Consider the following 57671-nt stretch of genomic DNA (forward strand, 5'->3'; position numbering starts at 1 on the left):
GAACCCTGTTCGCCAACCAGGTGTAGCTGACTAATATAATCGGATAAATGTTGCGGACGTATGCGTTCTGCCAATGGTGCTTCCATGTGGTAAAATTACAAAAAACTAACTTTTGAATGAAGTAGGAATACAATTTTGAAAAGAAGAACTGACAAAAAAGCATTAAAATCTTTTTGGTGATGTTTTTGATGCGTAGCCGGAAGAAATAAATGGCATGAAAGAAATCGACTTTAAATTTTCACCTTCGGTACTGGCCTGGCCTTTGTACTTCGTTTTGACACTCTGGCTGGTTTTCTGGGTGGAGGTCAGGTTTAAGATTAGCCTTTCCGATTATGGGATTTACCCGCGAACATTGTCCGGGTTAAAAGGAATACTGTTTAGCCCGTTCCTGCATGGCGATATTAAACACCTTTATAATAATTCAATACCTTTATTAATGCTGATTGCTGCTACGCGATATTTCTATCGGAAACAGGCATTGGAAGTAATCGTATTGGGAATCCTGCTTTCGGGTTTCGGAACCTGGTTAATTGGCCGGGAAAGTTACCATATTGGTGCCAGTGGTTTGATTTATGTTTTGGTGAGTTTTATCTTTTTTAAAGGTATTCAAACCAAGTACTACCGACTGGTGGCTTTGTCGCTAACGATTATTGTATTGTATGGCGGAATGATTTGGTATATGTTTCCAAATCCGGAAGACAATATTTCGTGGGAAGGACACTTGTCGGGATTTATTGCGGGGTATTTACTATCGTTTTTTCTAAAAACACCCGAATATAAAAAGCCAATACGCTACGATTGGGAGCATCCCGATTTCGATCCGTCGCAGGATGCGTTTATGAAACATTTCGACGAAAATGGAAATTTTGTAAACCTTCCAAAAGAAGAAGAATTGGAAGTAATCGAACCGGATGTGCTTTCCGATAGCTATTTTAAATCGGATATGCCGGTTTATTATCGGATTATATACAAACCGAATTCGGATACAGAATCTGGAGATACGGCACAAAAAAAGGATTAAGTACTACTTAATCCTTTTTTGTGTTTATATTTTTAACTCCTCTGACGAACGGTTTCGTATAGAAATGCACCACAGGCAACCGAAACATTCAACGATGAGATTGTTCCAAACATTGGTAATTTTGCTTTTTCATCTACAATTTTCAATACCGAAGGATTAACGCCTTTGTCTTCACTTCCCATGATGATTGCTAAAGGACCACTTAGGTCAATATCATAAAGAAGGCTTTCGGTTTTTTCGGTGGCCGCTACGGTTTTAACGCCCGATCCCTGAAGGTAAAAAATAGCATCCTTGATATGGTCTACTTTACAAATAGGAACATTGAATACGGCACCGGCCGATGTTTTTACCGTGTCTCCGTTAACCGGAGCGGATCCCTGTTTCTGGATAATAATTCCATCAACACCGGTACATTCGGCCGTTCGGATAATGGCACCAAAATTACGGGCATCGGATAACTGATCTAAAATCAGAAAAAGTGGTTTTTCACTTTTTTCAATAACCGATTCTACCAGCGATTCAAGACTGTAAAAGGAAACCGGAGCAATACTGGCGACTGCTCCCTGATGATTATTAGAAGTTAATCGGTTTAGTTTTTCTATCGGAACATATGAAAAATTAATGCTGTTCTTTTTGAGTGTTTTCATCAATTCCTGCATCAGGTCGCCCTGCGCTTCTTTTTGAATAAAAACCTTATCTATTTCTTTTCCTGCATTTACGGCCTCAATAATTGCTCTGATGCCGAATATTAAATGTTCTTTTTCCATACCGGCAAAGATAGAAAAAACCATCACATAACCGCGTGATGGTTTTTAAGGAAATGAATGATATATAGAATTAATTGGTATCCCAGATTAGTTTTGTGTTTAAAAGGTCGCCTCCAATATTTTGCGCTGCCCGAAGGTATTGTTCTCCGTTCAGATCCTGAATGTTTGCAGGATAGGTTAACCGAGCCGGCATTTCTGTTAAGTTAATCAACGGTATAAAAGTATAGGTTAGCGTGTTGTTAACCGGATTAACGAGTGTTCCGGTTCCTCCCGGCTTAATGAGAATGTCCGGGTATCCGGTGCGTCTCCATTCAGCCCAGGCTTCATAGGGTTGCATAAACAAAGCGATGTATTTTTGCGTTAATACATTTTTCTGATTCGCTGCCGGAAGTCCGTTTATGTATGAGGTTATCTTTTCCTGCGAAATACCCCATTTTTCCATTGATGCCTGCACTCCCTTTTGATAATAGTCCTGATTCCATCCGTTTACTTCAGACAACAGAAAGGCTACTTCAGAATATTCCATGAGATATTCGGTATAGTCCGGTTTGAAAATGTTATAACTAAATAAAGAGACATGTCTAACCTGACTGGTGGTTAGCTGTGAAGAAATACCATAGGGCATTCCCTGATAGCGGGATAGATCGTCTGTCTCTTGGTAGTTTTTCTGTAACGAATTCGTTTTGGCAGTACCCACCGGAGCAATGAATTTTTGTAACCTCGGGTCGGGACTAAAAATACCGATCTGACCTTTTAAAAGATCAATAAAGGTTTTTGAGGCAGTATAGTCGGTGCGGTTGCTTATAAAAAAAGAAGCATAGGTTGGTGCCGGATTGATGGAGTTGTTTTCGAAAGTTACGCCTACGCTATCATTGTTAGACTGCATAACTCCCGATGTTATGGCTTCTTGAATTTGAGCTCCAGCTGTCGGAATAACATTTTTTACCCGGTTGCCTATTCGTAACCGCAATGAGTTACCGAATCGTTTTAATTTTTCGGCACTACCAAAAAGAAGATCCTGGTTTTCGTAAAAAATCACATCATTTAAATCGATGGATTCCACGGCCTCTTTCAATTCTTTTAATAAATCCGTATAAATTTTCTGTTGAGAGGCAAACTTAGGCGTTGGATTATTGGTGTCTAATGCCTGAAAATCGGGATCGTTATTTCCAAAAGAATAATACGGAATGTCGCCATAAGTGTCAACCAAATTGTGGAAAATATAGGCCAGCATAATTCGGGCAGCAGCAATCTGGTTGGTCGAATTACCATAGGTTGACATTTCGGAAGCTGTGACTGGATCGGTATTGAGGTCCAGTATCGATTTAAGATTTTTAGCCTTGGTATAGTAGGTGTTAAACAATCTGTGATTTGTACCTTCTCTAAACTGGAACCGATCTTCGTCGGTATAATTGAGCTGTGCGGAGTATTGCATCCAAGGTAATGTCATTCTGGCTGAACCAAATGATCCTCTTGTTGCTGAACCAACAATGGTTTTTGTTACATTATTAAATAAACCCGGGGTGCTTACCTTTATAGGTTCGTTTGGATTGGTATTGATTTCTTCAAACCGATCGGTGCAACTGGAAAAAGAAAGTGCTATGAATAGTACTATCGGTATGAATATCGATTTTAATTTGTTCATGATGTTGTGAGTTAAGTTAATCAGATTTTAATTGTTACATTCATTCCGTATGTTCTGGTAGAGGGAAGGGAACCACCTTCAAGTCCCTGTATATTCCCACTTCCGTAGCTGGTGTTTTCAGGGTCCATACCATTCCAGTGTAGCCCCCAGGCGAAAAGGTTACGCGCAAAAGCGGAAAAAGTTACTTGACTTATTTTCTTTCCAACAGCCTTTTTAGGGAGACTATAGCTTAAGGTCATTTCCCGTAGTTTAACATAGCTGGCATCAAAAACGTTTTGTGCATCAACGCTATTCGCGTATGCTTTTGCCCATCGGTAAGCAGAAACCACTTTGGTATTTGGACTTCCATCTTCCAAAACACCATCCAGTACTATTCCATTTTCCCGTATTCCATTGGCTGCTGTTTCTTCCATTATACCGGAAGAATGACCATACATGTGGGTAGTAGAAAAATAACTTCCCCCTTTTTGAATGTCGATCAGGCAACCTAAATTCCATTGCTTGTAATTGAAATTGTTTCGAATACCTATGTTGTAATCCGGAATAATACTGCCCAGTGTTTTTCGCGACCCTACTTTGTAAAAGCCATTGGCATTGACTATTTTTTCTCCGTCTTCATTATAGGCATAGTCAATTCCGTATAGTTGACCATATTTTTCGCCAACAATTGCTAATAGGCTAACCCGGAAAGGAGCCGAGGCTAATTGTCGTGATTTGGTGTCTTTATATAAGGAGAGGAGTTTATTGTCATTTTTGGAAAAGTTACCCTTGATGTCCCAGCTAAAGTTTGACGATTTGACTGGAGTGAGCGATAACGAAAGTTCAATACCGCGATTACGCATTTTACCGGCATTAATGTACTTTGAATAAAAGCCGGTTGCTGTAGTAATCTGTAATGGAGTAATAAGATCCCGGGTCACGTCTTCATAAAGGGAGAGGTCGAAACCCAAGCGGTTTTTTAAGAGCCGCACCTCCAATCCTATTTCCTTGCTAACTTTTGTCTCCGGGCTTAAGTCGGAATTGTTTGCCGCTACAGGGTTAGAATAGGAAGGAACCGTTTGAAAGGGGCTGTTTATAGTATAGTAATTAACAATCGAATAGGGACTGGCTCCATTACTTACCTGTGCCCAGCCACTTCTAAGTTTTCCATAGGATAACCACGAAACGTCTTTTAGTAATTCGGAAAAAATAAAACTACCGGTGACGGATGGGTAATTGGCCGGTCGGGCAACCGTAGAAAACCAGTCTTTACGATTGGTTGCTTCCAGATATAACATATTAGCATAACCCAAAGAAGCCATGGCATAAATACTGTTGACACGCAGTTGGGAATAATAATTTTGGGAAGTGGCCAGGTTTTTCGAATTGGTAAGATTGTATAAATTAGGGATTACCAAGCCTCCTGAAGTACTACCGGATAAAGCCTGATACTCATTGTGCCGACGGTTGATGCCAACAAATGAGTTAAGGCTGAATTGATCCCAGCGTTTGTCAAAATGCACTCGCGCTTCGTAATTCATCTCTGAGATCTGCCGTATAGTCTGTGAATATCGGGACATCGCCTGTGAATATACGGCTATTCTGTCCTCGATAGTAAAATTGTATTGGTCGCCATTTATGCTTCCGATGGCATAGAGGTTTTTGGTGAAATTGTATTTTAGTTTAAGGTTTCCGGTAAAACGGGTTCTTTGATCTTTGGAAGTGTTCTCGTAAGTTGTCCAGTACGGGTTATCGGAATACATTGGTGTGGCATCATGCCAGGACGTTCTGTTCCAGGAGCGTTGTTTTCCATTGGATAGTTTGTAGTTTTTTAGATTGTCGAAATCCAGTTGTCGTTGTCCCCACTGGAAAAATTTCTGCGCAACGGAATTGCCGGCATATCCCTGAGTAGGCCGGTTAAATGCATTGGTGTTGGTGTAGGTAAGGCTTCCGTCCAGCCGGAGTTTTTCGTGTAGTAATGTATTTCCATTTATAGAGAAGGTGTTTTTTGATAATTTTGAATTGGGGACTACCCCTGTTGTATTCTGGTTGGAAAGTGACATCCGTATAGAACCGTTTTTAGTACCATGACTCACTGCCATACTGGTGGTAGCGGTATAGCCGGTATTAAAAAAAGATTTTACATCTTTTCGGGGGCTAACCCAAGGTTTCGTTACCAGGTAGTCGTTTGGAAATTCCGGATCAAATGCACTCCAGGGAAGATACCGAAGGTTTGCATTGTACTTTGGTCCCCAACTTTCGTCGGTTCTATAGTCGGCAAGAGTGTAAAGCTGACCATTGATGGTTGCTGTCTCCATAGTAGTGGATGAACCGCCACCATATAGGTTTTGTAATTTGGGCATGATATAAATGTTTTCTAGTGTTAGACCGGTTTGCAGCGAAATTTCCGATTTTCCTTTTTTACCGGATTTTGTGGTATACATAATCACACCATTGGCAGCCCTTGAACCATATAGGGCGGCAGCCGGTCCTCCTTTTAATACGGAAACCGATTCGATATCGTCCGGATTGATGTCGGCTGCGGCATCACCATAATCCCTGCCGCCTGAGCCGCTTTCGGTGGAGTAGCTGTTGTAATTGGTATTGTCCATCGGAATACCATCAATCACAATAAGCGGATTGTTATTTCGAGTAATGGAACCCACACCCCGGATCAGGATTTTTGACGAACCACCCATAGTGGAGGGGGCGGTTACCTGAATTCCGGCAATATTACCGGATAATGCGCTCAGGGCATTGGTTTGCCCGGCGTGGTTGATTACGTCCCCTTTAATCTCCTGGACAGAATAGCCAACAGCTTTTTTTTCTCTTTTGATGCCTAATGCGGTTACAACAATAGTATCCATTTCGGTGACTTCTGGTTTCAGGATGATATTTAAAGGGTTACTATCGGCTTTGACATCTTTTGTTTTCATTCCCAGAAATGAAATCGTTAGGATGGCTGTCGGGCTTACTTTTATTGTATATTCCCCGTTGATGTCGGTCTGAATGCTGTTTGTTGTGCCTTTCTCAATAACGTTGACACCCGGTATGGGTAGGTTATTGGTATCGGTAATCTTACCTTTTACATTTCGCTCCTGGGCAAAGAAATACTGGGTTACTAATATGGTGGTTAGCAAAAACATAAACTTTATTCTCATAGGTCTACTTTTTTTGATTCCCATATAAGTTATAGCCTTAATGGAGGATGTGCAAAAAACATGACATTGAGTGGCTTTTTTTAAAATAATACAGTTTGATTTAGTTCTTACTATTGATACTGTAATATAATCGGATATAGTTGTTGAATTCTGTTTCGTTTTGTTGAAAGCATGATGCCGAATACTGTTGTTATTTCTAATTTAAGACGGTTCTGTGAAGAAATGAGTAGTATTTGCGTGTATTTAAGTAGGTAATAAGGAAGTAAAGTGTCTTGAAAATGGCACCAAATAAAATACGGATGGCTATCGGAAATAAAAAAACCACCACATAAAGGCTGTGATGGTTTTTAAATAACTCAAATAAAAGAACTTCGTTTTCTAATTTACATCCCAAAATACTTTGGTTGGTAATTTGTCGCCGCCTATGGCTGCGGATGCACTAACCCAGTTTGCATTGTTAACGGTTTGCTCGTTTACCGGATATGTCATACGTTTTGGCACTTGTCCTTCGGCTGCTGTAACAGCATTTGAAGGGGCCACAAGATTCGGGAAGTCAAGTCTTCTGTAACTCGTCCAGGCCTCGAAACCTCTGTTGAAGAAAGCGATCCAGGCTTGTTTGCCAATCTTTTCTTTGTAGGTTCCCGGTGCTGTCGCATAGTTAACACTTGGGTTTGCAAGATAAGTTGTCGCGTCACCAGCGGTAAGTCCCCAACTAAGGAACGAAGCTGTAATAGCGTTTTGGTAATATGTATCGGCCGTGCCACCTACTGAATAGCCTCGTGCCGCTGCTTCCGCTAAATAAAAGTTCACTTCCGAAGCTTCCATTAAGTAACTTGGGAAATTATCGGCTTTTAATGTGTTTCCGATAGGTGAAAAGTTTTGATATACGTTTGCAGCACCATTAATTCCGCCGATATAGTTGCCGTTTTTAAGTTCAAAGTATTCGGCTCTGCGCGGGTCGCTCAGGTTGTTCATTTCATCAACAATGGTTTTTGAAGAAACAAAGTCGTTACGGTTGCTGGCTACCAGATTCGCATAAATTGGATTGTACATGGGTGCGGCGCCCGGATATGCAAATTTAGCATTATCACCATTGTTTAAAATTACTCCGGCGGTAACGGCATCCTGAATTGTAGTTTGTGCCAGTGAAGTATTTACATCGGCAAGGTTGATCGCTAGTTTTACTTTTAAGGAGTTCGCAAACGTTTTCCATTTGGAAACATCACCTTGATAAATAAAATCACCGGTACTGAAGGAGATTTCGGAAGTATCCAGATTGGCAATCGCTGCATTTAATCGTGTAATCAATGCCGGATAGATGTCGGAATCGTTGTCGTATTTCGGTAATACAATGGTTGCCTGTAAGGATTCGGAATACGGAACGTCACCAAATGAATCGACCAGAATCTGGAAAGTATATACCTGAAGGATCTCAATAACCGCTTTTTTATTTTTTTGCTGTGTTTGCCATTGGGCCGACGACATTGTAGCCGGTTGGGTTTCGGTGTCGATTACCTGTTTGGCTGTTTCCAGATTTCCTAAAACGGTTCTGTATAAGGCGTTCCAGTGGTTGTTGGAAACATTTCGGGTTCTTAAATCGTATCTTGATTCTTCCGGGTATTGTGTAGCTGCCCAAAATTGGGAGAAAAAGCGGAATGGATTTAAGTTAACACTCGGCGTTGTCATCTGATCGACTAAAGCTTTTTGAGCATTCGTGAAAAGATTTTCCGCAGGAACATCGTATGATTTGTCTTTATCATAGTTGTAGGTTGAATCATCACTAATACATCCAACAGTAAGTAATGATACAAGTATCGAGGTATAAAATATCTTTTTCATCTTAGAAACTTGCTTTAATATTTAACGAATATACTCTTGTAGTTGGCATCACTCCGGACTGGTATCCTTGTATGTTACCAGATGATGTGCCCGCTTCCGGATCGGCATATGGAACGTTTTTGTCTATAATCCATAAGTTGTTTCCTAAAAGACTTAACGATAGTGATTTGAAGAATGTTCGTTCCAGAAGTTTGTTGTTAAAGTTATAGGATAGTCCAACTTCTCTTAGCTTAACATAGGAGGCATCGTAAATAAATGCTTTTGCCGGCGCCGATTGTGTACCAAAGGCCGATCCTACATAATTGGCTTCAATTCGTGTTGTGTTTGGTGTGCCATCGGCATAAACACCTTCTAAAATAACACCACCACCATTCGCTATCGAGTTTCGAACCGGATTGCCTAAGTCGTTAAGTCCGGCTGTTTCCGGATAGATACCACTGTATAAACCGTAGGCCATATCCAGGGAATATAAATCTCCGCCCTGTTTTACGTCGATAAGGAAATTCAACGATACATTTTTATAGGTGAAACGGTTGGAAATACCTCCAATCCAGTCGGCCTGAATGTTACCAATTACTTTGTTGGTGGCTGTTAAATAGTAACCGTCACTGTCTACTACTTTGTTTCCATTGGCGTCGTATACATAGTCGGTTCCTCTAAGTGTTCCGTACGGTTCTCCAACGGTGGCATTTAAACTCACACCACTTTGGAAAGTGGCCAGCTGCAGGTTGTCTCTTCCCTGATTTAAGGATACGACCTCATTTTTGTTTTTGGACCAGTTAATTGCAATCTGCCATTCAAAATCTTCTGTTTTAATAGGTGATCCGAATAACGAAGCTTCAATACCTCTGTTTCGCATTTCACCGGCATTGATTCGTGAGGTGGCATAGCTGGTAGAAGTGGATTGTGGTACATTGTAAATCTGGTCTGTAGTGTTACTCTGGTATAGGGATACGTCGAAATTTAATCGGTTTTTAAACATTGCTGCCTCAAGACCAAATTCCCAGCTTTTTAGTTTTTCTGCTTTTAAAGAGTTGAAATCGGAGTATACGGTTCCGTTTGAAAACATCAGGTTTCCGCCAATGATTCCATTGTTTACTTTTGATCCGATTAATCCCGGCGCAGGGTCGTTACCTACAACAGCATAGTTTCCTCTTAGTTTTAAGTTGCTTAACCACGGTGCGTTGATGAATTCGGAGGCAATTAAACTCGCTCCAACAGAATAATAGTTGTATTTGTTGTTGTTGGTTGGTAATGCTGTTGACTGATCTCTTCGGAAGGAACCTTCTATGAAAATGGTTCTCTTATAGTCGAAGGATGCCTGGGCATATAGACCCAATTTCTGATAATCGATTTCACTTTCTATTGGTGCAACAAACGATTTTGAATTGGCCAGTGTGAAAAGATGAGGGGCTACCAATCCTCCGATTGTGGAACTTTCAAATGAATCGGCATTGGATTTGATAAATGTTGATCCGGCTAATAATTTTCCGGAAAAATCTTCACCCATATTAAAGTTATATGTGGCAATGAAATCATAGGTTTGTTGTGTGAAGTTTCGGGTATACAGATTGTATCCGGACGTTTCGTCAAGATTTTGAATTCCGAATTCTTCGGCGTGACTACCAATAGCTTTTCGGATTTCCTGACGATCGAATGAATTGTCAATGGTTACCCGTCCTAAAATGTTCACATTTTTAACGACATCGGCTGATATGGTTGCTCCGGCTAAGAAACGTGTTCTTTTATCGCTCGAATAGTTTTCGTATCGATCCCAATACGGATTGTTCCAATAGGCCGGTGAAAAGTCGCCGTCTACAGGGCTGTTCATGTTCCAGGTAGCATTTGTCATGTTTCTGAAATATGAATTTCGTAATTCTGCAATGTCAATATTTGTTGGCCACCATTGTCTGAATCCGGTTATGATGTTGTCGTTATATCCAATACTGTTACGACCTGTGGTGTTTTGGTTCACATAGGTAAAGAAGGTGGTCGCTTTGATTTTATCGTTCAGATCACGGCCAAAATTACCATTGATAATGTTACGATTCAGGATACTGTTTGGAAGTATACCGGTTTCGTTGTTGTTCGTATAGCTAAAGTTGTAGGTGTTTTTTTCGTCACCTCCATTAATGTTTATGCTATTTATGGTGCTGAATGAATTTTTAAAGAAAGTGCCCGGATCGTTTGCACCGGCTACCCAAGGTGTTGGTTTTCCAAAGTTTGGATTTCCCTGATCGAATGCGTTCCATTGGTAAACCATTAAATTGGGATTAAAAGCGTTACCATATGAGGCATCGGCGGTCATGTCTAATAGTAGGTCGTTTATACCGTCGCCATTAACATCTGTCGTAATGAAGCTGTCATCGGCTCCGGAATAACCACCGGCTCCATATCCTTTTTGATATTTGGCAAAAGTCTTTTTATCGTAAGAACCAATAGAGGTGGTAGAGCTAATGCTAACGCCCATAGCGTTGTTTTTCTTACCTTTTTTTGTGGTGATCATAATAGCTCCGTTGGCTGCCTGGCTACCATATAGTGCGGTAGCGGCAGCGCCTTTTAAAACGGTAATCGATTCAATATTGTTTGGGTCGATATCGGAAGCGGAGTTCCCGTAGTCAAAACCTCTTCTACCACTTTGTGTATAATCCGAATTCAGGTTGGAGTTGCTAATAGGGACACCATCTACAACCATTAAGGCCTGATTGTTTCCTGTTAAACTTTTGGATCCTCGTAAAACAATATTCGTTGATCCTCCAAAATTTGAGTTTGTTTTCACTTCCAAACCGGAAACTTTTCCAGATAAGTTGTTTAGGAAGTTTACGGTAGGTGATGAGTTAACAGCTCTTTCATCCAGTTTTTGTGAAGAATATCCCAAAGATTTTTTATCCCTCGAAATACCTAAAGCGGTTACAACAACCCCTTCCAGTACTTTGGCTTCGTCTTCCATTTTTACATTTAATACGGTAGTGCTGGCTTTTACTTCCTGGGTTCTCATACCAATAAAAGTGTAAACCAGTGTTGCTGTTGGGGCAACTTTAACTTTGTAATTACCGTCAAAATCGGTTTGGGTTCCATTGGTAGTTCCTTTTTCAACTACGCTAACTCCGGGTAAGGGCAAACCATTTGTGTCGGTTACTTTTCCCGAAACGATTCTTTCCTGTGCAATCAGATTTTGCACCAGTAACACTAAAAAAAGTGTTAAAAAGGACTTGATTTTTACTCTCATTTTGGTTTTTGATTACGGTTATGCAATCAAATTTCTTAAAAAAAATCATAACAAACCAAAATAAATGTAAAAAAAATGCTAAAATTTTGTTTTGAAGCTAATGTGAATTATTGAGTTCGAAAGTTGTATTTCGTTATTTTTCGCGCTTCCATTGGCATAAATTATGTTAAAAAGCCCTGTCTTTGTTAATAATCCGAAGCCAAAGCCTAATCCGAGTAGGTTATCTTTATGGTTTGTGATTTTATCTTCAAAATAAGCGAAGTCTGTTATAGAATGAACATAAATATTGGAGGCGAGTATGTAACGGTATTCGATAAGTAAGCCGGAATATAAACTTGCCTGTAAACTATTTTCGTTAAAACCGCGTATCGAGTTGATGCCGCCAAAGCGATAGAGTTCATTAATTATATAATGATCACTTTGGAGATAGAAGGTTTGGTTACGGATGTTGAAAATGTTCCTCCGGTTGAGGTAAATGTTGTGGGAAGCATTGAGCTGAACGAAATATTGGTCGTTGGTTTCGTTTTTTGATTTTCGGCTACCGAGTCCGGTTCGTATCAGAAAACTGGTTTTTTCCGGAAATAAAAAGTCTTCCGGATTGTATTGTGCATATTCGTAGGTTCCGGTTACGAAGGAGTTGTTGTAATTGCTGAGACTGCTGGAGTTGGCTTTTTGAATGTCGACCGATTCGGTTTCCTGATAACCCAAAAACACTTTGGAATTATAATTGAAGTAATAGCCCAGATTGATGTCGGATGAGGTATTTTGAAAGGTGCTATCCTGTTTAAAGATTTTTAAACTTCCTTTTATTCCCAGTGGGCTTTTAAACAGATAAGGGATTTCGGCGCCTAGAGTAAAGGTGGTTTGTTCTTTTCCGTCGTTTTTCCAGTAGAGGTTGAATTTTTCTCCGGCATTTAGGATGTTGTTTAAAAGCAGGTCGAGGTAACCGTTGAATTTTACGGAACCATTATCGTCATTTGAAAAACCGACAAATCCATCAAAACGATTCGGTCGTGCTTTTTCCAGATATACATATACTTTGGTGCTGTCGGTGGTAAATAGGATTTCCGGATATTTAATTTGATTAACGAAAGGCAGGGCGTTAAAGTTGCTGTGAATTTCTTTGAGGTTGTTCTGGTTAAAAATGCGTTTTCGGTTTTGGCGTACGATGTTTCTACGGATACCTTCCGGAAATTTAGGGTAACCTGCAATGATGATATCATCCAGAATGCGTTTTTTTTCGGTGTCGATTTTTAATTCGGCATATAGCGTATTTTGATATTTTTTATGGTTGATCAGTTGGATGCTGCTTAAAGAATATCCTTTTTTTTCGAGTAGGTGAATATTGGTGTTCATAAAATCTTCTACTCCGGAAAGGGGAATGATCAGGGTGTCCTTATTTAAGTTGAGTAAATCGCGGACCGCAACGGTTATATTTTTAGTGAATATATGGATGCTATTGGTTTTTTTGCCCAGGTCGTATCGGAAAAGAAATGTGCTGTCATTTACTTTTTTTTGATCCAGTAAACTATTTTCGAGGTAGCCAATCTTTAACAGAGTGTTGGAGAAATTGTGGCTTTCGTCGAGTATCGATTTGGTATTGCTATGTTTTGATTGGTAGCCGATACTGTCGATCAATATGCTTTGTGTAGCGGAGTTGCCTTCGATTTTTAAATAGAGGTTCTGGGTCTTTCCAGATAGTGAAAGAAGCAGGAAAAGGGTAAGTAAAAATAGCTTTTTCAAAGACTAAATTGTTTTGGTAAAAATAACGCAAAATTTACAAAAAAGTATGCAGAAGTTATTTGTTGATTAATGTGGTTGAAAATTAATGATTTATGATTTGATTTGTTGAAAATAATTTCTACATTTGCAACCCCGTAAAAAGCGGGAATTTAATAACGTTAGAAATTTTATTAAACATTATGCCAACAATTCAACAATTAGTAAGAACAGGGAGAGCCCAGATAACTAAGAAGAGTAAATCGGCTGCTTTAGATTCTTGTCCTCAAAGAAGAGGGGTTTGTACGCGTGTTTACACTACTACACCAAAGAAACCAAACTCTGCAATGCGTAAAGTTGCGCGTGTACGTTTGACAAATGGTAATGAAGTGAATGCTTACATCCCAGGAGAAGGACACAATCTACAAGAGCACTCGATAGTATTAGTTAGAGGTGGAAGGGTAAAAGATTTACCAGGAGTTAGATACCACATCGTTCGTGGTGCTTTGGATACTGCCGGAGTTAACGGTAGAACTCAAAGAAGATCTAAGTATGGTGCTAAACGCCCTAAAGACAAAAAGTAATTTTTAAAAACTTTTAAAGAAAAGACATGAGAAAAAGACAGGCCAAAAAAAGACCTCTTTTACCAGATCCGAAATTTAACGACCAGTTAGTAACGCGTTTTGTAAATAACTTAATGTGGGATGGTAAAAAATCGACTGCTTTCAAAGTATTCTATGATGCTTTAGAGATCGTTGAGACTAAAAAGCAAGATGCAGAAAAATCCTCTTTGGAAATCTGGAAAGATGCATTAACTAATGTTATGCCTCACGTTGAAGTTCGTTCTCGTCGTGTAGGAGGAGCTACTTTCCAAATCCCGATGCAGATTCGTCCGGACAGAAAAATCTCTATGGCGATGAAATGGATGATTCTTTACGCTAGAAAAAGAAATGAGAAATCTATGGCAGGGAAACTTGCTTCTGAAATCTTGGCTGCTGCAAAAGAAGAAGGTGCTGCTGTTAAGAAAAGAATGGATACTCACAAAATGGCGGAAGCGAACAAAGCATTCTCTCACTTTAGATTTTAATTCATAAGAAACATTAGAAATGGCTAGAGATTTAAAATATACTAGAAATATCGGGATTGCTGCTCACATTGATGCGGGTAAAACTACAACAACAGAGCGTATTTTATTTTATACCGGGAAAACACACAAAATTGGTGAAGTACACGAAGGTGCTGCAACAATGGACTGGATGGAGCAGGAAGCAGAAAGAGGTATTACAATTACTTCTGCGGCTACAACCTGTACCTGGAATTTCCCAACTGAGCAAGGTAAAGCTACTGCTGATACTAAAGATTACCACTTTAACATTATCGATACCCCGGGTCACGTTGACTTTACGGTAGAGGTAAACCGTTCCCTACGTGTATTGGACGGATTGGTATTCTTATTCTCTGCAGTTGACGGAGTTGAGCCTCAGTCTGAAACAAACTGGAGACTTGCTGATAACTATAAAGTTCCACGTATGGGATTTGTTAACAAGATGGACCGTCAGGGTTCAAACTTCTTAGCAGTTTGTCAACAAGTTAAAGATATGTTGAAATCGAATGCAGTGCCATTGGTATTGCCAATCGGTGATGAAGCAGACTTTAGAGGAGTAGTAGATTTGATCAAAAACCAGGCGATTGTTTGGCATGATGAAACTCAGGGAGCTACTTTTGATATTATTCCAATTCCTGAAGATATGGTTGCTGATGCGAAACAATACAGAGCTCAGTTAATCGAGGAAGTGGCTGCATATGATGAAAACCTTTTAGAGAAATTCATGGAAGATGAAAGCTCTATTACTGAGGAAGAAATCAACAATGCATTAAGAAGAGCAACTATCGACATGGCGATTATTCCAATGTTGTGTGGTTCTTCATTCAAAAATAAAGGAGTTCAGTTTATGTTGGATTCAGTTTGTAAATTCTTGCCTTCTCCATTGGATAAAGAGGCTATCGAAGGTACAAATCCGGATACTGACGAGCCGATCTCTCGTAAACCATCCGTAAGTGAGCCATTTGCTGCTTTGGCATTTAAAATTGCTACTGACCCTTATGTAGGTCGTTTGGCATTCTTTAGAGCTTACTCGGGACGTTTAGATGCAGGTTCTTACGTATTGAACAACCGTTCTGGTAACAAAGAGCGTATCTCTCGTATTTACCAAATGCACGCGAACAAACAAAATCCAATCGAATATATTGAGGCTGGAGATATCGGAGCTGCTGTAGGATTTAAAGATATCAAGACTGGAGATACATTGTCAGATGAGAAACATCCGATTGTATTAGAGTCTATGGTATTCCCTGATCCGGTAATTGGTATCGCTGTTGAGCCAAAAACTAAAGCTGACGTTGATAAAATGGGTATGGCTTTAGCGAAATTGGCTGAAGAGGATCCAACGTTTACAGTTAGAACGGATCATGCTTCAGGACAAACGATTATCTCTGGTATGGGTGAGCTTCACTTGGATATCATTGTAGATCGTATGCGTCGTGAATTCAAAGTTGAGGTAAACCAAGGTGAGCCACAGGTTGAGTACAAAGAGGCGTTTACAAGAGCTGCTCAACACAGAGAAACGTACAAAAAACAATCTGGTGGACGTGGTAAATTCGGTGATATCGTATTTAGAATCGAGCCTGCTGATGAAGTTGACGGAAAAGTGCCTGTAGGATTACAATTCGTTAACGAAGTTAAAGGTGGTAACGTTCCTAAAGAATATATCCCTGCTGTTGAAAAAGGATTTAGAGAGGCTATGAAGTCAGGTCCTTTGGCTGGATATGAAGTGGATAGTTTAAAAGTTACTTTATTGGATGGATCTTTCCACCCTGTGGATTCCGATGCGCTTTCATTCGAATTGGCTGCTAAAATGGGATATAAAGAATCTGCTAAAGCGGCAGGTGCTGTAATCCTTGAGCCAATCATGAAGTTAGAGGTATTGACTCCGGAAGAGAACATGGGTGACATCGTTGGGGATTTGAACCGTCGTAGAGGTCAGATCAACAACATGGATGACAGAGCAGGTGCTAAAGTTGTTAAAGCTAGCGTGCCGCTTTCTGAAATGTTCGGATATGTTACTACATTAAGAACATTGTCTTCTGGTAGAGCAACATCTACAATGGAATTCTCGCACTATGCAGAGACGCCAAGCAACATCTCTGAAGAGGTAATCAAAAAAGCAAAAGGTAACGCTTAATTTTTAGGAAAATGAGTCAAAAAATCAGAATAAAATTAAAGTCTTACGATCACAACTTAGTGGATAAATCTGCTGAGAAAATCGTAAAAACTGTAAAAAGTACAGGAGCTGTGGTAACTGGTCCAATTCCGTTGCCTACGCACAAAAAGATTTTCACTGTGTTACGTTCTCCACACGTAAACAAAAAATCAAGAGAGCAATTCGAAGTTAGTTCATACAAAAGATTATTAGATATCTATTCTTCATCTTCAAAAACAATTGACGCTCTAATGAAATTAGAGTTACCAAGCGGAGTTGAGGTAGAAATCAAAGTGTGATAAAACTCGCATTTTAAAGTATTTAAGCATTAAGTTTTTTTATTTAAAACTTAATGCTTACTTTTGCGCACTCTAAAAATAAAAATATTCAATAAGTAATTAATAATTAGTTTTATATGTCTGGGTTAATTGGTAGAAAAATCGGCATGACTAGTATCTTCGACGAGAACGGGAAAAATATTCCTTGTACAGTTATCGAAGCTGGTCCATGCGTTGTTACCCAAGTCAGAACCAATGAGGTTGACGGGTATGAAGCGTTACAACTTGGTTTCGATGACAAAACAGAAAAACACGCTACTAAAGCTGAGTTAGGTCACTTTAAAAAAGCGGGAACTGTTGCGAAAAAGAAAGTCGTTGAATTCCAGGATTTTGTAACGGAACACAAATTAGGTGATGTAATCACGGTTGATGTGTTCAGTGAAGGTGAGTTTGTGGACGTGGTAGGCGTTTCAAAAGGTAAAGGTTTCCAGGGGGTTGTTAAACGTCACGGTTTTGGTGGTGTTGGACAGGCTACTCATGGTCAGCACAACCGTTTGAGAGCACCAGGTTCTGTTGGAGCATCATCTTATCCATCTAGAGTATTCAAAGGGATGCGTATGGCTGGAAGAACAGGAGGAGAAAATGTAACAGTTCAAAACCTTAGAGTTTTAAAAGTAGTTGCTGAAAAGAACTTACTTTTAGTTAAAGGAGCTATTCCTGGACACAAAAACTCTTACGTAATCATTCAAAAGTAATGGAAGTAAAAGTATTAGATATCAACGGAAAAGATACAGGTCGTAAAGTACAACTTGCTGACTCTGTATTCGCAATTGAGCCTAATAACCATGCGGTATATCTTGATGTTAAACAATATTTGGCAAATCAAAGACAAGGTACTCACAAAGCTAAAGAAAGAGCTGAAGTAACCGGAAGTACCCGTAAGGTTAAAAAACAAAAAGGAACTGGTACTGCTCGTGCGGGAAGTGTTAAGTCTCCTTTGTTCAAAGGTGGAGGTACGGTTTTCGGTCCTAGACAAAGAAGCTACTCTTTTAAATTGAACAAAACTTTAAAGAGATTGGCTCGTAAATCAGCTTTCTCAATTAAAGCAAGTGAGTCAAATTTAGTAGTTCTTGAAGACTTTACATTTGAAACACCAAACACTAAAAATTTCATTAACGTATTGAAAGCTTTAGGGTTAGAAAACAAAAAATCTTTATTTGTGTTGGGTGAATCAAATAAAAATGTATATTTGTCGTCACGCAATTTAAAGGCTTCTACTGTTGTAACTACTTCAGAATTAAGTACTTATGCTATTTTGAATGCAAATAGTTTAGTGCTTTTAGAAGGTTCATTAGAAGGAATTGAAGAAAATTTAAGCAAATAATAGGGCTATGAGTATCATAATTAAACCTATCATTACTGAAAAAATTACCAAAGACGGAGAAGTTTTTAACCGCTTTGGTTTCGTTGTTGATAAAAAAGCGAACAAAATTCAAATCAAAAATGCTGTTGAAGCGGCTTATGGTGTGAATGTGGTTGCTGTAAATACAATGAATTACAGAGCTGATAGAACGGTTAAATACACTAAGAGTGGTTTAATCAGTGGAAAGACTAATGCTTACAAAAAAGCGGTAGTTCAAGTACAAGAAGGAGAAACAATAGATTTTTATAATAATATCTAATAGAAAATGTCAGTTAGAAAATTAAAACCTATTACCCCGGGTCAGCGTTTTAGAGTTGTGAATAGCTTTGACACTATTACAACTGATAAGCCGGAGCGTTCTTTGATCGCACCGAAAAAAAACTCTGGAGGTAGAAATAGTCAAGGAAAGATGACCATGCGCTACACAGGTGGTGGTCACAAACAAAAGTATCGTATCATCGATTTTAAAAGAACTAAAGTGGGAATTCCTGCAACAGTTAAAACAATCGAGTATGATCCGAATCGTTCAGCGTTTATTTCGTTATTGTACTATGCAGATGGTGCTAAAACGTATATCATCGCTCAAAATGGTTTACAAGTAGGACAAACTGTAGTTTCTGGTCCGGATGCGGCTCCAGAAATTGGTAATACTTTACCTTTAAGTAAAATTCCTCTAGGAACTGTTATTTCTTGTATTGAGTTAAGACCAGGACAAGGTGCGGTTATCGCTCGTTCGGCTGGTACTTTTGCTCAGTTAATGGCGAGAGACGGTAAATATGCTACAATCAAAATGCCTTCAGGAGAGACAAGATTAATCTTGTTGACTTGTTCTGCAACAATTGGAGCAGTATCTAACTCAGACCACCAATTGATCGTTTCTGGTAAAGCTGGTAGATCAAGATGGTTAGGTAGAAGACCGAGAACTAGACCGGTAGCTATGAACCCAGTAGATCACCCAATGGGTGGTGGAGAAGGACGTTCTTCTGGAGGACATCCACGTTCAAGAAAAGGTTTACCTGCTAAAGGTTATAGAACTCGTTCTAAAGTTAACCCGAGTAATAAGTATATCGTAGAACGTAGAAAGAAATAATAAGTAAGACATGGCACGTTCATTAAAAAAAGGACCTTTTGTACACTATAAATTAGATAAAAAAGTTCAGGAAAATATCGAAAAAGGTAATAAAGGAGTAGTAAAGACTTGGTCTAGAGCTTCTATGATTACTCCGGATTTTGTTGGACAAACTATCGCAGTTCACAACGGTCGTCAATTTGTACCTGTTTACGTAACAGAAAACATGGTAGGTCATAAATTAGGAGAGTTTTCGCCAACAAGATCTTTTAGAGGTCATGCTGGAGCTAAAAATAAAGGTAAAAAATAATAAGAAGCTATGGGAGTTCGTAAAAGAGAAAGAGCCGAGCAGATTAAAGAAGCTAATAAGCAAATTGCATTTGCTAAGCTAAATAACTGCCCTACTTCACCTAGAAAAATGCGCTTAGTGGCAGATTTAGTTAGAGGTCAGAAGGTAGAAAAAGCTCTTAATATATTAAGATTTAGTTCAAAAGAAGCTTCTCGTAAATTAGAGAAACTGTTGTTATCAGCTATCGCTAACTGGCAAGCTAAAAACGCAGATGCTAATATGGAAGAAGCAGGCTTATTCGTAAAAGAGATCCGTGTTGATGGTGGTATGATGTTAAAAAGACTTCGCCCAGCTCCACAAGGTCGCGCGCACAGAATCAGAAAACGTTCTAACCACGTTACAATCGTGATTGGAGATATTAATAACACACAAAGCAATTAATAAAGATGGGACAAAAGACAAATCCAATCGGAAATCGCCTTGGTATCATCAGAGGATGGGATTCTAACTGGTATGGTGGAAATGACTACGGTGATAAACTTGCCGAAGACCACAAAATCAGAAAGTACATTCATGCTCGTTTATCAAAAGCTAGTGTATCAAAAGTAATCATCGAGAGAACTTTAAAACTTGTAACCGTTACTATCACTACTGCCAGACCTGGTATCATTATCGGAAAAGGTGGACAAGAGGTAGACAAGTTAAAAGAAGAGCTTAAGAAAATTACTGACAAAGAGGTTCAAATCAACATCTTTGAAATTAAAAGACCAGAACTTGATGCTTACTTAGTAGGTACAAGTATCGCGCGTCAGATCGAAAGTCGTATTTCGTACAGACGTGCTATTAAAATGGCTATTGCTGCTGCTATGCGTATGAACGCTGAAGGTATCAAAGTTATGATCTCTGGTCGTTTGAATGGAGCTGAAATGGCACGTTCAGAAATGTTCAAAGAAGGTCGTATTCCTCTATCAACTTTCAGAGCTGACATCGATTACTCACTTGCTGAAGCACATACTACTTACGGTAGAATGGGAATCAAAGTGTGGATCATGAAAGGTGAAGTTTACGGTAAGAGAGATCTTTCTCCGTTAGTAGGTATGGACAAAAAACAGTCTAAACCTTCAGGATCTTCTCCTGCAAAAGGAAATGGTAGACCAAACCAACGCAAAAGAAAGTAATTTTTAAACTAAAGAAAAATGTTACAGCCTAAAAGAACAAAATACCGTAAGGTACAGAAGGGTAAAATGAAAGGCATTTCTCAAAGAGGACATGAACTTTCTAATGGAATGTTTGGTATTAAATCTTTAGATTCAACTTTCATTACTTCTCGTCAAATCGAAGCAGCTCGTATTGCTGCAACGCGTTACATGAAAAGAGAAGGTCAGTTGTGGATTAAAATTTTCCCAGACAAGCCTATCACCAAGAAACCTCTTGAAGTACGTATGGGTAAAGGTAAAGGTGCAGTTGAATATTGGGCTGCAGTTGTGAAACCTGGAAGAATTATGTTTGAAGTTGGAGGAGTTCCTCTATCTGTAGCAAAAGAGGCGTTACGTCTTGCTGCTCAAAAACTTCCTGTTAAAACTAAGTTTATCGTTGCTAGAGATTTCGAAGCATAATCAATTTTTATTATGAAACAATCAGAAATTAAAAATCTATCTGCAGCTGAGTTACAAGGACAACTTAGTCAGTTAAAGAAGACATATGCCGACCTAAAAACAGCTCACGCTATTTCTCCAATTGAAAATCCATTACAATTAAGAACTGTAAGAAGATCAATTGCTAGAGTTGCGACTGAGCTAAGCAAAAGAGAGTTACAATAATTGTAGTCTGCTGAAAGATGGAAAAAAGAAATTTAAGAAAAGAAAGAATTGGTGTTGTTACTAGTAACAAAATGGAAAAATCTATTGTTGTTTCTGAAACAAGAAAAGTAAAACACCCATTATATGGTAAGTTCGTGTTAAAAACGAAAAAATACGTTGCACACGACGAAACAAACGATTGCAACATTGGAGATACTGTACGAATCATGGAGACTCGTCCGTTAAGTAAATCGAAATGTTGGAGATTAGTTGAAATCATTGAAAGAGCGAAATAATTATGGTACAACAGGAATCTAGATTAAAAGTAGCAGATAACACGGGAGCTAAAGAAGTTTTAACTATCCGTGTTTTAGGAGGAACGAAACGTCGTTATGCCTCTGTTGGAGATAAAATTGTAGTGTCTATTAAAGATGCAACACCTAACGGTAACGTTAAAAAAGGTGCTGTTTCCACTGCAGTTGTTGTACGTACCAAAAAAGAAGTGCGAAGAGCCGATGGTTCATACATCAGATTTGACGATAACGCTTGCGTATTGTTAAACGCTGCTGGTGAAATGAGAGGTACTCGTGTTTTTGGTCCGGTAGCCAGAGAACTTCGTGAAAAACAATTCATGAAAATTGTATCATTAGCACCAGAAGTGCTTTAATTCGTTGTAAAGATGATGAAGCTAAAAATAAAATCAGGAGATATCGTAAAAGTAATCGCCGGTGACCATAAAGGTGCTGAAGGTAAAGTTTTACGTGTACTTCGCGAGAAAAACAAAGCGATTATTGAAGGCGTTAACATGGTGTCGAAACATACGAAACCAAGTGCTAAAAACCCTCAAGGTGGTATCGTGAAAAAAGAAGCTCCTATTCATATCTCTAACATCGCTTTAATCGATCCTAAAACTAAGTCTGCGACTAAAGTTGGGGTGAAAGTTGAAGGAGATAAGAAAGTGAGAATTTCTAAAAAATCTAATCAAGTATTGTAGTGATGGCTTATATACCTAGACTAAAAGAAGAATATAAGAGTCGCGTTATCGCAGCTCTTACAGAAGAATACGGTTACAAAAACGTAATGATGGTTCCTAAACTTGAAAAAATCGTTGTAAGCCGTGGTGTTGGAGCAGCTGTATCAGATAAGAAATTAGTAGATCATGCTGTTGAGGAGCTAACAAAAATTACGGGTCAGAAAGCAGTTTCTACCATTTCTAAAAAAGACGTTGCTTCTTTCAAATTAAGAAAAGGAATGCCTATTGGTGCTAAAGTAACTTTACGTGGTGAAAAAATGTATGAATTCCTTGATCGTTTGATCACTTCTGCATTACCACGTGTAAGAGATTTCGGCGGTATCAAAGCAACCGGATTCGATGGTAGAGGTAATTACAACTTAGGTGTTTTGGAACAAATCATTTTCCCGGAAATTGATATTGATAAAGTAAACAAAATTGCCGGATTTGATATTACTTTCGTAACTTCGGCGTCGACAGACAAAGAAGCGAAGTCATTGTTAACACAATTAGGATTACCTTTTAAAAAGAATTAAGTTATGGCTAAAGAATCAATGAAAGCCCGCGAGGTGAAAAGACAAGCTTTGGTAGACAAGTATGCTGACAAAAGAAAAGCTTTGTTAGAAGCTGGAGATTATGAAGGCTTACAAAAATTACCAAAAAATGCTTCTCCTGTACGTCTACACAACCGTTGTAAATTAACAGGAAGACCAAGAGGGTATATGCGTCAATTCGGTATTTCACGTGTAACTTTCCGTGAAATGGCTAACAATGGATTGATCCCAGGGGTTAGAAAAGCTAGCTGGTAATATAAAAGAATTATAAATTGATTAAAGGTTCGGTAAATGAAAATTTACCGAAAACCATAATCGCAAATTAATAAACATGTATACAGATCCTATCGCAGATTTCTTAACAAGAATCAGAAATGCCGTAAGAGCTAACCACAAAGTGGTAGAAATCCCGGCTTCTAACATGAAAAAAGAAATCACAAAAATTTTATTCGATCAAGGATATATTTTAAGTTACAAATTTGAAGACAGTACTGTTCAAGGTACTATCAAAATTGCTCTTAAGTACGACAAAGAGACTAAAGAGGCTGTAATTAAAGATATCCAAAGAATTAGTAAACCAGGTTTACGTAAGTACGCAGGTGCTGCCAAACTACCTAGAATCTTGAATGGTTTAGGTATCGCTATCGTTTCTACATCTAAAGGTCTTATGACTGGGAAACAAGCGAAACAATTGAATGTTGGTGGTGAAGTTATTTGTTACGTATACTAATAAAAAGACTAAGCAATGTCAAGAATAGGAAAAAGTCCAATTGCAATTCCAGCTGGAGTAACTGTAGAAGTTAAAGATGCTGTAATTACAGTAAAAGGAAAATTAGGAGAACTTTCTCAAGAGTTTTCAGATGTGTCTGTTAAAGTTGAGGAAGGACAAGTAATCGTGGAAAGATCTTCTGATGCAAAAGAACAAAGATCAAAACACGGTTTATACAGAGCTCTAATCAATAACATGATTGTTGGTGTAGCTGAAGGTTTTACTAAAGAATTAGAATTAGTTGGAGTAGGATACAGAGCTTCTAACCAAGGTCAAAAATTGGATGTCGCTTTAGGTTTTTCGCACAACATCGTTCTTGAAGTTGTTTCAGAAGTAAAAGTTGAAACAGTTTCTGAGAAAGGTAAAAACCCAATCATTAAGTTATCTTCATATGACAAACAACTATTAGGACAAGTAGCGGCTAAAATCCGTTCTTTCCGTAAGCCGGAACCTTACAAAGGAAAAGGTGTGAAGTTTGTAGGTGAAGTATTAAGAAGAAAAGCAGGTAAATCAGCTTAAAAATTAAGACTATGTCATTAACAAAATCTGAAAGAAGACAAAGAATCAAGTTCAGAATCAGAAAGATTGTAAGCGGAACTGCTGCGAAACCAAGACTTTCTGTTTTTAGATCGAATAAAGAAATCTATGCGCAAATCATAGACGACGTAAATGGTGTGACACTAGCTGCTGCATCTTCAAGAGAAGCTGGAGCAACAGGAACAAAAATCGAAATCGCTGCTGTAGTAGGTAAATTAATTGCCGAAAAAGCTAAAAATGCAGGAGTAGAGATTGTTTCTTTTGATAGAGGTGGTTATTTATACCACGGAAGAGTTAAATCATTGGCAGACGGCGCTAGAGAAGCTGGACTTAAATTCTAAGAATTATGTATCATAATTATAAAAACGTAGAACTGGTAAAACCAAGTGGTCTTGAATTGAAAGATCGTTTGGTAAGTGTTAATCGTGTTACTAAAGTTACAAAAGGTGGTAGAGCTTTCGGTTTTTCTGCAATTGTAGTTGTAGGAGACGAAAACGGTGTAGTAGGTCATGGTCTTGGAAAATCTAAGGATGTGTCTGAAGCTATTGCTAAAGCAGTAGAAGATGCTAAAAAGAACTTAGTGCGTATTCCATTGGTTGGACACACTATCCCTCACGAGCAAAAAGGTAAATTTGGTGGAGCACGTGTATTTTTAATGCCTGCTTCTCACGGTACCGGAGTAATTGCCGGTGGTTCTGTGAGAGCTGTTGTGGAGTCTTTGGGAATCCACGATGTATTATCAAAATCACAAGGTTCATCAAACCCACACAATGTTGTTAAAGCTACTTTTGATGCTTTATTACAAATGAGAAGTGCACACACTGTTGCAAAACAAAGAGGTGTATCTTTAGAAAAAGTATTCAAAGGTTAATTCAAGGAAATTATGGCGAAAATATTAGTAAAACAAGTTAAAAGTCAAATCAATTGTCCTCTTTCTCAAAAGAGAACTCTTGAAGCTTTAGGTCTTAGAAGACTAGGACAAGTTGTTGCACACGATGCAAATCCTGCTATCCTTGGAATGGTAAATAAAGTGAAACACTTAGTTTCTGTAGAAGAAGCTAACTAATAACAATAACAGTTATGAATTTAAGTAACTTACAACCAGCTGAAGGTTCAGTACACAACCAAAATAAAAGATTAGGTAGAGGAGAAGGTTCTGGTAAAGGTGGTACCGCTGCACGTGGACACAAAGGAGCTAAGTCTCGTTCTGGTTATTCTAAGAAAATTGGTTTCGAAGGAGGGCAGATGCCTTTACAGAGACGTGTACCTAAGTTTGGTTTCAAAAACATAAACAGAGTAGAATATCAAGGTATCAATTTGGATACGCTTCAGTTATTAGTTGATAACGGAGTTGTAACCGATACAGTTGATTTCGCTGTTTTAGTAGACAATCGTTTAGCAACAAAAAATAGCTTAGTAAAGATTTTAGGAAGAGGAGAGCTTAAAGCAAAACTAAAAGTAACTGCTCACAAATTTACTGCTACTGCAAAAGCGGCTATCGAAGCTGCAGGAGGAGAAGCTGTAACTTTATAATCTTTATAGACAGATGAAGAAATTTATAGAATCATTAGTAAATGTTTGGAAAATTGAGGAATTAAAAAATAAAATTTTAATTACTCTGGGGTTATTATTAGTTTACCGTTTAGGTGCTCAGGTGACCCTTCCAGGTATTGATGCTACTAAATTGCAAAGTTTATCTAGTCAAACAGATCAAGGTATTGGTTGGTTAATCAATGTATTTACAGGTGGTGCGTTCTCGCAGGCATCTGTATTTGCATTGGGTATCATGCCGTATATTTCAGCGTCGATTGTAGTTCAGTTGATGGGAATTGCGATTCCGTATCTTCAGAAACTACAAAAAGACGGTGAAAGCGGAAGACGTAAAATCAACCAAATCACTAGATGGTTAACTATTGGTATTACCCTATTGCAAGGTCCAGGTTATATTTATAACTTGTATAAACAATTGCCTGCAGATGCCTTTTTATTAGGATTTAGTTCATTCTCATTCTTATTCTCATCTGTAATCATCCTAGTTACAGGTACGATTTTTGCAATGTGGTTAGGTGAAAAAATTACTGATAAAGGTATTGGAAATGGTATTTCGTTGCTGATCATGGTGGGAATTCTTGCCCGTTTGCCGCAGGCTTTCATTCAGGAGTTCTCTTCCCGTGTTACCGAAAACAACGGAGGACCTATGCTTATCGTTTTAGAAGTAATCATTTGGTTGTTAATCATTATTGCTTGTATTCTATTAACCATGGCAGTTAGAAAAATCCCGGTTCAGTATGCACGCCGTACAACCGCTGGTGATTTCGAACAGGATATGATGGGTGGTAACAGACAATGGATTCCACTTAAGCTTAACGCTTCTGGGGTGATGCCGATTATCTTCGCTCAGGCAATCATGTTTATCCCTGCTGCTGTTGCTGGTTTATCGACATCTGATACAGCACAAACTATCACGACTAGCTTCCAAAATATCTTTGGATGGCAGTATAATTTAGTTTTTGCTTTATTAATCATTATTTTTACTTACTTTTACACCGCAATTACAGTACCTACAAATAAAATGGCTGACGACTTAAAGCGTAGTGGAGGTTTTATCCCGGGAATTCGTCCTGGTGTTGAGACTGGTGACTACCTGGATAAAATCATGTCGTTGATCACTTTCCCTGGTTCGTTATTCTTAGCATTGATCGCTGTGTTCCCAGCTATCGCGGTAAGTTTACTTGGCGTTCAACAGGGGTGGGCTATGTTTTATGGCGGAACATCGTTGCTAATTATGGTGGGAGTTGCAATTGATACTATTCAACAAATAAATTCGTATTTATTGAATAAGCATTACGACGGTTTGATGAAAAGTGGTAAAAATAGAAAAGCAGTAGCTTAATTTTTATGGCAAAACAATCAGCAATAGAACAAGACGGATCAATCATTGAAGCATTATCAAATGCTATGTTCCGTGTAGAATTAGAAAACGGACACATTGTAATTGCTCATATCTCTGGTAAAATGCGTATGCATTATATCAAATTATTACCTGGTGATAAAGTGAAGTTAGAGATGAGCCCTTACGATTTGTCTAAAGCAAGAATTACTTATAGATACTAAAGGCTATTAAAATGAAAGTAAGAGCATCAGTTAAAAAAAGAAGTGCCGAGTGCATTATTGTGCGTAGAAAAGGAAGATTATACGTTATTAATAAAAAGAATCCTAGATTTAAACAAAGACAAGGATAGTTATGGCAAGAATTGCAGGGGTAGATATACCTAAAAATAAAAGAGGAATCATCGCGCTAACCTATATCTTCGGAATTGGGGACAGCAGAGCGAAAGAGATTTTAGCTAAAGCTAACGTAAGCGAAGATAAAAAAGTTCAAGATTGGAATGACGACGAAATCGGAGCAATCCGTGAAGCAGTTTCTTATTTCAAAATTGAAGGAGAATTACGTTCTGAGATTTCATTAAACATCAAACGTTTAATGGATATCGGATGTTACAGAGGAATTCGTCATAGAGCTGGACTTCCATTAAGAGGTCAGAGAACTAAAAACAACTCTAGAACAAGAAAAGGTAAAAGAAAAACTGTTGCTAACAAGAAAAAAGCAACTAAATAATAAGTAGTAGTATGGCTAAGGCAAATACAAAAAAGCGTAAAGTTATCGTTGAATCAACAGGCGAGGCTCATATTAATGCAACTTTTAACAACATCATTATTTCTTTAACAAACAAGAAAGGTGAAGTTATTTCTTGGTCTTCAGCGGGTAAAATGGGTTTCAGAGGTTCTAAAAAGAATACTCCTTATGCAGCTCAAATGGCAGCAGAAGATTGTAGCAAAGTTGCTTTAGAAGCAGGACTTAAAAAAGTAAAAGTTTACGTTAAAGGTCCTGGAAATGGTAGAGAATCTGCTATCAGATCTCTTCACAACGGAGGAATTGAAGTTACCGAAATTATCGACGTAACTCCAATGCCACACAACGGATGTCGCCCTCCAAAAAGAAGAAGAGTTTAATTTTTTATAGTATAACCTAAGGTAGGAACAAGATTATCGGAGGAAAGACCTGAATTCATAATCCCTACCTTTTTTAATTTTTAGCAATGGCAAGATATACTGGTCCACAAACTAAAATCGCTCGTAAATTTGGTGAAGCGATATTCGGAGATGACAAATCTTTCGAAAAAAGAAATTACCCTCCAGGGCAACACGGTTTAGCGAAAAAAAGAGGTAAAAAATCCGAGTACGCTATCCAGTTAATGGAGAAACAAAAAGCAAAGTACACATATGGAATTTTAGAGCGTCAGTTCCGTAACTTATTCGAAAAAGCAGCTGCTTCCAGAGGAGTAACGGGTGAGGTGTTAATCCAACTATGTGAAGCAAGATTAGATAACGTAGTATACAGAATGGGGATTGCTCCTTCTCGTCGTGCTGCTCGTCAAATCGTTTCACACCGTCACATCACTGTAAATGGTGAAGTGGTAAATATCCCTTCTTATCACCTTAAACCAGGTGACAAAGTTGCTGTTCGTGAAAAATCAAAATCTCTTGAGGCTATCGAACGCTCGTTATCTAATTCTAGCACTGTTTACGAATGGATTACTTGGAATAATGATACTAAAGAAGGTACTTTCGTTTCTGTACCGGCAAGAATCCAAGTTCCAGAAAACATTAAGGAACAGTTAATCGTAGAGTTGTACAACAAATAATAATTAGACATCAGTCGAAATAAATATGGCAATATTTAATTTTCAAAAGCCCGATAAAGTTATCATGATCGATTCAACCGATTTTGAAGGTAAATTTGAATTCAGACCTTTAGAACCGGGATATGGATTGACTGTTGGTAACGCATTAAGACGTGTTTTGCTTTCTTCTTTGGAAGGATATGCAATCACTTCGGTTCGTATTGAAGGCGTGGATCACGAATTCTCTACTATCTCCGGTGTGGTTGAAGATGTTACAGAAATCATCCTGAACTTGAAACAAGTACGTTTCAAACGTCAGATCGAAGATATCGATAATGAATCTGTTTCTATCTCATTTTCTGGTAAAGAGCAACTTACGGCCGGTGATTTTCAAAAATTTATCTCTGGCTTCCAGGTGCTTAACCCGGATTTGATTATCTGCAACCTTGATAGCAAAATTACCATTAACATGGAATTATCTATCGAAAAAGGGCGTGGTTATGTTCCTGCTGAAGAAAACAAAAAACCAAATGCACCTATAGGAACTATTTTTACAGATTCTATTTACACTCCAGTAAAGAATGTAAAATATTCAATAGAAAACTTCCGTGTGGAGCAAAAAACTGACTATGAAAAATTAGTTTTTGAGATCATTACTGATGGTTCTATTCACCCTAAAGATGCCTTAACAGAAGCAGCTAAAACGTTGATTCATCACTTTATGTTGTTCTCTGATGAAAGAATTACACTTGAGGCTGATGAAATTGCTCAGACAGAATCGTACGACGAAGAATCATTACACATGAGACAATTGCTTAAAACCAAGCTTGTCGATATGGATCTTTCTGTTAGAGCACTAAATTGTTTAAAAGCGGCTGAAGTTGATACACTAGGCGATTTAGTATCATTTAATAAAAATGATCTGATGAAGTTCCGTAACTTCGGTAAGAAATCATTAACAGAGCTTGACGAATTAGTCGCTGTTAAAGGGCTTACTTTCGGAATGGATCTGACTAAATATAAATTAGATAAAGAATAATCTAGTCCGCCCTAAAAGCGCGATTAAATTGTATAGCAATGAGACACGGAAAAAAAATAAATCATTTAAGCAGACAGGCTGGACATAGAAAATCTATGTTGGCTAATATGGCTTGCTCACTTATCGAGCACAAGCGTATCAATACTACTGTTGCTAAAGCGAAAGCTTTAAAGCAATTCGTAGAGCCATTGGTAACAAAATCAAAAGAAGATACTACTCACAACCGTCGTGTTGTTTTCGCTTACTTACGTAACAAATACGCTGTAACGGAATTGTTTAGAGAAGTAGCTGCTAAAGTTGGTGACCGTCCAGGTGGATATACTCGTATTATTAAATTGGGTAACCGTCTTGGGGATAACGCTGATATGGCAATGATCGAACTTGTAGATTTCAACGAATTGTACAACGGAGGTAAGAAAGAAGTTAAAAAAGCAACTACTCGTCGCGGTAGAGCTAAAAAAACGGAAACTGCTCCTGCTACTGAAGCTCCGGCTGCTGAAACTACTGAAAATACAGAAGCTACTGAATAATCATGAAACAATTGATTCTTCAATAAAAATTAAGGATGAACTTTTTAAGTTTGTCCTTTTTTTTTGCCCTTTTCTTTCGGATGCCAAACACCAAAATGAAAAAAGAACAGCGGTTTTGTCCGAATAGTTTCCAGAAAGAAGAATTTAGATTAAATTTGCAAAATTTTACAACACAACACACAATGAAATATTCAAATCGAAATCAAGCCATCCTTTTACTAAGTGACGGAACTGTTTTCCATGGAAAATCCATAGGAATTGAAGGAACCACTTTTGGTGAGGTTTGTTTTAACACCGGAATGACCGGATATCAGGAAATCTTTACCGATCCGTCGTATTTCGGACAAATCATGGTGGCAACCAATTCACACATCGGAAACTACGGTGTTCATGAAGATGAAGTAGATTCTGACGGAATCAAAATTGCCGGACTGGTTTGTAAAAACTTTAGCTTTAATTATTCCAGACCCGATGCTTCCGAAGGTTTATTCGAATACTTCGAAAAAGTAAACCTTGTGGCAATCTCCGATGTCGATACTCGTGCTTTGGTGCGTTATATCCGCGATAATGGCGCTATGAATGCTGTTATCTGTACCGATGGAACACCGTTGGAAGAATTGAAAAAACAATTGGCCGCCGTTCCGGATATGAAAGGTTTGGAATTGGCTTCCACTGTGTCAACAAAAGAGCCTTACTTTTTTGGTGATGAAAAGGCAACTTATCGTATTGCGGCACTCGATTTGGGAATCAAAACCAATATTTTGAGATGCTTGGCCGAAAGAGACTGTTATATCAAAGTATTCCCATACAATACTTCCTTTGAAGATTTAAAAGCATTTAATCCGGATGGATATTTCCTGTCCAACGGACCTGGTGATCCGGATCCGTTAAAAGGTGTACAGGAAGTGGCACGCCAGATCCTGGCTACCGATGTTCCGGTTTTCGGTATCTGCCTTGGACATCAGATTATTGCTTTAGCAAATGGAATTTCGACCTATAAAATGTTTAACGGTCACCGTGGAATCAACCACCCGGTGATGAATGTAATCACAAACAGAGGTGAAATCACGTCTCAGAACCACGGTTTTGCCGTAGTGCGTGAAGAATTGGAAAAACACCCTGATTTTGAAATTACCCATGTGCATTTGAACGACGGTACCGTTGCCGGTATGCGAATGAAAAACAAAAGTTGTTTCTCCGTACAATACCACCCGGAAGCGAGTCCCGGACCGCACGATGCCCGTTATTTGTTTGACCAATTCGTCGAAAACATTAAATTAGCTAAAAATTAATCCGGCCTTTTTTAAAGGCAATCAAAAAGTATCAATTATGAGCATGATTATTAAAGTTCACGCAAGACAAATATTAGACTCCAGAGGTAATCCAACAGTAGAAGTAGATGTGTTTACCGAAAACGGTATCATGGGAAGAGCTGCTGTTCCATCGGGAGCTTCAACCGGAGAGCACGAAGCTGTCGAATTAAGAGACGGTGGAAAAGCCTATGTGGGGAAAGGTGTTTTAAAAGCGGTTGAAAATGTAAATATAACGATCGCATCCGAAATCGTTGGAATGTCAGTTTTTGAACAAAACGCTATCGATAAAGTAATGATCGAATTGGATGGAACGCCAAACAAATCAAATTTAGGAGCAAATGCTATTCTTGGTGTTTCTCTGGCTGTGGCAAAAGCAGCAGCAAACGAACTGGGAATGCCATTATACCGTTATGTAGGTGGTGTTTCAGCGAATACACTTCCGGTGCCAATGATGAATATCATTAACGGAGGATCACATTCCGATGCGCCTATCGCATTCCAGGAGTTTATGATCATGCCGGTAAAAGCACAAAACTTTACCCATGCAATGCAAATGGGAACGGAAATTTTTCATAACCTGAAAAAAGTATTACACGATAGAAATTTAAGTACGGCTGTTGGCGATGAAGGAGGTTTTGCTCCAAATCTGGCCGGTGGTACCGAAGACGCCTTGGATTCGATTAAGCTGGCGGTTGAAAATGCCGGATATACTTTCGGAGATGACGTAATGATTGCTTTGGATTGTGCAGCTTCTGAATTCTATATCGATGGCAAATACGACTATACCAAATTTGAAGGCGCTACCGGAAAAGTAAGAACGTCTGAAGAGCAGGCACAATATTTAGCCGATTTGGCTGCAAAATATCCAATCATTTCCATCGAAGACGGAATGTATGAAGACGATTGGAACGGATGGAAATTATTAACCGAAAAAATCGGAGATAAAGTACAATTAGTAGGGGACGATTTATTTGTAACCAATGTACAACGTTTGTCAAGAGGAATTAACGAAAAGATTGCCAATTCCATCCTGATCAAGGTAAACCAGATCGGAACATTAACCGAAACCATCGCAGCGGTAAACATGGCACATAATGCCGGTTATACGTCTGTAATGTCACACCGTTCCGGAGAAACGGAAGATAATACGATAGCCGACCTTGCCGTAGCATTAAACTGCGGACAAATTAAAACCGGATCGGCTTCCCGTTCCGACCGTATGGCAAAATACAATCAATTGCTTCGTATTGAAGAAGAATTGGGCGAAGTTGCCTACTTTCCGCAGGAAAGAGCATTTAAAGTAAAATAACAACGCTTTTAAGTATAGGAAAAGGCTGTCCGATTAGGATGGCCTTTTTTGTTGCATTACACCTGACAGGTTTTCAAAACCTGTCAGGTGTCTCATTATGAAAAATAGCGGTAAAAAAGCGTGTTTTATGTAACATCCCGGCAATTTTTAGTAACGTAATTTAACTTGTGAAAACACGACTTTACAGGGTGTTTTTTTGTGCGGTAAAAAATGTGAAAAATGTAATTTTTACGCTTAATTTTTACGGAATAATTAACGATTTCCTTGCTTGATTTTCTTTCCATTTCGATTGGAATTGCTTAAATTCGCAGATAACAAAAATATTTTACATTTAATTCCTAATACAAACATGTCAAAAACTGCAATATTAGAAATTGATGGCAACAAATATGAATTCCCGGTAATAGTAGGAAGCGAGAACGAAGTTGCTATCGATATAGAAAAATTACGTGCTGCAACTGGCGCGATTACGCTTGACCCGGGGTATAAAAATTCAGGATCTTGTAAAAGTGATATCACTTTCCTTGACGGGGAACAAGGTATTCTTCGTTACAGAGGATATGCCATTGAAGACCTGGCGGAAAAAGCAAACTTTTTAGAGGTGTCGTATCTGGTTATTTTTGGTGAGTTGCCAACTGCAGCCCAATTAGAAAAATTTGAAAACGATATCCGTAAATACACGTTGGTTAATGAAGAAATGAAAAACATCATCGATGGTTTTCCAAAAACGGCACACCCAATGGGCGTTCTGTCTTCACTAACAAGTGCGCTTACAGCGTTTAATCCGAAAGTTGTCAATGTTGAAAACGAAGAGGAAATGTACACCGCTGTTTGTAAAACAATGGGTAAATTCCTGGTATTGGCTACCTGGACTTTCCGTAAAACGTCTGGTTTCCCTTTAAACTACTACGACAATACGAAAGGATATGTGGAAAACTTCCTTCGTTTGATGTTCGAATTGCCAACCGGACCGTACACAATCAACCCGGTTATTGTGGATGCTTTGGATAAATTATTCATCCTTCATGCCGATCACGAACAAAACTGTTCTACGTCAACGGTACGTATGGTAGGTTCATCCCATGCTGGTTTATTTGCGTCAATCTCTGCCGGTGTTTCTGCTTTATGGGGACCACTACACGGAGGGGCAAATCAGGCCGTATTGGAAATGTTGGAAGAAATCCAGAAAGATGGAGGTGATGCGGAGAAATATTTAGCGAAAGCGAAAGATAAAAACGATCCGTTCCGTTTAATGGGATTCGGACACCGTGTTTATAAAAACTTCGACCCACGTGCGAAAATTATCAAAAAAGCAGCGGATGAAGTATTGGCTACTTTAGGGGTTAACGATCCGATCTTGAACATCGCGAAACAATTAGAAGAATCGGCTTTACAGGATGAGTATTTCAAATCGAGAAACTTATATCCAAACGTAGATTTCTATTCCGGAATTATTTACCGCGCTTTAGGAATCCCAACGGATATGTTTACCGTATTGTTCGCAATCGGACGTCTTCCGGGATGGATTGCACAATGGAAAGAAATGCGTGTTAATAAAGAGCCAATCGGACGTCCACGTCAGGTGTACACGGGTTATGCATTGCGTTCTTTTAAACCGATGAACGAAAGATAATAGTTGTTGTCATAAATAAAAATCCCGAAGTTGTGCTTCGGGATTTTTTTTATTCTGTAGTTTTTCCTGTTTCCGTATCGTCGGATACATCATCTACTTTATCTTCGGCCTTATTAATCCAATCGGAAACCGACTCTTTTGCATCGGCGGCTTTTTCTTCTAACCATTCGCCGGCATCAGTTATGGTGTCTTTGGCCTTGTCGGCAAAGTGGGTTACCGTTTCCGATACGCCCATTTCTTCCAGTTTGTTAGAAACTGTATCACCGATATCAGTAACCGTCTCGGCTACCTCTTTGGAAAAAGATTCGATTTTGTCTGATGCCGCTTCAGACGTATTATGTAAGGCATCGCCAACATTTTCGGTAGTCTGTTTGGCCTTCCCGAAAAGCGAACTAAAAAAGCTTGATAATCCCATATTTTGTAGTTTTTTAAGTAAATGTATTAAAAAATTACTTTTTGTTGATCTATAATTGCTTTATTTTTAAGTTATTATAATTCGAAAGAATAATTTATAATCTGATGGATATTTGATCAGGACTTTTTTATTAATCAAACCCCTTTGTTTATATTTGCCAAAAGCCAAAAGCTATGTTAAGTCTAAATGTAAAAAATGAAACGTCGCGGCTTAGAGCCGTCGTTTTAGGTACTGCAGTAAATAATGGACCTACGCCCACAATTGAAGAGGCCTATGATCCGAAATCATTAGAACATATTAAGGCGGGAACCTATCCCGTGGAATCAGATATGATCAAAGAAATGGACGCCTTTAATGCCGTTTTCAAAAAATACGATGTTAAAGTGTTTCGTCCGGAAATTATAGAAAACTATAACCAAATCTTTTCCCGTGATATCGGTTTTGTGATTGATGATACATTTGTGAAAGCCAATATATTACCGGATCGCGAAAGAGAATTGGATGCGATCCAATATATAATCGATCAGATGGACCCGCAAAAGGTGGTTCGTCCGCCTGAAGAAGTACATATTGAAGGTGGTGATGTAATGGTGTGGAATGATCATATTTTTATCGGAACGTATAAAGGAAGTGATTACAAAGATTATATCACAGCGCGTACTAATATGGAAGGTGTGGCCTATATCAAAAAACTTTTCCCACATAAAATCGTAAAAGAATTTGATCTGGTAAAATCGAAAATTGAACCGAGAGATAATGCCTTACACCTGGATTGCTGTTTTCAGCCGGTGGGAACTGATAAAGGAATTATCTATAAAAGTGGTTTCCGTGAAGAAGCCGATTATATGTATCTGGTTAATCTTTTTGGAATGGAAAACCTGTTCCATATCGAAAGAGAGGAGATGTATCAGATGAATTCCAATGTGTTTTCAATTGCACCGGACGTGGTTGTGTCGGAACGCAATTTTACGCGACTAAACAACTGGTTGCGTAGTAAAGGAATTACGGTAGAGGAAATCCCGTATGCCGAAATCGCCAAACAGGAAGGATTGTTGCGATGTTCCACTTTACCGTTGATCCGGGATTAATAATTTTAAGAAAATAGTGTTATGAAACAAACAACAAATACCATTTTGATGATCCGCCCGGTGGCGTTCCGTATGAACGAGCAAACGGCTGTAAATAATTATTACCAAAAAGTATTGGACAACCTGTTGCCGGCTACAGTAAATGCTAAAGCACAGGAAGAGTTTGATGCTTTTGTTGAAAAACTAAAAAATGTTGGTGTAAACGTTATCGTTGTGGAAGATACCGTTACTCCGGACACGCCGGACAGTATTTTTCCGAATAACTGGATTTCGTTCCACGAAAACGGAGATGTGGCTTTGTATCCAATGTTTGCCGAAAACCGCCGTTTAGAACGTCGTGAGGATATATTGGATATTTTGGAAGAAAAAGGTTTTCAAATCGAGAATATTGTAGATTATACCTCCGCAGAAGAAGATAATATCTTTTTGGAAGGAACCGGAAGTTTATTGTTGGATCGTGAAAACGGAAAAGCCTATTGCGCTTTGTCGCCACGAGCAGATGAAGAACTGATGATTGAGTTTTGTGAAGATTTCGAATTAAACCCGGTAATCTTTGAAGCGTACCAAACGGTAAACGGTGAGCGCAAGCATATTTATCATACAAATGTGATGATGTGTTTGGCGGAAACATTTGCAGTAATCTGTGCCGATTGTATCGATGATACCAAAGAACGTAAAATGGTATTGGATTGCCTAAAATCAGATGGAAAAGAAATTATATTGATCACCGAAGATCAGGTAAATAATTTCGCTGGAAATATGCTACAGGTACGCGGTGCTAATGACAAGCGTTATTTGGTGATGAGTGCTTCGGCGCATCAGAGTCTGACAAAAGATCAAATCGCAAAAATTGAAAAACACTGCGAGATTTTAAGCTCCAGTCTGGATACGATTGAAGCCTGCGGTGGTGGAAGTGCCCGTTGTATGATGGCGGAAGTATTTTTGCCGGAAGCAGAATAAGAATAAAATTCAAACATAAAAAAAACCGCTTTATTTAAAGCGGTTTTGTTGTTTTGTAGTATTAGTTTTTTATGAAACTATCAATGATTTTATCTGTTTCAGCTTTAGGAGTATCTCCTTTTAAGTCGAATAAATAACCGAATAACGATTTACGATTTACTTTTTCTTCTAAGTTTAAATCTTTATTTCGGTCGAAAATAGTTTGCCATTTGTCGCGAACGTTTTTCCACATGGCTTTGTTTTCTTTCCAGTATTTGTGAGCGGCAACACATTTGGAATCGGCTACTTTTGTGTAGATGTCAAGTCCTTTTTCTTGTGCTAATACCACATCTTTACCAGCATCGTCACGTTTGATTTTTTTGTTGTCCTGGTTGTGGATCCATCCGAATTTCGTGATTTCATGCTCGTTTCTTCTGTTTAAAACGTTGTAATCGTTACGGATGGTGTGTTCTCTTCGTGGAAGTGGTGCATCGGTGTAGTTTCTCCAGTAGGATGTTCCGTCAACGTGAACCCATGTCGCGGTTCCTTCATAACGCGGACTATCGTCTACCTGGAATACACGTTGTGTCCATTGTCCTTTTACATCGGCTTTAGAAAGCGTTTTGTATTTCCAGGAAGTGTCTTTGAAGAAATCGTATAAACGGGTGTTTTCGAATTCCCAATCCTGTCTCCAGTGTTTTACAATCATAGTGTCGCCTACAATTAGCAAATGCTGCATTACGATTTTGTTGGGTTGGTCTTCAACCAATTCTACCCACTCTAATCCCTTGTCGTATTTGGTAGGGGATGGTTTGTAGTTCTCGTCTTTTGTAGTTTTAAAAGTTTCTGCGAAATTAAACTCTACTTCATAACATCCACACATAGATTTGATCGCGTCGATGTCTTGTTTTTTCTTATTGCCTTGCGCATGACCTAAAAAGGCTGCAAACAATAAAGCAACAGTTACTCTTTGTTTTAGATTTTTCATTATGATGTATTAATTAAAAAATTTCCTGTGCAAAAATATTAAATTTATTTAGAACAAATAAAAATTATCATTTACATTTGCAGGAAATTATTAAGAATAAGTCTAAATTAATATTGCAAATGTTGTGTCAATAGTTCTATTTGGTTGATCAACAATTCTTAAAGTCAAAAAAACGCACAAAAAAATACTAATGGGTTTCAAATTAAAAATATGTAGCGGGTTGTTTTTACTGGGAACGGTTTCCGGTTTTGCTCAGGAAAACGACAGTATCGTCCCTAAAGTTAATAAATTGGATGAAGTGGTCGTAACCGGACAATACAATCCACAATCGGTTAAAAAATCGGTTTTTGAAGTAAAGGTTATCACCAGAGCCGATATCGACCGTCAAGCCGGAAATAACCTGGCCGACATCCTGAATCAAACCTTAAACATTAATATCATTCCGAATGCGTCTACCGGAAAATCGGGCGTACAGTTATTCGGATTGGATGCGCAGTATTTTAAAATCTTAGTCGATAATATTCCGGTGGTAAACGACGAAGGTCTGGGGAATAATACCGATCTGACGCAAATCAACCTGGATGATATTCAGCAAATCGAAATCGTGGAAGGTTCCATGGGGGTAGATTATGGGGCGAATGCCGTTTCCGGAATTATCAATATCATCACCAAAAAATCGTCTCAGTATAAATGGGAAGTAACACCCTATATTCAGGAAGAGACGGTTGGAAAAGAATACAATTTTGCCGATAAAGGGCGTCATATCCAGTCGATCAAAATTGGACATAATTTTTCCGATAAGTTCTATGGGAACGCCATGTTTACCCGTAACGACTTTAAAGGATTCTGGAACGATAAAATGGGAGAGAATTATGTAAACAACGACGGACTCAGAGGTTACGAATGGTTGCCAAAAGTACAGTTAAACGCCAAATCATTATTAGCATATACCACAAAAAACTACCGTTTGTTCTATAAGTTTGAGTTCTTTCAGGAAACAACCGATCGTTATAGTGCCGATGTACAGCAAAATTTTGATCCGGTTACCGCAACAGATAACCCGATAGCAAAAGACGAAATTTACAGCTCAACACGGTATTATCATCATTTGAATGCTTCCGGTAAATTGAGCGAAAATGGATTGAACTACGATGTGTCATTTTCGTATCAGGAGCAAACCCGTGATCTTGAAAAATACAATTACAGAATCCGTCAGCAGGAGCATTTTGGAACCGAAAAATTGGAATATGAATCCCGAAAAGTGTACTATTCCAAAGGATTTTTCTCCAATTTCCTGAAAAACGAAACCTTTAATCTTCAGGCGGGATACGAAGTAAACAGCGTGAAAGGCTATATTACCAGCTTAGCCGGATTGTTTAACGGGGAAAATATCGAAAGAGAATTAAACTCGTATGATGTATACACCTCTTCCGAAATCAATTTTAACAAACACTTCTCGATTCGTCCGGGTGTGCGTATGCTGTTGTCATCCAAATTCGAAACACAGGCGGCGCTTTCATTGAGTGCGAAATATGCCTTCGATAGCGGATACGAACTACGTGCTATTGTAGGTACGGCGCCACGACTACCAAACTTCGATGAGTTATACACCTATATGGTCGATGTAAACCATAACATTCAGGGGAATCCAAACTTAAATCCGGAACAAGGGAAATCAATTTTCCTACACCTGAAAAAAGATACCAAATTCAACGAGGCGTTCTCGATGCAAAACAAACTTTCGGGTTGGTTTATGGATGTAAAAGACAGAATCGAAATGATCATTATCCAACAATCGCCTTTGGTATACCAATATAACAATATTGATGTGTATAAAACCTGGGGATTGTCGCTAACCAATACGGCACAATACAAAAACTTTACCGGTAATTTCGGGGTTACTTTCTCCGGAATTTCAAAAGTGTTAGACAGTGGCGTATTGTCAAACGACGATTATCTGTATGCCTTTCAATTGAATGCGAACACTTCGTATACTGTACCGAAATGGGGAACCGTTTTCTCGGCCTACGTAAAATATAACGGACCGCAATATCAGTTTGTAGAAAGAAACGGCACATTGGAAAGAGGAAAACAAAATCCATTTACCTGGTTGGATGCGACGATCAAGAAAACATTTTTGGATAAAAAGCTGGAAGCGACCGTCGGAGCGAGAAACCTTTTGGACATCACGACGATTAATACCACAGCTACTGAAGCCGGAGCGCATTCGGCGGCCGGAACAAATATCCTTATGGGATACGGAAGATCCTACTTCGTAAAATTATTGTATAAGTTAAATATGTAATCAACATGAAATCTAAAATACTACAACTAGCATTATTCCTGATCCTGTTCGTAACAGCATCCTGCGAAAAAGATTATACTGTTGAACAGAATCCTTTTGTGATCGCTTTCGAAAGACAATCGATCGATTTTTCGACCATTCCGGATCAAAGGGAAATGAAACTGATTTTTTCGGAACCGGCAAAAACCGATGGAAAAATCAGCATCAAATTATCCGGAACCCATGCCAGCTATGGAGTCGACTTTAGTACGCTTCCGGAAGCACAGGGCGGTGTTTTGGAACTTCCTTTTACTAAAGGACAAAGTGAATTGTTTTTCACGTTTAAAAACCTGATTTATCCGTTTGATAACGATGAAAAATCCATTTTGATGGAAGTGATTGCAATTAATTACACCGGCGAAACATCGATTCAGGGATATACAACGTCATTGGTATCATTCCAAAGATCTTTGGGAGCTACATTACTACCGGAAATCGGAGGACCAAACCAGGGGAACCAGATTTTTGTGGACTTGAGTAAAGAAACGATGACCAGTTCCCGTAGAGATGTTTGGGATTTGGGATTCTATTCCGGAGACCAATTCCGCGTAACAATCAACGGTTCGCTATATATGGCGGTAAAAAAACTGGATGCTACCAATATCGATGCGGTTACACCGGCAAGTGTTAGTGCTTTTCAGTCGCAAGTTGCCGTTGGAACCTTCGATCCCACCAATACAAATTATGTAGATGCGCCAAACGGTTTAATCAATCAAACGGCAATCGCTGAAATTTCTGCAAACGACGCCGAAAACAATGTCTATCTGGTAAATATGGGATATACCATCGGTAATACAACACCTCCGGCCGGAACTGTAGCCATTGCAGGTGATGCCCGTGGATGGAAAAAAATAAGAGTCTTACGTGACGGTGATAACTATATGTTGCAATATGCCGATCTAAACAGTACAACACACCAACAGGTTACCATTGCTAAAAAACCGGATTACAACTTTACGTTCTTTAGCCTGGCGACACAAAATGTGGTGAATGTAGAACCACAAAAGAATTTATGGGATCTCTGTTTTACGGTATTCACCAACGAAATCCAGGGTTCTGGCTCTTATGGTTATTCCGATTTCGTATTGAATAACCTGAAAGCAGGTGTAAAAGGATATCGTGTTGCGGTGACTTCGGCTGTGAATTTTAACAATTTCGCGATGGCGAATGTAGTGGAAAGTAATTTTATGGATGATCAGCGTGTGATTGGTGCCGAATGGCGTGATGTATTTACCGGTAGTGCCTATACCGATCGTTTCTATGTGATCAAAGATACCGATGGAAACTACTATAAAGTGCGAATGCTGGAGTTCTTAAATGAAGGTGGCGTACGTGGCTATCCAAAATTTGAATATAAACTGATACAATAAATATATAATTAAATCAAGTACTACTATGAAAAAACAAATACTACTTTTAGCAGCAATGCTGGTTGGTTCATTTGCGGGCGCTCAGACCGTTCAGCAAGGAACGGTAACTATGGGGCCAAGTTACGCAAACCAGGTGTATTTTAAATTTGCAACTCCGGGAGTAACCAATGCGTACCCACACAGTTCCTGGGATGTTGCTTTCTACAGAAAAAGTGCGATGGCTTTTGCAACCCGTATTAACGATGCAAAAGGTATTGAAGTGTACCAGGCTTCCAATACGGTAAGCAACTGGGCTTCTATCGATGTAAGTCAGGTGGCAAACTGGACACGTCTATACAACAGTGATATCGAGTGGACTAAAGGAGCTTTCGATTATGGTACGGCTACCTACGGTTGGGGTGAATATAATATGGCAAACCACCACGTAACCGGATCAATCATTTTTGTATTGAAATATCCAAACGGTACCTATAAAAAATTCAAAATTGATGACTTCTTCGGTGGATATACCTTTACCTATGCAACCTGGAATACCGGAACAAGCACTTGGAGCGCTGATCAGACAAAAGTGGTAGCAAATGCAACGAACCCGAACCATATCTTTAATTATTTTTCTTTGGAAACGGACGCGGCGGTTACAGCTGAGCCGGCTTCTGCCGATTGGGATTTGATCTTTACAAAGTTTACAACCGATTACCCAATGGGAGGAACTACAACGAAATATCAGGTAACCGGTGCTTTACACCACCCGGATGTTAAAGTGGCTAAAAATGTAGAGCCAGGAGGTGTAATGAATACGGCTAACCTTACTTTTGCTCCGGCTATCAATACTATCGGATACGACTGGAAAACGTTTACCGGATCGACTTATACTATCGACGGATCGAAAGCATACTACGTAAAACAAGCTAATGGTACTGTTTACCGTGTGGTATTCACATCATTTGTTGGAAGTTCAACCGGAGTGATTACATTCAACTACCAGGATGTAACCAGTGCTTTGGGAACGGTATCATTTGAAGATAAGATCGCTTTCGGAATTTACCCGAATCCGTCTTTCGATAAAAAAATCAATTTGATCTACGATAGTAAAGAAAATATGGATGCCAACAGTAAAGTGAGTATCTATTCGATGACAGGTGCGAAAGTTTTCGAAACTGCTATCGAAACTGCTCAGGGATTCTATAGCAGAGAATTGGATTTATCGGCTTTAGGAACCGGTATCTATATACTGAATCTTGAGTCGGGAAGTAGTACGATTACTAAAAAAGTAATCTTAAAGTAATACTTTCCTATTGAGTAGTTAGTTTAAATGTTTGTTTTTGTTTTAGAAAGAGATTTCAGTATTGGAATCTCTTTCTTCTTTTTAAGGTGATACGGTTTTTAAGATGTTCACCACCGCACTGCTGATATATTGTATTCCGATGGCGATAACGATAAAACCGATAATTCTCGAAATCGCTACAATTCCCGAAGCACCAAGAATACGGGAAAGGTAATGCGCACTTTTTAAAATGATAAAGATGGTAAGCGCTACCGCTAAAATAGCCGAGCAGACTATTGCTTTCTCGGTTACCTCGGTAAAATCCTGATAAAACGCAATTAATAAGGAAATGGAACCCGGTCCGGCCAACATCGGGATTGCTAATGGCGTTAACGCAATATCACTTCGCTTCTGAGCATCGTGCGCCACTTTTTTATTCACACCTCTTGTTTTGTTGAATTTTCCGGATAGTAATGCAAATCCCGAATTTACGATGACTAATCCTCCGGCAATACGTAACGCATCGATACTGATACCGAAAAACTTCAATACATATTCGCCGATAAAAAACGAAATAACCAGAATAATAAAAACGTTTACAGCGGTCCATAACGAGATTCTCGATCGTTCCGCACTGCTTTCGTGATGTGTCAATCCAACAAAGATCGGGATAACACCCAAAGGGTTTAAAACGGAAAAAAGAGCGGCGAAAATGTAAATAAATAGTTCCATAGTTTTTTTTGCAAAATAAAAGGTTAATATTCCTTTCGACTTTAGGGGAGTGTTATTTCAAAGTTATGATAAAACAATGTTATAATTGATTTGAAATGTAAGAAAATAAGCGATAAATACGTAATTTTATACGTAAATATACGAATATGAAGACATTGGTTATCGGAGCTTCGTCAAATCCGGAGCGTTATGCGAATATGGCATTGAAAAGTCTGTTAAAGCACCAACACGAAGTTGTCGCAGTCGGGCTTAAAAAAGAAGTGGTGGAAGGTGTTACCATCGAAACGGAAAAAATACCGTTTTCCGGTGTGCATACGGTTTCGTTATACCTGAATCCGGTACGCCAGCAGGAGTATTACGATTATATCATTAATCTAAAACCGCAACGCGTGATCTTTAATCCCGGAACGGAAAATCCTGAATTGTACCGCCTACTGGAGGCAAACGGTATCGGTTATGAAGTTGCCTGTACGCTTGTATTGTTAGCGACCAACCAGTTTTAAGCGATTTTTCTTTTCCGACTAATTGCCAGTAATAGTAAAAATGTGATGAATCCGTTAATAATGATCAACTCGCTATCGAACACATAATTGCCAAAAAACACTTTCGAATGCTGACTTAAATAGAAGGTCAGTGCCGGGGCTAATACGCAGATAAAAGGAACTAATTTGTCGCGAACATCGCGGCTTTTGACAAATAATCCGAATGCATATAGTCCCAATAACGGACCATAAGTATACGATGCAATTTTAAAGATCATACTAACTACCGAAGCATCGTTGATTTCGTTAAAAATGATGATCACCAGAAACATCAATAAGGAAAAGGAAATATGAACCAGGTGACGGGTTCTTACAATATTCGGTTTGTTGGCATTTTCGGCTTTGTCCATCCCTAAGAAATCCACACAAAAAGAAGTGGTTAGCGCGGTTAATGCCGAATCGGTTGTTGCAAAAGTAGCGGCCGTTAGTCCTAACAGGAATACAATCGAAGGAATGAGTGTTAAATGGTGAAAAGCAATTTCCGGGAATAATAAATCCGTACGCGGTTTACCGGTTATGGTATCCAAAGGTACTTCGATTCCGTTTTTACCGGCATACAAATACAATAAAGCACCTACACTTAGAAAGAATAAATTGATCACTACGAAAATAGCCGTAAAGGAAAACATATTCTTTTGGGCTTCTCCAATATTTTTACAGCTCAGATTTTTTTGCATCAAATCCTGATCCAATCCAACCATTGCAATGGTTACGAAAATACCGCCCAATACCTGTTTTACAAAATGGTAACGGCTTCCGATAAAATCGTCAAAGAAGAATATTTTGGAATAATTACTCTCTTTTATCGCTTCAAAAGCCTGTACGGCATTATAGTCAAGGCTGTCGCAGATAAAATAAATCGTAAAAAATACCGACGATACCAGAAACAAGGTTTGTAAGGTATCGGTAATAATAATCGTTTTGAGACCGCCTTTATACGTATAAGCAAAAATCAAACCGAGTGATATCAGTACAGTAAAGGAAAAAGGTACGTTGTAATAATCAAATACATAACGTTGTAAAACAATCACAACCAGATACAATCGGAAAGCCGATCCGATGGTACGGCTCAATAGAAAAATAGATGCGGCGGCTTTATAACTGTAGTGACCCAGCCGTTTTTCCATATACTCGTAAATCGATGTCAGGTTCATTCGGTAATACAACGGAAGCAATACGGTGGCAACAATGATAAAGCCAATTGCGTTTCCGAGTACAAACTGAAAATATTTGAATTGTTCCCCGTTTGGCGAACCTACCTCTCCCGGAACGGAAATAAACGTAACACCCGAAAGTGCCGTTCCGATCATCCCGAAAGCCACCAGATACCATTTGGAATTTTTATTAGCCTTAAAAAAGGCATCATTACTATGATCTTTTTTACTGATAACATTGGATATCAGGATTAAAAGGCCAAAGTAAATAACAATGATGGTCAATATGGTAAAAGGTGTCATTTTTGATATTTTAGGTGGAGCCAAAATACAAAAAAATGTTAATTTGAGATCACTTTTTCAACGGATAGAGGTGAGATAAAATTCAATTAAAAAGAGTAATTTTGTCCCTATGGAATTCTCATCAAAATTATTGGAAAAGGCGGTCAACGAAATGGCGCAATTACCGGGAATCGGAAAGCGTACGGCGTTACGACTGGTGCTTCATTTGCTAAAACAACCGAAAGAGCAAACGCAGCTATTGGCAAGTGCTTTAACGCAACTCCGGGAAGACATCCGTTTTTGTTCCCGTTGCCATAATATTTCCGATGAAGAAATCTGTTATATCTGTTCCAATCCCGCACGGGAACAATCGGTGGTTTGTGTGGTCGAAGATATCCGTGACGTGATGGCACTCGAAAATACCGGATTATATAAAGGTTTGTACCATGTGTTAGGTGGAAAAATTTCGCCAATCGACGGTGTAGGTCCAAGCCAGTTAAATATTCCATCGCTGGTGGAAAAAGTAAAATCCGGAGCCGTAAAGGAAATTATTTTTGCACTGAGTTCGACCATGGAAGGCGATACGACCAATTTCTATATTTACAGGCAAATCAAAGACAGTGATGTAATCGTTTCGGCTATTGCGCGCGGTATTGCCATTGGCGACGAACTGGAATATGCCGATGAGGTGACGCTGGGACGTAGTATTTTGCATCGAATTCCTTTTGAAAATGCTATTAAAAATTCTTAAAACTTTAAAAAATTAACGTTTCTTTGTAAAGCTATAGTGCCGTACGGAAAATAGCCTTTGATAAACTATATTTGTTGCTCAAAAAGTCATCAGAATGATAAAAACATTTTTAATGTTACTATTGGTCGGAATCTTTTCGGTTTCGTGTGTGTCCAATAAAGAATTATTGTATTTGCAGAACTATAGTAAAGATACGCTGGCTGTGGCGGTAAATCCCGTACTGTTTAAACCCTACCGTATACAAACCAACGATGTGGTGAGCATTAAAATAAAAGCACTGGACCAGAAACTGGTTGCTATGTTTAACCCTACCGCTGCCGCAGGTAGTAGTGCCAATAGTGAAACGGAACAAAGTCTGTATTTTAACGGATTTTCGGTGAACGATCACGGCAACATCCGTATTCCTGTTCTGGGTGAAATCAATGTACTCGGTTATACCCTTGATGAAGTGCGGGTTCGGATTGAAAAACAATTGTTGGAAGAATACTTTAAAAAAGAAGCCAATATTTTTGTAGACGTTCGTCTGGCGGGTTTTCGTTATACGATTAATGGTGAAATAACGGTTCCGGGAACAAAAGTACTGTATCAGGATAAGGTTACGATTATGCAGGCGATTGCTAATTCCGGGGATATTACGATGACCGGAAATCGGAAAGAAGTGATGATCATCCGACAGTATCCACACGGTACTGAAATGCACACCATCAATCTTACCGATGCCAAAGCAATGCAGTCTCCGTATTATTATATACAGCCTAACGATTATATTTATGTCAAACCACTCAAACAAAAATCATGGGGAACCGGAACTACCGGAATGCAAACGGTGGCGACAATCGTAACAGCGATGTCATTGGTTACCACAACGCTTTTACTTCTTAAAAACCTATAGTATATGCTGAGTACTAAAGATTTTTCCTTGTTTGAAAATCAAAATAATTTCGATTTTAAAGGCTTGCTTTTAAAAATTGTCAGTTATTGGAAATGGTTCTTAGCCTGTCTTATTGTTACTTTTTTTATCGCCTATCAGGTAAACATCCGAAAAGAAAAAATTTATGGAATGGATGCCTCTATCGTGATAAAAGACGAAAACAATCCGTTCTTCACGTCCAATACCAGTTTGGTTTTTAACTGGGGCGGAACTTCCGATAAGGTGCAAACCGTAATCAATACTCTTAAATCGCGTACGCATAACGAATATGTGGTGGATAAACTGGAGTTCTATATCGATTACCTGAAAAAAGGAAAATACAATTTTCAGGATGTTTACGGTGAAACGCCTTTTTATATTCAGATCGATAAAAATAAAAATCAGCTTGCGGATACTCCGGTACTGATCCGCTTTATCAACGAAAAGGAATATGTTGTATCGATTCCGTTTGATGAAAATACATCGGTAAAAACCTATAATTATTTACAGGGAACTACCGAAAACGTAAATGTATCGGCTGGAACGTTCGAAAAAAAGTTTGCCGTAGGCGAACCGGTACAATTGCCTTTCCTGAATCTTAAGGTATTGATTAATGCCAATCCGGGTTTTTATAGCGGAAACGAATATTATATCCGCTTTAATAATTTTGACGGTACGGTAGCCGCTTATAAAGGACTGAATGTAGAGATTGATACCAAGGCCGGATCGATTGTACGCCTTTCGTTACAGGGAACCAATAAAAAACGTTTGGTCGATTATCTGAATACAACGGTTAATGTATTGCGAAAAAAACAACTGGACAGTAAAAATCAGTTTGCTAAAAATACGATCGCTTTTATCGATAGTACGCTCATTGCAATGGAAGAACATTTAAAAGATTCCGAAAAAGAATTGAAAAATTTCCGGAAAGATAAAAATGTATTCGAACTTCAGGGCGGTGGTGAAAAAATCACAGAGCAATTATCAAATTTTGATATCGAAAAAGATGGGATTACACGTAAAATCAATTACTATAATTCTCTGAACAACTACCTGCAAAAAAGTACCGATTATTCGAAATTACCAGCGCCTACCGTTGCGGGAATCGAAGATCCAAACATTGTAACGAATGTCGCGAAGCTGATCCAGCTTTCAAGAGAGCGTTCGGAAATGGCTTATTCGGTTAAAAGTCAGAAACTTTTTGACGAGTTCGATAACCAGATGAATGCTACCAAAAGAGTATTGCTGGAGAATATCAATTCCGCTAAAAATGCCATTACGATCGACCTGGGTATCATCAATAAAAGAATTGGTCAGGCCGAAAGTACCATCCGGCAGTTGCCGGAAGAACAGCAGGAACTGATGAAGATCACCCGGAAATACGATCTGAACGATAATATTTACAGTACATTTCTTCAGAAAAGAAGTGAAGCCGATATCGTTAAAGCATCCAATGTGTCGGATATTGAATTTATCGATACCGCCAAAGATGTAGGCGGCGGATTGTTGGGCCCCAAAACAGGTGTGAATTATATTTTAGCCTTACTGTTGGGAATTTTGATTCCGCTGATTGTGGTGTTTACGATTACACTGTTGGACAATTCCATCCACGGAACGGAAGATATCGAACGACTTACTGCGATTCCGATTATCGGGATTGTAGGAAAAAAACATACCGAATCGAATATGTCGGTTTATGAAAAACCAAAATCGCCTTTGGCCGAATCGTTCCGATCCATACGATCGTCCCTTCAGTTTTTATATAAAAAGCAAAAACTCGACGGTACCAAAATTTTAATGCTCACGTCATCTGTCGGTGGCGAAGGAAAAACATTCTGTTCGATCAACATGGCTACCGTTTTTGCCTTAAGTGAAAAGCGTACGGTTATTGTCGGTCTGGATTTACGAAAACCGAGAATTTTTGGCGACTTTAACATCGAAAATAATATCGGGGTAGTGAACTATCTGATCGGACAAAAGAGCATACCGGAAATCGTGCAGCATACGCACGTGCCTTTTCTGGATGTCATTACAGCGGGGCCGATTCCGCCCAATCCATCAGAATTATTGATTAGTCAGGCGATGACAGCCATGATCGATGAATTAAAAGAATTATATGATTATATCATTCTGGATACGTCCCCGGTTGGGTTGGTTTCGGATGCATTGGAGTTAGCACAGTATTGTGATGCAACTTTATATGTGGTTCGTCAGGGCGTTACCAAAAAAGGAATGCTGGCAATTGTCAATGAAAAACACAAAAGAGGAGAACTTCATAACATCAGTATCGTATTGAATGGTTTTGACAACAAGTCGCAGTATGGTTATGGCTATGGATACGGTTATGGATACGGTTACGGAACCTATGTTAACGGTTATATCGAAGAAGAAATGAAGGATCAAACGATCTGGGAAAAAATAAAATCGAAAATTTTTAAACGAAAATAATGAGCACTGAAGCAGCCGATAAGGAAAAATGGTTGTATGAAATTACACCTAAAGCAAAATTGTTTTCATTCGAATTTGGAGAGATATGGAAGTATCGCGATTTATTACTGATGTTTGTAAAACGCGATATTGTAACCTATTATAAGCAAACAATTCTGGGACCGCTTTGGTTTTTAATCCAACCGCTGATCACGTCTGTAATCCAGTTTATCGTTTTTTTTAAAATTGCCAAACTACAATCGGATGGGATACCGTATTTCCTGTTTGCTCTGGCCGGAAACACACTTTGGTTCTACTTTTCCGAATGCTTTAAAACCACTTCCGAAACCTTTAGAACCAATCAGAATATTTTTGGGAAAGTCTATTTTCCCAGAATCATTATGCCACTGGCTTTAACCGTGTCGAATCTGGTGAAATTCGGAATCCAGTTTCTCTTGTTCCTCACAGTAATGGGCTATTATATGTGGCAGGGTTCTCCAATTGAACCCAAATGGACTATTATTCTTACCCCGTTTTTACTGCTCGTGATGGCTTTAATTTCATTGGGGCTCGGAATGATCATATCTTCCATGACAACTAAATATCGGGATCTCACGTTTGTGGTTTCTTTTGGAGTTTCGTTATATATGTATGTTACGCCGGTTATTTATCCGGTGTCACAGGTAATTAAAGAATTGCCGGAAGGTTATTCCTGGCTTGTCTATATTAACCCGTTGACGAGTATTTTTGAGTTTTTTAAATATTCTTTTCTGGGCAAAGGAACCTTTACAATGTTAGGACTGTTGTATTCTGTTGGAAGTACGATTGTTATTTTTCTGTTAGGATTGGTTATTTTTAATCGTACGGAAAGAAGCTTTATCGATACCATATAAAATCGACAGTCTAGGTATAAAGCTCCGGTAATAACACTTATATTTGTAGCCGGTTTTGAAAACTGTAGAAAGCATGAATAAACCTCGCAATCCGTTGCGATTTTAAAACTAATAATCAGAACATTTACATGAATATAAAGAAAATATGCTGTATCGGTGCTGGATATGTTGGAGGTCCAACGATGGCCGTTATTGCACAGAAATCCCCGGACATAAAGGTAACAGTAGTCGATTTAAACGAAAAACGGATTGCCGCCTGGAATGATGAAAATGTTGAAAATATCCCGATTTACGAACCCGGACTTAGCGATATCGTCGCTTCCTGTCGTGGCCGTAACCTTTTTTTCTCAACCGAAGTAGATAAGGCCATTGATGAAGCCGATATGATTTTTATATCGGTAAATACACCTACCAAGACGTACGGTGTGGGGAAAGGAATGGCAGCCGATTTAAAATATATTGAATTGTGTGCAAGGCAAATTGCCCGTGTTGCTAAAAATGATAAGATTGTTGTTGAAAAATCAACACTTCCGGTACGTACTGCCAGTGCTATTAAAGATATTCTGGACAATACCGGTAACGGAGTACAATTCCAGATTTTATCCAATCCGGAGTTCCTGGCAGAAGGAACTGCTGTAGCTGATTTATTAATGCCGGATCGCGTACTGATTGGTGGCGATACAACCGAAGAAGGGCAAAATGCCATTCAGAAACTGGTCGACATTTATGCCAACTGGGTTCCGAAAGAACGCATTCTGACCACCAATGTATGGTCTTCGGAATTGTCAAAATTAACTGCAAATGCTTTCCTGGCGCAACGCGTATCGTCTATCAATGCCCTGTCAGAATTATGTGAAAAAACGGGTGCCGATGTAAATGAGGTGGCCAAAGCAATTGGTATGGATAGTCGTATCGGGTCAAAATTCTTAAAATCATCTGTTGGTTTTGGAGGGTCCTGTTTTCAAAAAGATATTTTAAACCTGGTTTATATTGCTAAATCCTACGGATTAAATGAAGTAGCTGATTATTGGGAGCAAGTTATCATTATGAACGACCACCAGAAGCGCCGTTTTGGTAAAAATATCATCCAGACATTATACAATACGGTTTCCGGAAAGAAAATCGCTTTTATGGGATGGGCATTTAAAAAAGATACCAATGATACCCGGGAGTCGGCGGCTATTTATGTAGCGGATGACTTGTTGAGCGAACGTGCGGAAATTGCCGTATATGATCCGAAAGTACAGGAAGACCAGATTTTTTATGATCTGGATTATCTTGAAAGCCGCTCTGCTGATGAAAACAGAAGGGGATTAACTGTGACCAACGATCCGTATGCGGCTGCCGATAAAGCGCATGCCATTGCAATATTAACCGAATGGGACGAATTTAAAACCTACGACTGGAAACGTATTTATGACAATATGTTAAAACCGGCTTTTATCTTCGATGGTAGAAATCTGTTGGATAAAGAAGCCCTTCAAAAAATAGGATTTGTATACCAGGGTATCGGTTCATAAGCATCAAAAATAGACTATCAAAAATGCCTTTCTTATGTAAATGAGAAAGGCATTTTTCTTTAAATAATAATGAATTTTGTGACTTTTTAAAATTTCTGAAAAAAAATATTTTTGTTACAAAATAACGAGTACTTTTGTTGCTCATAATAGTGTAATGTTAGAATCCTTAATAACATCAAAAACCCGATTACGACTATTGGTTAAGTTTTTTATAAATGCAGCCAATCATGGTCATTTGAGAGGTTTAGCCGAAGAATTCAGCGAATCGACCAATGCGATACGCAAAGAATTAAACAATCTTTCGGAAGCGGGTTATCTTGAAAAAGAAGCCGTACGGAATACGATTTCCTATCGGGCCAATACCAATCACCCTCTTTTTTCGTTGTTGCAAAGTGTCGTTAGACGAACTATAGGTTTGGATACGATAGTAGCAACCATACTGGAGCGGATGGGGGAAGTGAAAAAAGTATACCTCATTGGCGATTATGCCGAGGGGCGGGATACCGGAACCATTGAAGTCGTATTGGTGGGTCAGTCACTCAATGAAGACTATGTAGAACAGCTGGCTTACAAAATTGAAGAAGAAATCAAGCGAAAAGTAAAGTTTATTCTAACGGATGATTTTGATAAAAAAGGACTGTTGCTTTTTGGAGGTAGCAATTAATTCGCGAATCAAAGACCAACCGATTGGGAATTCTTTAGTAATAAAAAATGTTTATCCTAATAAAAAATATAGAGAATGAGTAAACTTTTGATTACCGGTGGTGCTGGATTTATCGGATCGAATCTTATTGAATACTTTCTGAATAAAAAACACAGCATCGTTTGCCTGGATAATTTTTCAACGGGTTATCGTCACAATATCGAACCGTTTCTAAATAATCCAGACTTTACTTTGATCGAAGGTGATATCCGCGATTTGGAAACCTGTAAAAAAGCAGTAGAAGGAGCTGACTATGTATTGCATCAGGCAGCATTAGGTTCAGTGCCGCGTTCCATTAACGACCCGATTACCAGTAATGATGTAAATGTGTCCGGTTTTTTAAATATGTTGGTAGCGGCCAGAGATGCCGGTGTAAAGCGATTTGTTTATGCGGCGAGCTCTTCTACTTATGGCGATTCGGAAGCCTTGCCAAAAGTGGAAGATAAAATCGGAAAACCGTTATCGCCTTATGCGATCACAAAATATGTAAACGAATTGTATGCCGATGTGTTTAGTAAAACCTACGGGATGGAAACCATCGGATTGCGATATTTTAATGTTTTTGGAAGACGCCAAAATCCAAATGGCGCCTATGCGGCCGTAATTCCAAAATTCGTAATGCAATTTATGCAGCATGAAAGCCCGGTAATTAATGGCGACGGACAATATTCCAGAGATTTTACCTATATCGATAATGTGATCCAGATGAATGAGCTGGCAATGACCACAAAATCACCGGAAGCAATTAATACGGTATACAATACGGCTTATGGTGACCGAACCACTTTAAAAGAACTGGTTACCTATTTAAAAGAATTTTTATCGGAGTACGACCCTGAAATAGCCAATGTTGAGGTGGTATATGGACCGAATAGAGCAGGGGATATTCCACATTCTCTCGCGAGTATTGAAAAAGCAAAAATAAAATTAGATTATAATCCGAAATTTTCAATTCGAGAAGGGCTTAAGGAAGCGGTTTCTTGGTATTGGAGTAATTTAAAATAATAAAATATCAGTTATAATGGATAATAAAATTGCAGTTATAGGTTTAGGTTATGTAGGCTTGCCATTGGCAAGATTATTTGCAACAAAGTATGCAGTTGTTGGTTTTGATATTAATACGGCACGAATCTCCGAATTAAATTCGGGTCATGATAGTACACTTGAAGTGGATAGTGATACACTTAAAGGAGTATTGGTGGCCAAAAATCACAACTCAAAAGGTTTGTATTGTTCTTCGGATTTAGAAGATATTAAAAATTGTAATTACTTTATTGTTACGGTGCCTACACCAGTTGACAAACACAACAGACCGGATCTTACTCCTTTGTATAAAGCCAGTGAAACGGTGGGAAAAGTACTGAAAAAAGGAGATATTGTAATCTATGAATCTACTGTATATCCCGGTGTAACGGAAGAAGAATGTGTACCGGTACTCGAAAAAGTATCTGGACTAAAGTTCAATGAGGACTTTTTTGCAGGCTATTCACCGGAGCGGATTAATCCGGGCGATAAGGAACATACAGTAGAGAAAATCTTAAAGATAACCTCCGGATCTACTTTGGAAATCGGACAAAAGGTAGATGAACTCTATAAAAACGTAATTGTTGCCGGAACGCATCTTGCACCGACTATAAAAGTAGCCGAGGCCGCTAAAGTAATCGAAAATTCACAGCGTGACATCAATATTGCTTTTGTAAACGAACTGGCAAAGATTTTTAATATTCTCGAAATCGATACACAGGCAGTTTTGACAGCAGCCGGAACCAAATGGAATTTCCTTCCATTCCGTCCGGGACTTGTTGGCGGACATTGTATTGGAGTAGATCCTTATTATTTAGCACAAAAAGCACAGGAAAAAGGATACCACCCGGAAATCATTCTTGCCGGTCGTCGTTTAAACGACAGTATGGGTGAATATGTAGCTTCTCAGGTGGTTAAACTTATGATCAAAAAAGGAATACAGGTAAACGGAGCCAAACTGTTAATGATGGGTATTACTTTCAAGGAAAACTGCCCGGATGTGCGCAATACTAAGATTGTTGATGTTATAGCGGCTTTAGCTGATTATGGTATTGAAGTAAATATATACGATCCTTGGGCGAATCCGGCTGAGGTGAAGCACGAATATGGATTGGTCACCAGTAATGAATTACCATCACAGCAATTTGATGCAGTTGTTTTAGGAGTAGCCCATAAGGAATTTTTAAATGCTGATCTGAGTACTTTGTTAAAGGAAAACAGCCTGCTGTATGATGTAAAAGGAGTGCTGAAAGGGGAAGTTGACGGGAAGTTATAATTTTGTTATACCGAATAGTTAAACAAATATATGATTACGACAAAAAGAGAATATAAGTACTATCTAGATCAAGATAGATTGGCTTCAAGCATCAATGGAAAGGGATTTTTGTATCAAATCAAAGAGTTTTTATTTCCCAATTATATTTGGAAGTTTATACGACTTATGCGCAAATATGAATATCTTAAAAATACCAATCAAGGACTTTTTGGAAAGATTCAACTCATTTTTGTCAGGATCGCTTATAGAAGAATATCTCTTAAGTTAGGTTTTTCTATTCCGGTAAATGTATTTGGACCGGGCTTGTCAATTCCACATTATGGAACTATAGTTGTCAATCCGGCGGCGAAGGTTGGGAAAAATTGTCGTTTACATGTAGGGGTCAATATTGGAGCAAGTGCAGGAAGTTTAAAAGCGCCTGAAATCGGTGACAATGTGTATATAGGACCAGGGGTAATCATGTATGGAGATATAACCATAGTAAACAATATAACCATAGGAGCTAATTCAACAGTAAATAAGAGCTTTACCGAAGAAGGGGTTGTTATAGCAGGTTCCCCGGCTAAAATTGTTAAAACGCAGTTTCCTGTATGGTGGCAAAATAACCGATTGTCTTTATAAAAAGGAGTAACAATGGTTTTATTGATGAAGTTATATGGAGTGAGCTTCTTTATAATTTAAAAAAAGTAAGAAATTAATAACGCATATTGCCTAATAACGCATATCAAACGCTATTTTTTGATTATAATTTTCAAATAAAAGCGATGTTTTATTTTTATTTCTGTGGATTATAAATAGTGTTGTTGATGGAGAATTGTAATTAAAATTTATTAAATGTCAAATCGTATTAATGTTAAAACAAGTAATACAGAACAGGTATTTTGGGTTGCATTAGGCAGTTTAAGTACCTTAGGGCTTTCTATTGTAAGTGCAGCAATTCTATCACGATACCTGGATAAAGCAGAATATGGGACTTATAAACAAATACTATACGTTTATACTACTTTATTAATTGTTTTTTCTGCAGGCTTACCAAGAGTATATGCTTATTTTTTACCCCGATATCACTTAAATGAAGGTAAGGCAATTGTATGGAAGATAAGTAAAGTGTTGTTTCTGGCAGGAGTGTTATTTTCGGTTTTTTTGTTTTTATTTTCAGATTGCATTGCGGATGTTTTAAAAAATGAAAAATTAGCGTATGGATTGAAGGTGTTTTCGCCAATGCCTATGTTATTATTGCCTACATTAGGTATTGAAGGTATCTTTTCGACCTATAAAAAAACTTTGTTTTTAGCAATTTATAATACGCTTTCAAGATTATTGATGCTGATTTTTATAGTTGTTCCTGTAATCTTGATCAAGGCAAATTATGTTATCGCAATTTATGGATGGTTAATCGCTTCATTGATAATATTTGTGATGACTTATTTCTTTAAAGGAATACCTTTCAAAGGGGTGGAATCGAAGGCTGCTAAATTGGAGCTTAAAGAGGTTTTTGCATATAGTATACCTCTTGTTTTTGCCAGTTTTTGGGGGATCGCTATTAAAGCTGCGGATGAATTTTATATTAGCCGTTTTTTTGGCGCAAACGTTTTTGCCGAATTTTCGAATGGCTTTATCGAGTTGCCTCTCGTGTCTATGATAACTACAAGTACTTCAGTCGTTTTAATGCCTGTTTTCTCTAGGGTTATACATGAAAATAAAGGCGTTGAAGAATTAGTAGTTACATGGAAAAGTGTGTTAAACAAATCTGCAATGATTATCTATCCGATAGTTGTTTTTTTTATGTTTTTTTCTACGGAGGTAATGGTTTTAATGTACTCAGATGTTTATTTTGAATCCGGAAAATATTTTAAAATTAATATGGTCCTTAATTTTTTTAATATCATTATTTTCTTTCCATTAATGTTGTCATTAGGGGCAACTAAATTCTATTCCGGATTACATGCCTTTATTGCAATTTTAGCCTGGATTGGTGGATACTTAATCATGATCATTTTTAATAACCCAATTTCACTTGCAATTTTTTCGGTATCATTATCGATAGTAAAAGTGATGATTGCTTTAGTATATGTGAGCAAAAGACTAAACGTTAAAGTGTATGAATTATTTCCTGTTTTTCAGATGCTCAAAATAATACTGCATACATGTCTGGTTATGTTTGCTGTGACTTTTTGTCTTAAGATGGTAG

Annotated in this window: 63 protein-coding genes (2 of these 63 running past the window's edge); 52 read left to right on the top strand and 11 right to left on the bottom strand. The window is 38.5% G+C overall.

Annotated features, from left to right (window positions below; genetic code table 11):
* On the bottom strand, positions 1 to 86 hold the start of the coding sequence (locus E6C50_RS09675; protein WP_136403034.1) for a replication-associated recombination protein A. 1192 nt of this gene lie to the left of the window's left edge; only the first 86 of its 1278 coding nucleotides appear in the window; it begins with the start codon at positions 84 to 86; the stop codon falls past the left edge of the window.
* Positions 87 to 214: 128 nt separating this feature from the next.
* Between E6C50_RS09675 and E6C50_RS09680 the strand changes: the two genes are divergently transcribed.
* The gene (locus E6C50_RS09680) at positions 215 to 1021 is read left to right on the top strand and encodes a rhomboid family intramembrane serine protease (protein ID WP_136403035.1); all 807 of its coding nucleotides are present in this window, start codon (positions 215 to 217) and stop codon (positions 1019 to 1021) included.
* A gap of 32 nt (positions 1022 to 1053) precedes the next feature.
* Here E6C50_RS09680 and rlmB read toward each other — a convergent pair whose 3' ends face one another.
* From rlmB to E6C50_RS09710, 6 genes are all read right to left on the bottom strand, one after another.
* Positions 1054 to 1788 carry a 23S rRNA (guanosine(2251)-2'-O)-methyltransferase RlmB gene (gene rlmB, locus E6C50_RS09685; RefSeq protein ID WP_136403036.1) on the bottom strand — a complete coding sequence of 245 codons (735 nt, stop codon included), beginning with the start codon at positions 1786 to 1788 and terminating at the stop codon, positions 1054 to 1056.
* Between the two features lie 70 nt (positions 1789 to 1858).
* Positions 1859 to 3433 carry a SusD/RagB family nutrient-binding outer membrane lipoprotein gene (locus tag E6C50_RS09690; RefSeq protein ID WP_136403037.1) on the bottom strand — a complete coding sequence of 525 codons (1575 nt, stop codon included), beginning with the start codon at positions 3431 to 3433 and terminating at the stop codon, positions 1859 to 1861.
* A 20-nt stretch (positions 3434 to 3453) separates the two neighbouring features.
* Positions 3454 to 6573: a SusC/RagA family TonB-linked outer membrane protein gene (locus E6C50_RS09695; protein WP_136403038.1), complete on the bottom strand. Its 3120-nt coding sequence runs from the start codon at positions 6571 to 6573 to the stop codon at positions 3454 to 3456.
* A 378-nt stretch (positions 6574 to 6951) separates the two neighbouring features.
* The gene (locus tag E6C50_RS09700) at positions 6952 to 8412 is read right to left on the bottom strand and encodes a SusD/RagB family nutrient-binding outer membrane lipoprotein (protein ID WP_136403039.1); all 1461 of its coding nucleotides are present in this window, start codon (positions 8410 to 8412) and stop codon (positions 6952 to 6954) included.
* A gap of 1 nt (position 8413) precedes the next feature.
* A complete protein-coding gene (locus E6C50_RS09705) occupies positions 8414 to 11641 on the bottom strand; it encodes a SusC/RagA family TonB-linked outer membrane protein (RefSeq protein ID WP_136403040.1) in 3228 nt (1075 codons plus the stop codon).
* Between the two features lie 78 nt (positions 11642 to 11719).
* Complete coding sequence (locus tag E6C50_RS09710) at positions 11720 to 13384, bottom strand: BamA/TamA family outer membrane protein (protein WP_136403041.1); 1665 nt, start codon at positions 13382 to 13384, stop codon at positions 11720 to 11722.
* Between the two features lie 179 nt (positions 13385 to 13563).
* Between E6C50_RS09710 and rpsL the strand changes: the two genes are divergently transcribed.
* The 35 genes from rpsL (at position 13564) to E6C50_RS09885 (ending at position 34859) form a co-directional block, all read left to right on the top strand.
* Complete coding sequence (gene rpsL, locus E6C50_RS09715; RefSeq protein ID WP_114757561.1) at positions 13564 to 13944, top strand: 30S ribosomal protein S12; 381 nt, start codon at positions 13564 to 13566, stop codon at positions 13942 to 13944.
* 26 nt (positions 13945 to 13970) lie between these two features.
* On the top strand, positions 13971 to 14447 hold the full coding sequence (gene rpsG, locus E6C50_RS09720; RefSeq protein WP_136403042.1) for a 30S ribosomal protein S7: 477 nt from the start codon (positions 13971 to 13973) through the stop codon (positions 14445 to 14447).
* A 19-nt stretch (positions 14448 to 14466) separates the two neighbouring features.
* Positions 14467 to 16602, top strand: a complete 2136-nt coding sequence (gene fusA, locus E6C50_RS09725; protein WP_136403043.1) for an elongation factor G — start codon at positions 14467 to 14469, stop codon at positions 16600 to 16602.
* Between the two features lie 11 nt (positions 16603 to 16613).
* On the top strand, positions 16614 to 16919 hold the full coding sequence (rpsJ, locus tag E6C50_RS09730; protein ID WP_136403044.1) for a 30S ribosomal protein S10: 306 nt from the start codon (positions 16614 to 16616) through the stop codon (positions 16917 to 16919).
* A gap of 116 nt (positions 16920 to 17035) precedes the next feature.
* Positions 17036 to 17653, top strand: a complete 618-nt coding sequence (gene rplC, locus E6C50_RS09735) for a 50S ribosomal protein L3 (RefSeq protein WP_136403045.1) — start codon at positions 17036 to 17038, stop codon at positions 17651 to 17653.
* Positions 17653 to 18282 carry a 50S ribosomal protein L4 gene (rplD, locus tag E6C50_RS09740; protein ID WP_136403046.1) on the top strand — a complete coding sequence of 210 codons (630 nt, stop codon included), beginning with the start codon at positions 17653 to 17655 and terminating at the stop codon, positions 18280 to 18282. Before rplC ends, rplD begins: the two co-directional genes overlap by 1 nt.
* Before the next feature lie 7 nt (positions 18283 to 18289).
* The gene (rplW, locus tag E6C50_RS09745; protein ID WP_136403047.1) at positions 18290 to 18580 is read left to right on the top strand and encodes a 50S ribosomal protein L23; all 291 of its coding nucleotides are present in this window, start codon (positions 18290 to 18292) and stop codon (positions 18578 to 18580) included.
* 6 nt (positions 18581 to 18586) lie between these two features.
* A complete protein-coding gene (gene rplB, locus E6C50_RS09750; RefSeq protein WP_136403048.1) occupies positions 18587 to 19411 on the top strand; it encodes a 50S ribosomal protein L2 in 825 nt (274 codons plus the stop codon).
* A 10-nt stretch (positions 19412 to 19421) separates the two neighbouring features.
* A complete protein-coding gene (gene rpsS / locus E6C50_RS09755; protein WP_014085019.1) occupies positions 19422 to 19700 on the top strand; it encodes a 30S ribosomal protein S19 in 279 nt (92 codons plus the stop codon).
* 9 nt (positions 19701 to 19709) lie between these two features.
* Positions 19710 to 20120 (top strand): 50S ribosomal protein L22, encoded by a 411-nt coding sequence (gene rplV / locus E6C50_RS09760; protein WP_136403049.1) that lies wholly within the window; start codon positions 19710 to 19712, stop codon positions 20118 to 20120.
* Between the two features lie 5 nt (positions 20121 to 20125).
* Positions 20126 to 20857, top strand: a complete 732-nt coding sequence (rpsC, locus tag E6C50_RS09765; protein WP_136403050.1) for a 30S ribosomal protein S3 — start codon at positions 20126 to 20128, stop codon at positions 20855 to 20857.
* Between the two features lie 18 nt (positions 20858 to 20875).
* Complete coding sequence (rplP, locus tag E6C50_RS09770) at positions 20876 to 21295, top strand: 50S ribosomal protein L16 (protein WP_136403051.1); 420 nt, start codon at positions 20876 to 20878, stop codon at positions 21293 to 21295.
* 12 nt (positions 21296 to 21307) lie between these two features.
* Positions 21308 to 21499, top strand: a complete 192-nt coding sequence (rpmC, locus tag E6C50_RS09775; protein ID WP_136403052.1) for a 50S ribosomal protein L29 — start codon at positions 21308 to 21310, stop codon at positions 21497 to 21499.
* A gap of 17 nt (positions 21500 to 21516) precedes the next feature.
* The gene (gene rpsQ / locus E6C50_RS09780) at positions 21517 to 21774 is read left to right on the top strand and encodes a 30S ribosomal protein S17 (RefSeq protein ID WP_136403053.1); all 258 of its coding nucleotides are present in this window, start codon (positions 21517 to 21519) and stop codon (positions 21772 to 21774) included.
* A gap of 2 nt (positions 21775 to 21776) precedes the next feature.
* The gene (gene rplN, locus E6C50_RS09785; protein WP_007803649.1) at positions 21777 to 22145 is read left to right on the top strand and encodes a 50S ribosomal protein L14; all 369 of its coding nucleotides are present in this window, start codon (positions 21777 to 21779) and stop codon (positions 22143 to 22145) included.
* A gap of 12 nt (positions 22146 to 22157) precedes the next feature.
* Positions 22158 to 22472: a 50S ribosomal protein L24 gene (gene rplX / locus E6C50_RS09790; RefSeq protein ID WP_136403054.1), complete on the top strand. Its 315-nt coding sequence runs from the start codon at positions 22158 to 22160 to the stop codon at positions 22470 to 22472.
* A 2-nt stretch (positions 22473 to 22474) separates the two neighbouring features.
* Positions 22475 to 23026 carry a 50S ribosomal protein L5 gene (rplE, locus tag E6C50_RS09795; protein ID WP_136403055.1) on the top strand — a complete coding sequence of 184 codons (552 nt, stop codon included), beginning with the start codon at positions 22475 to 22477 and terminating at the stop codon, positions 23024 to 23026.
* 3 nt (positions 23027 to 23029) lie between these two features.
* Positions 23030 to 23299, top strand: coding sequence for a 30S ribosomal protein S14 (gene rpsN / locus E6C50_RS09800; protein WP_136403056.1), 270 nt, complete (start codon positions 23030 to 23032; stop codon positions 23297 to 23299).
* 76 nt (positions 23300 to 23375) lie between these two features.
* The gene (rpsH, locus tag E6C50_RS09805; RefSeq protein WP_136403057.1) at positions 23376 to 23774 is read left to right on the top strand and encodes a 30S ribosomal protein S8; all 399 of its coding nucleotides are present in this window, start codon (positions 23376 to 23378) and stop codon (positions 23772 to 23774) included.
* Positions 23775 to 23789: 15 nt separating this feature from the next.
* A complete protein-coding gene (rplF, locus tag E6C50_RS09810) occupies positions 23790 to 24332 on the top strand; it encodes a 50S ribosomal protein L6 (protein WP_136403058.1) in 543 nt (180 codons plus the stop codon).
* Positions 24333 to 24343: 11 nt separating this feature from the next.
* Positions 24344 to 24691, top strand: a complete 348-nt coding sequence (gene rplR / locus E6C50_RS09815) for a 50S ribosomal protein L18 (protein ID WP_136403059.1) — start codon at positions 24344 to 24346, stop codon at positions 24689 to 24691.
* A 5-nt stretch (positions 24692 to 24696) separates the two neighbouring features.
* Positions 24697 to 25221 (top strand): 30S ribosomal protein S5, encoded by a 525-nt coding sequence (gene rpsE, locus E6C50_RS09820; RefSeq protein WP_136403060.1) that lies wholly within the window; start codon positions 24697 to 24699, stop codon positions 25219 to 25221.
* Between the two features lie 12 nt (positions 25222 to 25233).
* Positions 25234 to 25416, top strand: coding sequence for a 50S ribosomal protein L30 (gene rpmD / locus E6C50_RS09825; protein WP_136403061.1), 183 nt, complete (start codon positions 25234 to 25236; stop codon positions 25414 to 25416).
* A gap of 14 nt (positions 25417 to 25430) precedes the next feature.
* Positions 25431 to 25883, top strand: coding sequence for a 50S ribosomal protein L15 (rplO, locus tag E6C50_RS09830; RefSeq protein WP_136403062.1), 453 nt, complete (start codon positions 25431 to 25433; stop codon positions 25881 to 25883).
* 13 nt (positions 25884 to 25896) lie between these two features.
* A complete protein-coding gene (gene secY / locus E6C50_RS09835) occupies positions 25897 to 27243 on the top strand; it encodes a preprotein translocase subunit SecY (protein WP_136403063.1) in 1347 nt (448 codons plus the stop codon).
* 5 nt (positions 27244 to 27248) lie between these two features.
* Positions 27249 to 27464, top strand: coding sequence for a translation initiation factor IF-1 (gene infA, locus E6C50_RS09840; protein ID WP_007136545.1), 216 nt, complete (start codon positions 27249 to 27251; stop codon positions 27462 to 27464).
* A gap of 11 nt (positions 27465 to 27475) precedes the next feature.
* Positions 27476 to 27592 carry a type B 50S ribosomal protein L36 gene (gene ykgO, locus E6C50_RS09845; RefSeq protein ID WP_002987490.1) on the top strand — a complete coding sequence of 39 codons (117 nt, stop codon included), beginning with the start codon at positions 27476 to 27478 and terminating at the stop codon, positions 27590 to 27592.
* 2 nt (positions 27593 to 27594) lie between these two features.
* Positions 27595 to 27969, top strand: coding sequence for a 30S ribosomal protein S13 (gene rpsM / locus E6C50_RS09850; protein WP_136403064.1), 375 nt, complete (start codon positions 27595 to 27597; stop codon positions 27967 to 27969).
* An 11-nt stretch (positions 27970 to 27980) separates the two neighbouring features.
* Positions 27981 to 28364 carry a 30S ribosomal protein S11 gene (gene rpsK / locus E6C50_RS09855; RefSeq protein WP_136403065.1) on the top strand — a complete coding sequence of 128 codons (384 nt, stop codon included), beginning with the start codon at positions 27981 to 27983 and terminating at the stop codon, positions 28362 to 28364.
* Between the two features lie 86 nt (positions 28365 to 28450).
* Positions 28451 to 29056 carry a 30S ribosomal protein S4 gene (gene rpsD, locus E6C50_RS09860; RefSeq protein WP_136403066.1) on the top strand — a complete coding sequence of 202 codons (606 nt, stop codon included), beginning with the start codon at positions 28451 to 28453 and terminating at the stop codon, positions 29054 to 29056.
* 25 nt (positions 29057 to 29081) lie between these two features.
* A complete protein-coding gene (locus E6C50_RS09865; protein ID WP_136403067.1) occupies positions 29082 to 30074 on the top strand; it encodes a DNA-directed RNA polymerase subunit alpha in 993 nt (330 codons plus the stop codon).
* A 38-nt stretch (positions 30075 to 30112) separates the two neighbouring features.
* Complete coding sequence (gene rplQ, locus E6C50_RS09870; RefSeq protein ID WP_136403068.1) at positions 30113 to 30604, top strand: 50S ribosomal protein L17; 492 nt, start codon at positions 30113 to 30115, stop codon at positions 30602 to 30604.
* Positions 30605 to 30786: 182 nt separating this feature from the next.
* The gene (gene carA / locus E6C50_RS09875) at positions 30787 to 31896 is read left to right on the top strand and encodes a glutamine-hydrolyzing carbamoyl-phosphate synthase small subunit (protein WP_136403069.1); all 1110 of its coding nucleotides are present in this window, start codon (positions 30787 to 30789) and stop codon (positions 31894 to 31896) included.
* A gap of 37 nt (positions 31897 to 31933) precedes the next feature.
* On the top strand, positions 31934 to 33226 hold the full coding sequence (eno, locus tag E6C50_RS09880) for a phosphopyruvate hydratase (protein WP_136403070.1): 1293 nt from the start codon (positions 31934 to 31936) through the stop codon (positions 33224 to 33226).
* Between the two features lie 349 nt (positions 33227 to 33575).
* A complete protein-coding gene (locus E6C50_RS09885) occupies positions 33576 to 34859 on the top strand; it encodes a citrate synthase (RefSeq protein ID WP_136403071.1) in 1284 nt (427 codons plus the stop codon).
* A gap of 49 nt (positions 34860 to 34908) precedes the next feature.
* Here the strand turns inward: E6C50_RS09885 and E6C50_RS09890 are convergent, their stop codons facing one another.
* On the bottom strand, positions 34909 to 35274 hold the full coding sequence (locus tag E6C50_RS09890; RefSeq protein ID WP_136403072.1) for a hypothetical protein: 366 nt from the start codon (positions 35272 to 35274) through the stop codon (positions 34909 to 34911).
* A gap of 173 nt (positions 35275 to 35447) precedes the next feature.
* Between E6C50_RS09890 and E6C50_RS09895 the strand changes: the two genes are divergently transcribed.
* Positions 35448 to 36362, top strand: a complete 915-nt coding sequence (locus tag E6C50_RS09895) for a dimethylarginine dimethylaminohydrolase family protein (RefSeq protein WP_136403073.1) — start codon at positions 35448 to 35450, stop codon at positions 36360 to 36362.
* A gap of 21 nt (positions 36363 to 36383) precedes the next feature.
* A complete protein-coding gene (gene ctlX, locus E6C50_RS09900) occupies positions 36384 to 37322 on the top strand; it encodes a citrulline utilization hydrolase CtlX (RefSeq protein WP_136403074.1) in 939 nt (312 codons plus the stop codon).
* 61 nt (positions 37323 to 37383) lie between these two features.
* Here the strand turns inward: ctlX and E6C50_RS09905 are convergent, their stop codons facing one another.
* Entirely contained in the window at positions 37384 to 38289 is a 906-nt protein-coding gene (locus E6C50_RS09905; RefSeq protein WP_136403075.1) for a DUF6607 family protein, read from the bottom strand.
* A 190-nt stretch (positions 38290 to 38479) separates the two neighbouring features.
* Between E6C50_RS09905 and E6C50_RS09910 the strand changes: the two genes are divergently transcribed.
* The 3 genes from E6C50_RS09910 to E6C50_RS09920 are packed head-to-tail and all read left to right on the top strand — an operon-like array spanning position 38480 to position 43288.
* Positions 38480 to 40594, top strand: a complete 2115-nt coding sequence (locus tag E6C50_RS09910) for a TonB-dependent receptor plug domain-containing protein (RefSeq protein WP_136403076.1) — start codon at positions 38480 to 38482, stop codon at positions 40592 to 40594.
* Between the two features lie 5 nt (positions 40595 to 40599).
* Positions 40600 to 42003 (top strand): HmuY family protein, encoded by a 1404-nt coding sequence (locus E6C50_RS09915; RefSeq protein ID WP_136403077.1) that lies wholly within the window; start codon positions 40600 to 40602, stop codon positions 42001 to 42003.
* 25 nt (positions 42004 to 42028) lie between these two features.
* On the top strand, positions 42029 to 43288 hold the full coding sequence (locus E6C50_RS09920; RefSeq protein WP_136403078.1) for a T9SS type A sorting domain-containing protein: 1260 nt from the start codon (positions 42029 to 42031) through the stop codon (positions 43286 to 43288).
* Between the two features lie 81 nt (positions 43289 to 43369).
* Here E6C50_RS09920 and E6C50_RS09925 read toward each other — a convergent pair whose 3' ends face one another.
* Entirely contained in the window at positions 43370 to 43999 is a 630-nt protein-coding gene (locus E6C50_RS09925; protein ID WP_136403079.1) for a MarC family NAAT transporter, read from the bottom strand.
* A gap of 146 nt (positions 44000 to 44145) precedes the next feature.
* On the opposite strand from E6C50_RS09925, the gene E6C50_RS09930 reads away from it, so the two are divergent.
* Positions 44146 to 44502, top strand: a complete 357-nt coding sequence (locus E6C50_RS09930; protein ID WP_136403080.1) for a CoA-binding protein — start codon at positions 44146 to 44148, stop codon at positions 44500 to 44502.
* Here the strand turns inward: E6C50_RS09930 and E6C50_RS09935 are convergent.
* The gene (locus E6C50_RS09935) at positions 44499 to 45998 is read right to left on the bottom strand and encodes a sodium:solute symporter (RefSeq protein WP_136403081.1); all 1500 of its coding nucleotides are present in this window, start codon (positions 45996 to 45998) and stop codon (positions 44499 to 44501) included. The genes E6C50_RS09930 and E6C50_RS09935 overlap by 4 nt on opposite strands.
* A 109-nt stretch (positions 45999 to 46107) precedes the next feature.
* Between E6C50_RS09935 and recR the strand changes: the two genes are divergently transcribed.
* From recR to E6C50_RS09985, 10 genes are all read left to right on the top strand, one after another.
* Positions 46108 to 46728, top strand: a complete 621-nt coding sequence (recR, locus tag E6C50_RS09940) for a recombination mediator RecR (protein ID WP_136403082.1) — start codon at positions 46108 to 46110, stop codon at positions 46726 to 46728.
* 94 nt (positions 46729 to 46822) lie between these two features.
* Positions 46823 to 47620, top strand: coding sequence for a polysaccharide biosynthesis/export family protein (locus E6C50_RS09945; protein ID WP_136403083.1), 798 nt, complete (start codon positions 46823 to 46825; stop codon positions 47618 to 47620).
* A 3-nt stretch (positions 47621 to 47623) separates the two neighbouring features.
* Positions 47624 to 50086 carry an exopolysaccharide transport family protein gene (locus tag E6C50_RS09950; RefSeq protein ID WP_136403084.1) on the top strand — a complete coding sequence of 821 codons (2463 nt, stop codon included), beginning with the start codon at positions 47624 to 47626 and terminating at the stop codon, positions 50084 to 50086.
* A complete protein-coding gene (locus E6C50_RS09955) occupies positions 50086 to 50958 on the top strand; it encodes an ABC transporter permease (protein ID WP_136403085.1) in 873 nt (290 codons plus the stop codon). Before E6C50_RS09950 ends, E6C50_RS09955 begins: the two co-directional genes overlap by 1 nt.
* Before the next feature lie 128 nt (positions 50959 to 51086).
* Positions 51087 to 52478 carry a UDP-glucose 6-dehydrogenase gene (locus tag E6C50_RS09960; protein ID WP_136403086.1) on the top strand — a complete coding sequence of 464 codons (1392 nt, stop codon included), beginning with the start codon at positions 51087 to 51089 and terminating at the stop codon, positions 52476 to 52478.
* Between the two features lie 154 nt (positions 52479 to 52632).
* The gene (locus tag E6C50_RS09965; RefSeq protein WP_136403087.1) at positions 52633 to 53142 is read left to right on the top strand and encodes a helix-turn-helix domain-containing protein; all 510 of its coding nucleotides are present in this window, start codon (positions 52633 to 52635) and stop codon (positions 53140 to 53142) included.
* Between the two features lie 75 nt (positions 53143 to 53217).
* A complete protein-coding gene (locus E6C50_RS09970; protein ID WP_136403088.1) occupies positions 53218 to 54186 on the top strand; it encodes an SDR family oxidoreductase in 969 nt (322 codons plus the stop codon).
* Positions 54187 to 54202: 16 nt separating this feature from the next.
* Positions 54203 to 55480, top strand: a complete 1278-nt coding sequence (locus tag E6C50_RS09975; protein ID WP_136403089.1) for a nucleotide sugar dehydrogenase — start codon at positions 54203 to 54205, stop codon at positions 55478 to 55480.
* 30 nt (positions 55481 to 55510) lie between these two features.
* A complete protein-coding gene (locus E6C50_RS09980) occupies positions 55511 to 56101 on the top strand; it encodes a serine O-acetyltransferase (protein WP_136403090.1) in 591 nt (196 codons plus the stop codon).
* A gap of 213 nt (positions 56102 to 56314) precedes the next feature.
* Positions 56315 to 57671 carry the 5' portion of an oligosaccharide flippase family protein gene (locus tag E6C50_RS09985; RefSeq protein WP_136403091.1) on the top strand. Its footprint extends 140 nt past the window's final position, so only the first 1357 of its 1497 coding nucleotides appear in the window; its start codon is at positions 56315 to 56317; the stop codon falls past the right edge of the window.

It is taken from the genome of Flavobacterium supellecticarium, assembly GCF_004801375.1.
Classification (GTDB): Bacteria; Bacteroidota; Bacteroidia; order Flavobacteriales; family Flavobacteriaceae; genus Flavobacterium; species Flavobacterium supellecticarium.

Bases quoted from the DNA above. Each gene is read 5' to 3' on its own strand.
- E6C50_RS09680 (WP_136403035.1), top strand. From the start codon at position 215: ATGAAAGAAATCGACTTTAAATTTTCACCTTCGGTACTGGCCTGGCCT.
- rlmB (WP_136403036.1), bottom strand. From the start codon at position 1,788: ATGGAAAAAGAACATTTAATATTCGGCATCAGAGCAATTATTGAGGCC.
- E6C50_RS09690 (WP_136403037.1), bottom strand. From the start codon at position 3,433: ATGAACAAATTAAAATCGATATTCATACCGATAGTACTATTCATAGCA.
- E6C50_RS09695 (WP_136403038.1), bottom strand. From the start codon at position 6,573: ATGAGAATAAAGTTTATGTTTTTGCTAACCACCATATTAGTAACCCAG.
- E6C50_RS09700 (WP_136403039.1), bottom strand. From the start codon at position 8,412: ATGAAAAAGATATTTTATACCTCGATACTTGTATCATTACTTACTGTT.
- E6C50_RS09705 (WP_136403040.1), bottom strand. From the start codon at position 11,641: ATGAGAGTAAAAATCAAGTCCTTTTTAACACTTTTTTTAGTGTTACTG.
- rpsL (WP_114757561.1), top strand. From the start codon at position 13,564: ATGCCAACAATTCAACAATTAGTAAGAACAGGGAGAGCCCAGATAACT.
- rpsG (WP_136403042.1), top strand. From the start codon at position 13,971: ATGAGAAAAAGACAGGCCAAAAAAAGACCTCTTTTACCAGATCCGAAA.
- fusA (WP_136403043.1), top strand. From the start codon at position 14,467: ATGGCTAGAGATTTAAAATATACTAGAAATATCGGGATTGCTGCTCAC.
- rpsJ (WP_136403044.1), top strand. From the start codon at position 16,614: ATGAGTCAAAAAATCAGAATAAAATTAAAGTCTTACGATCACAACTTA.
- rplC (WP_136403045.1), top strand. From the start codon at position 17,036: ATGTCTGGGTTAATTGGTAGAAAAATCGGCATGACTAGTATCTTCGAC.
- rplD (WP_136403046.1), top strand. From the start codon at position 17,653: ATGGAAGTAAAAGTATTAGATATCAACGGAAAAGATACAGGTCGTAAA.
- rplW (WP_136403047.1), top strand. From the start codon at position 18,290: ATGAGTATCATAATTAAACCTATCATTACTGAAAAAATTACCAAAGAC.
- rplB (WP_136403048.1), top strand. From the start codon at position 18,587: ATGTCAGTTAGAAAATTAAAACCTATTACCCCGGGTCAGCGTTTTAGA.
- rpsS (WP_014085019.1), top strand. From the start codon at position 19,422: ATGGCACGTTCATTAAAAAAAGGACCTTTTGTACACTATAAATTAGAT.
- rplV (WP_136403049.1), top strand. From the start codon at position 19,710: ATGGGAGTTCGTAAAAGAGAAAGAGCCGAGCAGATTAAAGAAGCTAAT.
- rpsC (WP_136403050.1), top strand. From the start codon at position 20,126: ATGGGACAAAAGACAAATCCAATCGGAAATCGCCTTGGTATCATCAGA.
- rplP (WP_136403051.1), top strand. From the start codon at position 20,876: ATGTTACAGCCTAAAAGAACAAAATACCGTAAGGTACAGAAGGGTAAA.
- rpmC (WP_136403052.1), top strand. From the start codon at position 21,308: ATGAAACAATCAGAAATTAAAAATCTATCTGCAGCTGAGTTACAAGGA.
- rpsQ (WP_136403053.1), top strand. From the start codon at position 21,517: ATGGAAAAAAGAAATTTAAGAAAAGAAAGAATTGGTGTTGTTACTAGT.
- rplN (WP_007803649.1), top strand. From the start codon at position 21,777: ATGGTACAACAGGAATCTAGATTAAAAGTAGCAGATAACACGGGAGCT.
- rplX (WP_136403054.1), top strand. From the start codon at position 22,158: ATGATGAAGCTAAAAATAAAATCAGGAGATATCGTAAAAGTAATCGCC.
- rplE (WP_136403055.1), top strand. From the start codon at position 22,475: ATGGCTTATATACCTAGACTAAAAGAAGAATATAAGAGTCGCGTTATC.
- rpsN (WP_136403056.1), top strand. From the start codon at position 23,030: ATGGCTAAAGAATCAATGAAAGCCCGCGAGGTGAAAAGACAAGCTTTG.
- rpsH (WP_136403057.1), top strand. From the start codon at position 23,376: ATGTATACAGATCCTATCGCAGATTTCTTAACAAGAATCAGAAATGCC.
- rplF (WP_136403058.1), top strand. From the start codon at position 23,790: ATGTCAAGAATAGGAAAAAGTCCAATTGCAATTCCAGCTGGAGTAACT.
- rplR (WP_136403059.1), top strand. From the start codon at position 24,344: ATGTCATTAACAAAATCTGAAAGAAGACAAAGAATCAAGTTCAGAATC.
- rpsE (WP_136403060.1), top strand. From the start codon at position 24,697: ATGTATCATAATTATAAAAACGTAGAACTGGTAAAACCAAGTGGTCTT.
- rpmD (WP_136403061.1), top strand. From the start codon at position 25,234: ATGGCGAAAATATTAGTAAAACAAGTTAAAAGTCAAATCAATTGTCCT.
- rplO (WP_136403062.1), top strand. From the start codon at position 25,431: ATGAATTTAAGTAACTTACAACCAGCTGAAGGTTCAGTACACAACCAA.
- secY (WP_136403063.1), top strand. From the start codon at position 25,897: ATGAAGAAATTTATAGAATCATTAGTAAATGTTTGGAAAATTGAGGAA.
- infA (WP_007136545.1), top strand. From the start codon at position 27,249: ATGGCAAAACAATCAGCAATAGAACAAGACGGATCAATCATTGAAGCA.
- ykgO (WP_002987490.1), top strand. From the start codon at position 27,476: ATGAAAGTAAGAGCATCAGTTAAAAAAAGAAGTGCCGAGTGCATTATT.
- rpsM (WP_136403064.1), top strand. From the start codon at position 27,595: ATGGCAAGAATTGCAGGGGTAGATATACCTAAAAATAAAAGAGGAATC.
- rpsK (WP_136403065.1), top strand. From the start codon at position 27,981: ATGGCTAAGGCAAATACAAAAAAGCGTAAAGTTATCGTTGAATCAACA.
- rpsD (WP_136403066.1), top strand. From the start codon at position 28,451: ATGGCAAGATATACTGGTCCACAAACTAAAATCGCTCGTAAATTTGGT.
- E6C50_RS09865 (WP_136403067.1), top strand. From the start codon at position 29,082: ATGGCAATATTTAATTTTCAAAAGCCCGATAAAGTTATCATGATCGAT.
- rplQ (WP_136403068.1), top strand. From the start codon at position 30,113: ATGAGACACGGAAAAAAAATAAATCATTTAAGCAGACAGGCTGGACAT.
- carA (WP_136403069.1), top strand. From the start codon at position 30,787: ATGAAATATTCAAATCGAAATCAAGCCATCCTTTTACTAAGTGACGGA.
- eno (WP_136403070.1), top strand. From the start codon at position 31,934: ATGAGCATGATTATTAAAGTTCACGCAAGACAAATATTAGACTCCAGA.
- E6C50_RS09885 (WP_136403071.1), top strand. From the start codon at position 33,576: ATGTCAAAAACTGCAATATTAGAAATTGATGGCAACAAATATGAATTC.
- E6C50_RS09890 (WP_136403072.1), bottom strand. From the start codon at position 35,274: ATGGGATTATCAAGCTTTTTTAGTTCGCTTTTCGGGAAGGCCAAACAG.
- E6C50_RS09895 (WP_136403073.1), top strand. From the start codon at position 35,448: ATGTTAAGTCTAAATGTAAAAAATGAAACGTCGCGGCTTAGAGCCGTC.
- ctlX (WP_136403074.1), top strand. From the start codon at position 36,384: ATGAAACAAACAACAAATACCATTTTGATGATCCGCCCGGTGGCGTTC.
- E6C50_RS09905 (WP_136403075.1), bottom strand. From the start codon at position 38,289: ATGAAAAATCTAAAACAAAGAGTAACTGTTGCTTTATTGTTTGCAGCC.
- E6C50_RS09910 (WP_136403076.1), top strand. From the start codon at position 38,480: ATGGGTTTCAAATTAAAAATATGTAGCGGGTTGTTTTTACTGGGAACG.
- E6C50_RS09915 (WP_136403077.1), top strand. From the start codon at position 40,600: ATGAAATCTAAAATACTACAACTAGCATTATTCCTGATCCTGTTCGTA.
- E6C50_RS09920 (WP_136403078.1), top strand. From the start codon at position 42,029: ATGAAAAAACAAATACTACTTTTAGCAGCAATGCTGGTTGGTTCATTT.
- E6C50_RS09925 (WP_136403079.1), bottom strand. From the start codon at position 43,999: ATGGAACTATTTATTTACATTTTCGCCGCTCTTTTTTCCGTTTTAAAC.
- E6C50_RS09930 (WP_136403080.1), top strand. From the start codon at position 44,146: ATGAAGACATTGGTTATCGGAGCTTCGTCAAATCCGGAGCGTTATGCG.
- E6C50_RS09935 (WP_136403081.1), bottom strand. From the start codon at position 45,998: ATGACACCTTTTACCATATTGACCATCATTGTTATTTACTTTGGCCTT.
- recR (WP_136403082.1), top strand. From the start codon at position 46,108: ATGGAATTCTCATCAAAATTATTGGAAAAGGCGGTCAACGAAATGGCG.
- E6C50_RS09945 (WP_136403083.1), top strand. From the start codon at position 46,823: ATGATAAAAACATTTTTAATGTTACTATTGGTCGGAATCTTTTCGGTT.
- E6C50_RS09950 (WP_136403084.1), top strand. From the start codon at position 47,624: ATGCTGAGTACTAAAGATTTTTCCTTGTTTGAAAATCAAAATAATTTC.
- E6C50_RS09955 (WP_136403085.1), top strand. From the start codon at position 50,086: ATGAGCACTGAAGCAGCCGATAAGGAAAAATGGTTGTATGAAATTACA.
- E6C50_RS09960 (WP_136403086.1), top strand. From the start codon at position 51,087: ATGAATATAAAGAAAATATGCTGTATCGGTGCTGGATATGTTGGAGGT.
- E6C50_RS09965 (WP_136403087.1), top strand. From the start codon at position 52,633: ATGTTAGAATCCTTAATAACATCAAAAACCCGATTACGACTATTGGTT.
- E6C50_RS09970 (WP_136403088.1), top strand. From the start codon at position 53,218: ATGAGTAAACTTTTGATTACCGGTGGTGCTGGATTTATCGGATCGAAT.
- E6C50_RS09975 (WP_136403089.1), top strand. From the start codon at position 54,203: ATGGATAATAAAATTGCAGTTATAGGTTTAGGTTATGTAGGCTTGCCA.
- E6C50_RS09980 (WP_136403090.1), top strand. From the start codon at position 55,511: ATGATTACGACAAAAAGAGAATATAAGTACTATCTAGATCAAGATAGA.